Genomic DNA, 57,671 nt, shown 5'->3' with positions numbered 1-57,671 from the left:
ACCGAAATGATTGCCGGCAAGATGATGTTGGTCAGGGCCATGGAATGGGATGCTGATGTGGTACTCATCCCTCCTACCCAAAACCCCCTAATGGCATTTGAGGAAGAAACTGCATTCGATTTTGTGGCCATGGTGCCCCTTCAAGTTGAGGCATGTTTGGCAGAAGAAAAAAGCAGGAAAGTGCTGGCAAAAGTTCGGAATTTGATCATTGGAGGAGCCCCGCTGGAGGAAAAAATAATCTATTCATTGGCGAAGTTGCCCACAAAAAGTTTTTTGACTTTTGGGATGACCGAAACGGTATCACATTTTGCTTTGTCTGATCTCAAAGCAAAGCCAATAACCTTTCGCACCCTTCCCGGTGTAAAAATTGGAAGTGACCATGAGCATAAGTTATGGGTAGAAGCGCCTATGGCTATTTCTCCCAGATTGCAGACCCAAGATTTGGTCGAAATCATCCGGGAAGGTCAATTTATCTGGAAAGGTCGGGCAGATTTCACCATCAATTCCGGCGGCATCAAGATTCAGCCCGAATTAATGGAAAAAGAAATAGAGGACTTAATCCGGGAATTCTCCCCCAACTCCAGGTATTTTCTAGCTGCCGAAAAGGATGAAAAACTAGGAGAGAAACTGGTGCTGATTTTAGAATCACAACCATTGGACAAAATCTTAATAAGTGAATTTTTGGACAGCGTAAAATCAAAATTACCCAAATTCCATAATCCAAAAGAACTGTATACCCTACCGGTATTCCAAGAAACTCCTTCCGGCAAAATCAATCGACCTGCTACGTTACAAAAATTGGGAAATCATTTCAAACTATAATCCGTACGGGTTCTTTAACTGCTGTAACCTTTCAAGATCCGTTGCATGTATTTCCCTAGAATATCAAATTCCAGATTCACGTTATCGCCTACTTTTAGCTGATGAAAATTGGTATGGGCATAGGTATAGGGAATGATCGCCACAGAAAAGCTTCCTGCTTTGGAATTGAAGCAGGTCAGGCTGGTTCCATTGATGGTAATCGATCCTTTTTCTACAGTGATATTGCCTACCTCAGGATCATAAGAGAGCCCAAAAACCCAACTTCCATCTTTTTCTTCAATACTGACCACTGTTCCGACCTGATCAACGTGCCCCTGTACAATGTGTCCATCAAAACGTCCATTTGCTGGCATACAGCGTTCAAGGTTTACTTTTCTCCCTTTAGTCCAAGAACTCAGATTGGTCTTCCCTAAAGTCTCATCAATGGCCGTTACCCTAAAATTGTTGCCATCTGTTTTCACCACTGTCAAACAAACTCCATCATGGGCTATAGATTGATCCACTTTAAGCTCCTGTGCAAGTTTGGTTCGAATGTCAAAATGGATATTTGAACCATCTTTTTCAGTATGTACTATTTCGCCTAAGGCTTCTATTATTCCTGTAAACATGTATACTAAAATTAATTGGCTAGAATTCAGATCACAACATTAAATCGGTTGAGGAGATTCAAAATAAGCCATTTTATCAATTAACTTAGCATATAAATTAAAGTTTGCATAAAATTTTTGACAGGCACATGCTTAAATTGGAAGATCGCGCAGTTCATAAAGGACAAAGAAGGGCATTGGTAAAAACCATTCAGCAAAAAGGAATCAAAGATCCTGCTGTCTTAAAAGCAATGGAAACTCTGCCCCGTCATTTCTTTTTTGACAGTGCCCTGCATTCCCATGCCTACGAGGACAAAGCTTTTCCGATTGGGGAAGGGCAAACCATTTCGCAACCCTTTACAGTTGCTTATCAAACCGAGCTTTTGGAGGTCATGCCCGGGGACAAAATTCTGGAAATTGGAACAGGTTCCGGTTATCAGGCTGCCATTCTATATCTGCTGGGTGCGGAAGTCCACAGTATAGAATACCAAAAAAAACTGTATGAAAAAGTCAGAAAGTTTCTGCCTAAACTAGGGATAGATGTTCGGTTCTACTATGGTGATGGTACCAGAGGCCTTCCATCGGCAGCGCCATTTGATAAAATCATTGTGACCGCAGGTGCACCGGTGGTACCCAAGGAATTGCTGAAACAATTGGCTGTTGGAGGCATTTTGGTCATTCCAGTGGGAGACCGTACCACACAGAAAATGTTGAAACTTACCAAAAAAACCAACAAACAAATCATCAGAGAAGAACTGGACAGTTTTGCTTTTGTACCGTTATTGGGGGAAGAAGGCTGGTAAAATCAAAACAATATTCTGATTTATCGGCATCAGATCGCTTCCAAAGCAAAATAAATTCTGTATTTTTGTCAAAACAATCCTTTTATGGCAAAAAAGAAAGCAGCAAAAGCCTCAGAGGTCATTATGACCGAGATGGTACTTCCCAATGATACCAATACGCTCAATAACCTCATGGGCGGAAAACTGATGCACTGGATGGATGTTGTCGCGGCCATTGCTGCACAAAAACATTCCAACAGGATTGTGGTAACCGCCTCGGCAGACAGCATTTCTTTCACCCATCCCATTGCTTTGGGAAATGTGGTCACCTTAAAGTCTAAAGTTACCCGTGCTTTTAACTCCTCGATGGAAGTGTTTATAGAGGTTTGGGCAGAGGATATCCCGGCCAATAAAAAAATAAAGACCCACAGGGCTTTTTTCACTTTTGTTGCAGTGGATCAAAATGGTCGTCCCATTGAAGTACCTGAGGTCAACCCCGAAACTGAGGAAGAAATTGAATTGTTTGAGGGGGCTTTGCGAAGAAGGCAGCTAAGGTTGATCCTATCCAAGCGAATGGATCCTAAAGATGCTGTGGAACTGAAATCAATTTTTGACCTAGATGGACCTTTGGCTAAAAAATAAATTGAGGATGTATAGTCTCTGACAGAACGATTGGAGGAGAAATAAAATTGAAAATTAAATGAAAGCGGGCTGTTTTGAGAACAAAACAGCCCGCTTTTCTTATTTTTAATCTGCAAATGGCAGCTAGACTGCCCTACCCCCTCTAATGACCCGCAATAAAATTGCCACTACGGCTATGACGAGCAAAATATGGATAAGGCCTCCGGCACTATAGCCTATAAAGCCTATTAGCCATGCGATGATCAAGATAACTGCAATTACATAAAGTAGATTTCCCATAATTATATTGGTTAAGTGGTAAATAAAATTTCAACTTTAAAATCTCCAGAATCTATCCTGAATAATTATTCAAAATAAATCCATCCCTAAACTTGGCCGGCAGTCTAAAAAAGAATCATAAAACATTTAAAAACGCATACACTATTAATGAAAAATTTTTATCATAAATCAACTTATTGACATCAGATTCATCTGTAAGTTAAAAAAATTCCTCAATAAATCAAAATTGTATTTTAATGGTTTATTTTACTCCTTTTCATTGCTTTTGTAAAGCTTCCAAATAATTACTTGTTATTATTCATTCGTTCTTTACAGAAAAAGGGAGATGAAAAAAGCATGGTAAAATACCTGATATGGTTCCACATAAATTATCATCTATTCAACTTTAAATTTTGTTTGGAGGAAAATTTTTGGTCATTTTTAGGCTATGGAAGAAATGAACCTACAACACATGGGTCTATTCATGGACCAAGAATTGGTGTTGATTTCGGATGATTCTCTAATTCAGTCATTTACCAATAGAAGCCAGAAACCGGTTACTGAAATGAGCAATGAATCATCAGAACAAAATACGTCGTCATCTAACGCAGAAGAACCAGAAAGCCTGGAGTATGAAAAATTGGAGCATGAAGGCCAATTTGAAAAAGGAGTCCTTGTGGTGTACCAAGGGAAAAGCTTGAAAACAGAAGAAAGTGTCTTTTTGATGCGCATCATGGAAGCGGTAAACTGTTCTTTAAAAGATATCGCCTTGGTATCATCAGAACATTTACAGGAAGCTTCTTTGGATGCAATTGACCGGTTAAATCCAAACAAGATCTTGGTTTTTGGGAATTTCGCCCATCCTCTGATGAAAAAAAGGAATGATCTTTATGACATACGGGCTTTGGACGAGGTAGAATATCTTTTCGCTGATGAATTGTCAGAGCTTTCTGTCAACCGTCCTTTGAAGGGGAAGCTTTGGAAACAGCTTCAGGTCCTTTTTAACATTAACCCTTAATCATGCAAGATCAAGAAAAGTTGAAACTACTCGCTAGATTCCGTGGAATCAGCATTGCTGAGGGCATTTCCTTTTTGGTATTGCTATTCATTGCCATGCCGCTCAAATATACCATGGATATGCCGGATGCGGTCAAATATGTAGGTTGGGCACATGGTATTTTGTTTGTTCTTTATGTTTACATCCTTTTTCCGACTTCAAAAAAATTATCCTGGAGTTTTCGGAAAACACTGGTTGGCCTGATTGCAGCTTTGTTGCCATTTGGCCCATTTCTGTTTGACCGTAAATTAAAAGAGGAATACCGTGCTTTGAGGTCTTAAATAAGTTGGATATGGCCTTGATCAGCAAAAAGAAAAAAATTTACCCCATCAGCAAAGGCCTCAGACAGTATTTGGTGAAATATGGCCGGGAGGTAGATATTCCGATACATTACAAGGAATTGCTCCGCTACAACAGTTCTATTCCTTTGTATGATTCGAGGGAAAATGATACGCTGTGGGAAACTGTGTTTTACTTAGAATCGGATCGGGCTGATATTCATTACAACCTCAAAAAAATATATGCAATCATCAAGGCACAGGGGGACATGTCGGTCATGCAACACTTGTATGTGGATCGGGTAGATTTGTGTATTTACGGCAATACTCAGCCCTTCAGAGTCCGTATTGTTAACCGTATCAACGACAACTTTGACTATTTCTACATCAAGCACGCTGATGCCTCCAGAGTGTATGGACTGGAACTTGAACACTTACTTTCACCCAACCGAATAAATTACCTGGTCTATAAGGACTCCCTCATAGAAGAACATATCGCAGGCATTCCGGGGGAAATGTTTATGAAACAGTATATCTACGATCCTTTGCTTAATCCCATCCGTTTGGCCAAAGAGTTTATCAAATTCAACGAAAGGTGCTTTGTAAGATTGCTTGGAGATATGCATTCTTCAAACTTTGTCATTGATGTTACGCCGGATTTTGAAGAAACCCACTACAGGATAAGATCCATTGATTTTGACCAACAATCTTATGAAGGAAAGAAAAACATTTATCTACCACAATACTTCAAAGAAAACAACGCTTTGATTCAATTGGGTCTCAAACACATCACCCCTGAGTCCATGAAACAATACCAGCGAGAAGAAAGGGCCCTCATTGCGAATCGGCTTAGATCTTCTCCTAAAGAAATAGAGGATATTCTAAAAGCCATGGAAAATGATACCATTTCTACCCCGGAAAATATCGATAACCTCAAACAGGAACTTGCCAAACATTATGGTCATCCTCAGTTCTTGGACTGTAAAAATATGGGTCAAATCGTCAGGATGAGTTTAAATCAGGTTTTCAAACTTCCAAACTATTGATTTTTGTGCTTTTTGAGGCTCAACGTCCTTTTTTATCTGTCTCCCATTTTTCTATAATTATTGAGACATTAATCAAAACAAATAGCCTATTTCAACGTTTAATTAGTATGTTATTTAGAAGAATAATCTGAATAAATCACTAAACCTTAAAATTTTAACACCATGCCAGTATTAGAAAAAAGAGTATTCAAAAAGTTGGGATACAACAAAGAAGAATCTAATAAAATAGTAGCAAGCCTAAACTCCCTATTGGCCAATTACCATGTCCATTACCAGAAACTAAGGAATTTTCACTGGAATGTAACCGGAGGAGATTTCTTTGATTTGCATGAGAAGTTCGAGGAACTCTATGATGAAGCCATGGCCAACATAGATTTGATTGCAGAGCGAATCCGAGTTTTTGGACTGACTCCATTGAGTTTGATGAAAGAATATTTGGAGCATTCAGACATTAAAGAAGTCGGGACTGATTTGAAATCAGATGCAATGGTCAAAGAAATTCTTAATGATTTTGAAATCTTGGTTGAAAACATGAACGACTGTGCAGAAAAAGTTGCTGAGCTGGGAGACACCGCAACAGAAGATATGTTGATCGCCTTCATCAAAAAAATTGAATTACATCATTGGATGTTTACCTCCTTTTTGAAAAAATAAAATTGATTCCAATAAAAAAATCCCGATTCATGATCGGGATTTTTTTTATCAGTTTTAATAATATCTGACATCAACGTTAGGGTTGGCTGCCTTGAAATTATCGATTTGCCTTTGGTTAATCCTGGTATTGAAACAAATAAACTTTTCGATGTTCAAAAGATTGCTGATTGGACTGATGGTTCTCACATTGGTACTGGAGATATCCAAATCGTTCAGTTCAAATAGGTTTTCAAGCCCTCTCAGTCTTTTGATGCCGGTGCCGGATAAGTTGAGTTTTTTAAGTCTCGTGAGGTTGTCCAATGGCCTCAAATCCTCAATGGCTGTATTGCTTAAATCGAGTTCCTCCAAAACATTCAGATTTCTAAAGGCTTCAAGAGAACTGACAGGAGCCTGAGAAATTTTCAGCTTTTCCAATAAACTCAATTCTGTTAGTGCGGAAACATCCGCTAAAGGCACATTATTGATTTCCAGATTTCTCAGGTTGATAAATACTTTCAAAGGCCAAAGATCTTGGATATTGTCCCCATTGATGGTGATAGATGTTGAAGCTGTCATTTTATGCAACTCATCCGAGTTTGGATTATCTCCCACATCAAAGGATTTATCAAAAATAGCTTTCCAGTTTTCATTTAGATTTTCCCACCAATCTTCCAGTTCCTCTGTTCTAAAAATAATGTTGGCTTCTGGTTTTAGCTCAATAAGCTCCTGGACTTCCCACCGAGCTACATCCGTATGGTCAATGTTTAGGTATTTCAGTTCAGGAAGAAACTTCAAAGATTCAATCCTTTGGATTTCATTTTGTTCCAAAATTATCGTTTCAAGTGTATTGACATTTTTTAAAGCCTCCACCTGGGTAATTTTGGTATTTTTGGCAGAAAGTTTCACAAGTGTTTTGCTGTCTGCCAAAGGTGAAAGGTCATCCACTTTGGTATTGTTACAATTAAATTCAATGATTTTTTTGAATTTCAAAATCGGGCGCAGGTTTACTACCTCACTGTTTGAAATATCCACTATTTCTTTATTGACCAACGTCGAGAGTTCTTCCGCAGCAGGGGTTCCTTTTGTTAAGCCGGGATTTTGTCTTTCTATCACTTCTTTCCATCCTTCAGGAAGAGAATTCCACCAAGACTCCAGGCTTTCTACATTATGGATAAGCAGGACAGAACGATTGACCCTGGCATATTCATCCGCTATTTCTTCAGGAATACTGGTCTGATCCGCATAAATTCGCCTCAACTCTGGTTTATTTGAAAGAGGTTCAAGGTTACCCACCTCTGTATTGCTGATGTTGACCACTCTAAGTTTTTCCAGGCTAGCCAAAGGTGATAAATCCACCAGATTACTTTCCTGCATGATCAACTCTTCCAGACTTGTCAACTCACTTAAATAATCAAAATTGATCAGATAATTACCGCTGATATTGAGGTGCTTCAGCTGATTGAGTTCTTTGATGTTTTCAAGGTTATTAAAACCACTCTCTTTGAGATTAAGGTGTTCCAAATCTTTATAATTGTTGAGCACGCTGAAACCTGCCAAAGGGGTTTTTTCTGCTTTGAATGTTTTTAATTTTTTGAGGTTGTTCAGATCATCAATCGTATCAACCTTGGTGTGGGAAATATCCAGATAGGTGAGATTATCAGAATACTTTAGGAATTGAACATCCTGCGTAGGGGTATTGGAAATGTCCAAGTAACTCAAAAAAGTAACATTGCTGATGGGATTGAGTTCTTCAATATGGGTATTGCTGATATCAAGGTATTTCAATTCCCTTAAGGTTTGGATCGGCCCCAGGTCTTTGATCAAAGTGTTGTTGCTCAACTTCAAGGTATCCACATCGGTGATCTTATAGATCTGCTCTATGGTAAGCGAATCATCTTTAAAATCGAACCTGTCACGGAAATAAGCTTCCCATTCAAATGATAGGTTGGCCCACCATTCCATCAATTCTTTGTCTCTGCTTAACTTAGTTGTGTATACAGAAGCTATTTTCAATTCATTGCTTCTTTTGTCTACATTTACTTCGATAAATCTCGGTTTGGTATTCTCGATTTTTTCATTGGTAAGTCCGGTGGCTGTCAAAGTACGATCAAGAGAAACTAAAAATGAAAGTTCTCCATTGTCCCTTAAAAACGGCTTAATTTCTCTTACTTTAAGATTGAATTGAGCATCTTTAAAAAAGAACTCAATGTCTTTCAAATAGGCTGTGACATCCTTGTTGGTAATTACTTTTCTGTCCAGAAGGAGGTCATCCTCCACCTGTACTTTTTCGTCCCTAAAAATCTTTTTGTAACTCTCTCTAATGATGACATCCTTATCTCTCGCAGAGGTTTCCTTGCTGCCCACAGTATTGAGGAAATATTCCAGAAATTTCATCTGATCCTCAACATTTTGGGTAAAATCTTTTATTTCCTGTTTGGAATAATCACCAAGATCTTGGGCTCGCAAGAATGGAGTGGCGAAGAAAAACAACAGGAAAAATAGATAGGGTCTAATTCTGGTCATAGATGTAGTTTAAAATCACGTCCTTATCACCTTCATTTAACTTTACCAGATTGGAAATTAACCAACCTGTGTTGAATCCCGGTCGGTTGAACTGGGATAACTCGAAATACCAATCACTGATCTGGAAAAAATGAAATTTCACATCAGACACAGTTTCAAACCTGATGTTTCCTTTCTTGATTTCGTAAAGAAAAATCGAAAGGTAATCAGGAGAAAATTCTTTTGGTGTATAAGATTCTGGCTTTTTGTTGTCCTGCAAAGCTTTTCTTAGGTTCATGAAACCCAATTCATGACTCAGCGGATGCAAGAACTGTTTGTCATTTCCGGTGTCTTTATCGAAGTATAATTTGAAAAAGTCGGCGGCTATGTTGTCAATGACCCATTCAAATCCCAGTCCTTCTTCCTGCAGTTTCATGAAAAGGGTAACGTTTTCACGCTTGCCTTTAATCATAAATACAGTATTTACCTCGGCAAACCATTCGCCATTGTGAAAATCAAGAAATTGGGGATTACCTGTTGAGATAACCGTTTGAGTGAAATCCTCTTTTAAGCTTTTTGGGACAGATGTGGTTTCGTTGTCAAAAAGGATATTGATAAACCCTTTTCTTAACTCTCGGTCCCTGTATTCCCTGTCTCCTGGGTTGAAGCGGGTACTTCCGTCTTTACTTTCTTCGGCGTTGAATCTCCTGAAAAATTGATTGACCTGTTTGGTTGATGCGGCAAATCTGCCGTCATCAGAAGGCTGACCGGGGCTGTACAAACCCTGCCCCGGTGCAAACCTATAAGATGTAATTAATACTAGTACTAAAATAAATTTTCTCATGCAGATGTTTCAGTCACCCGGATATCTCCCAGCATCACGTCCCAGAAATCAATAGTCCTTCCAGCAACCTGAGTCTGCTTTTTCTCTACGTAAATGGTGATGTCTTTTTTGGTTGTGTCTTTATAATTTAACCCACTTTCCCTAGAAGTACCTTCAAACCTTTGGTAAACGGTGATCACACCTACATACCGGCCGTCAGGCTGTCTTTCCAGGTCACTAATGTAATGAATGTCATACCAGGATATGTTTACCTGATCGTAATTCAATGCCATCAGTCTTTCAAAGTATCTTCTTACTTTATAATAGGCGATTTCTTTGGAGCTCAAAGAAGAAACACCCATTTCAGCTTCTGGAGCGAAAAGCTCTTCAGCCCTATCCATAACGCGGTTGGCTTCTGAGAATTGTGTTTGCTTACTGCCTATAATGCTGATGTATTTACTCAAATCTTTGACTTTCTCTAAAGCCAGAGAGTCAATGGCTTGCTTTCTTTGAGGGCTGATGTTGTCCGTTTGGGCTATTGCCACAGAGGATGCCGCAATAAAAAGCATCAAGAATAAGGGAATATATTTTTTCATGATGTATTAGTTTTTCTAGGTGGGAAATTATTTACGACGTAATTCTAATTCTGTAACTCGGCCACTTCCGTCCAATCTCAGATCACTGATGTAATTCAGGTTTTTCTTGGTGTCCTTCAGGTAATTCAAATACTTGTTAATGGTAGTGGGCTCGTCGTAATCTTTAATTCCATTTTCCTCATGGATAACGATCAGTACAGGGGTTTCCTGATTAGAGAACATTCCTAGAGCTTCCTGAATAGATCCGTTTGCACTCTGAACGCTTGATGCGTTTGTGATGGTGTTGAAAAAAGCCTCAAGTTTTTCAACTGCAACTTCTTCTGCCGACGGTGCAGGTGGTGCAGGTGGAGGGGTTGGAGCAGGAGCGGGTTCCTCAACTGGTTCAGGTGCGGGGGCAGCCTCTACCACTTTCTTGCTTTTACATGCGCCCATGGCCAAAAAGCCAAACAAAGCAAGCATGAGCAGCATGCTTACAGGGGATTTTCTACTTGTTTTTTTCATTTTTGGTTTTTGATTGATTAAATGTTCTCTGACAGACTAAATTGACAAAAAGCATTCCATAAATTAAACTTTATCATAATTATGGATGCTTTAATAGGAATTATTTTTGTTTTGTTGTAAAGTTTGAAATTTAATTAAATAATGAGCGATTTATAAATTTATCAATATTGCATTTCTGCTTCAAATATAAATAAAATTCAATGCCATCAAACCAAAAAAACCTTCCTCATACAAAAAGGAAAGCTTTTTTTCTAAAAACCTCAATTAATCAAACAATTCTTTGAGTTTTGCCTCAAGACTGGGTCCTCTGAGGTCTTTGGCAATGATATTCCCATCCGGATCGAGCATGTATGTTGCCGGGATAGCATTGATCTGATATGTTGCTGCTGCCTCGGAATTGAAATACTTCAAGTCGGAAACTTGTGTCCAGGTCAACTGGTCATCTGCAATGGCTTTTACCCAGGCCTCTTTGGTCCTATCAAGCGATACGCCAAAGACTTCAAACCCTCTGTCTTTGTATAAGTCATACAATCGCACCACATTGGGGTTTTCCTCCCTACAAGGCCTGCACCATGCTGCCCAGAAATCAATCAAAACATATTTCCCCTGCAAGTCTGAGAGTTTTACTAACTCCCCGGCAGGATTGGGGAGCTCGATTTCAGGCGCAGGTTGACCAATGGAAAGGCTCCGCATTTCATCCAACTGTTGCTTGATGCTTACAATCATCCTTGTGTCAGGATATTTGGCATCTAAATCCAAAATCAGATTATCCAAAAACTGAAAATCATTTTTGGGGTTGATCATGCCTATGGCCGCCAATGCTGCAAAACTGCCATCCATACTTTCGATTGTCGTTTTTACCCTCTCAGCATGGCTGCTTTCCAGTTCAATGGCATTTTGCTGGATTTGTTTGATGGTTTCTGTATCGCGGTCAGACATGGCATCATAATAAGCCTGATTCAACTCATTGATCCGTTCTTGATAATCTGCAGTCAGGCTATCCACTTTCATCAATTGATCTGTATCCTTGGAACCTGTCACGCGAAGACTTCCTCTCTCTTTAAAATTGTAGAAAATTTCCACATCTTCGGCAAAAAGTGCCAATCGGACAGTTTCTTCACCGAAAAGATTCAAATCATAGAAGTTAGGGCCGTCCAAGTCCAGCTCATACTCAAAATTATTGGAGGATTGAAGGGGAATTGTATCTATCACCTCTGCCCTGTCATCCATAAATTGAGAAAGCACCAAATTGCCCTCTGGAGCATTTTCTATTTTTCCCTTGATCAAAACTTTGCCGTCAAATTCGGACTCTTTCTCTGAGGCGCAGGCTGTAATAAACCCGATCAAAAGGATCGGAAAAAGAAATTGAACTGATTGATATTTAGTCATTTTCAAGTAATTCTGTTAAAATTCTGGAAGCTACCTTTGGATCTGCTTTTCCTTGGGATTTTTTCATCACTTGTCCCATAAACATCCCCATCAAGCCTTTCTTTCCGGATTTGTATTCTTCCACTTTTTTCGAGTTTTCAGACAAGATTTGTTCAATGATGGGTTTGATGGAATTTTCGTCACTTTCTTGGATCAAATTGAGGTCTTGGGCAATTTCCAAAGGTTGTTTTTGTCCGTTTTTAAGCATTTCAGGATAAAGCTTCTGGGAAGCCACGGTGAAACTGACCTTGCCATCATCAATCAAATGGATTAATGCAGCCAGTTTCTCTGGCGTTACTGGAAAATCCGATATGTGCAAGGTCAATTCATTCAAATAGGATTTGACAGGTCCCATCATCCAGTTCGAAGCCGCCTTGTAGTTTTCTGTCTCGGTGCAAAGTTTTTCAAAAAACAAAGCAATCTCTTTAGAATCAGTAAGCACACTGGCATCATATTCAGGCAATCCATAGGTATGCACAAATTTGTGGTGCAATTCCCTGGGCAAAGCGGGCATGGCAGCCTTGATCCCCGATAACCATTCTTCCGAAATGACCACAGGACTGAGATCAGGCTCAGGGAAATAGCGGTAATCGTTGAGGTCCTCTTTGGTCCTCATGCTGGCCGTGGTTCCTGTGGTAGCATCAAAAGTCCTAGTCTCCGAAATAATTTCCGTCCCTGATTCGATCAATTCTATTTGCCTTTCGAATTCATGTTCAATTGCTCTTGCCACATTTCTAAATGAATTCATGTTTTTGACTTCCACCTTTTTACCCAATTCTGGATCTCCAAATAACCGAACAGAAATATTGGCATCGCAACGTAAGGAACCTTCCTCCATATTGCCATCACAGATATCCAGGTACCGAACGAGCTTTTTGATTTCCACCAAGTAAGCATAGGCCTCTTCCGAGGTCCTGATATCGGGTTCTGAAACAATTTCGATCAACGGAACGCCAGCCCTATTGAAATCTACCAAGGTATCCACCTCACCCGCCAAGTGCATGGATTTTCCGGCATCTTCTTCCATATGTATTCTCGTCAGCGCAATGGATTTTTCTTCTCCTGAAGCCAAAGTGATGGGTACTTGACCTCCCACACAGATGGGCCCCTTGTCCTGAGTGATTTGGTATCCTTTGGGTAGATCTGGGTAAAAATAGTTTTTTCTAGCAAAAATATTTCTTCTCGTAATTTCAGAGTGGCAGGCCAAACCCATCCTCATCGCAAACTCCACAGCCCGTTTGTTGACTTTGGGCATCGTGCCGGGATGTCCAAGGGTAATCACGGAAATATTGGTATTGGGAAGATTGCCGTATTCTGTGCTGTCTGAAGTGTACATTTTGCTGTTGGTCAACAACTGCGCATGCACCTCCAACCCAACCACCAACTCATACTTTTCTTTGATCGCTTTTGGAAGCATTATGGATTTTCTTTGAATAATCTTTAATAATTATGCCAAAAATGGCAGAGATTTAAGCTAAAACCAAATCAATTCCTGTAAATTCCTTAAAAGGAAGCAAACATGGATTCGGCTTTTTCGATGACATTGCGCAGACCTTCTATTTTTTTGCCACCTGCTGTAGCATAAAAAGGCTGACCACCTCCTCCTCCTTCAATTTCTTTGGCCAATTCTCTGACAACCTGTCCCGCATTGATTTGTTTGGATTGGATTAATTGATCCGAAACGATAACCGCAATTTGGGGTTTGCCTTCAATGTCAGCAGCAAGCACCATCAAAACATTATCAACTTCATTTTTGATTTCAAAGGCCAGTTTTTTCAGCGCCTCGGCAGAGGGTAATTTTACCAAAGCAATGATGCGGTTTACTCCGTCTATCGTTATGATTTGTTTGATCAATTCTTCTTTGAGTGAACCCGCCTTTTCCAGATGAAGGGATTCTATCGTCTTCTTCATCTCATTCCGCTCCAACAGTAGGCTTTCTAAGGATCTTTTAATGTCTTTGGGATTTTTGAGCAAATCCTGCAATTCCCTTATAATGGCCAACTTATCATGGATGTATTCCTCCGCTGCTTTTGCTGTATAGGCCTCAATTCTTCTTACCCCTGAAGCAATGGATCCTTCGGAAATGATTTTAAACCAGCCTATTTTTCCGGTGGATGGTACATGTGTGCCTCCGCAAAGTTCAACCGAAAATTTGGGGTCGAAGGTGATCACTCTGACAAAATCTCCATATTTCTCCCCGAAAAGGGCTGTAGCACCCATGGCTTTTGCTTCTGCAATCGGGACATTTCTTGATTCTTCCAAAGCAATATTTTGTCTGATCTTTGCATTGACTATACTTTCTACCGCTTTGATCTCTTCCTCACTCAGTTTGGCAAAATGGGAAAAATCAAAACGCAAGAGCTGCTCATTGACCAAGGAACCCCTCTGTTGTATATGGTCTCCCAGAACTTCTTTTAAGGCAGACTGCAGCAAGTGAGTTGCTGAGTGGTTGTTCATGGTCAATGATCTTTTGAATTGGTCCACCTTAGCCACAAAAACAGCCTTCGGATTTTGCGGAAGCCGGTCAACTACATGAATGATGAGCTCGTTTTCCCTCTTGGTATCTTTTACTTGAATCGTCTCCTTTTCAGAAACGAGTACTCCAGTATCGCCTACCTGTCCGCCGCTTTCAGCATAAAATGGAGTTTGGTCCAACACGACTTGGTACTGGCTCCCCTTTTTATCTTTTCCTTCCCTGTACTTTAGTATCTTGGAATTGGTTTCCAAAGTATCATAACCCAAAAAAACCACTGCCTGATCATCTGCCAAAGTGGTCCAATCCCCGGTCTCCTGTTCCGCTGCCGCCCTGGATCTGGTTTTCTGAATTTCCATTTCCTCAAGAAAACCCAATTCATCTACTGATAAACCATTTTCCCTTGCAATTAGCGAAGTCAAATCAAATGGAAAACCATAGGTATCATACAATTCAAAAGCCACTTGGCCAGGAATGATATCAGAAGAGCTTAAAGCCAAATCCATCCTGATCTGATCCAGTTTTTTCAAACCATTATCCAATGTCCTCAGAAATGAGATTTCTTCCTCTTGAATCACCCTTGCAATGAATTCTTGTTGAGAAGAAAGTTCAGGATATACTTCCCCGAAATGTTTGGTCAATAGCGGGAGGATTTCGAAAAGAAAAGGCTCTTGAAGACCTAAGAAAGTATAGCCATATCTTACGGCTCTCCTTAAAATCCGCCTAATTACATAGCCTGCCTTGTTATTGGAAGGAAGCTGACCATCAGCAATGGTAAAGGCGATCGCACGAATGTGATCGACAATGACCCGGATAGCAATGTCTATTTTTTCATCCTGACCGTATTTTTTCCGGCTTCTGTTTTCCAGAAATTGGATAAACGGTGCAAAAAGATCTGTGTCATAGTTAGAGCTTTTTTGTTGAATGGCCCTGACCAGCCTTTCGAAACCCATACCAGTATCCACGTGTTTGGCTGGAAGCTCTTTGAGAGATCCGTCTGACACACGGTTAAATTGTATAAATACCAAATTCCAGATTTCTATCACCTGAGGGTGGTCCTGATTGACCAATTCTTTACCTGCAACGGAAAATATTTCTGACTCAGGTCTTAGATCGATGTGTATTTCTGAACAGGGGCCGCAGGGACCTGTATCACCCATTTCCCAAAAATTATCCTTTTTTGACCCGTATAATATTTTATCCTCAGATACGATTTCCTTCCAAAAATCGTAGGCTTCTTGGTCAATTGCCAACCCATCACCCTTATCACCCCCAAATACAGTTACATAAAGCCGATCTTTGGGAAGCCCGTATACTTCTGTCAACAATTCCCAGGCCCATGAAATGGCCTCTTCCTTGAAATAATCGCCAAAAGACCAATTGCCAAGCATTTCAAACATGGTGTGGTGGTACGTATCCACACCAACTTCCTCTAAATCGTTGTGCTTACCGGATACTCTCAGGCATTTTTGGCTATTCGCCACCCGGTTCGCCTTGGGTTTTTCATTGCCTAAAAAAAAATCCTTGAACTGATTCATCCCTGCATTGGTGAACATCAGTGTCGGATCGTTTTTGACTACTATCGGTGAAGAGGGAACAAATTCGTGGTTTTTGGATTGAAAATAGGTGATAAAGGTGTTTCTAATTGATTTGGCATCCATGGAAATAGACATCGGCTGGTAAATTCGGAATGTTATTTGTTATTCACTATATTTGCGGAATTGATTTCTCTAAATCTCACCCGTTTACTATAAGGCTTACAAAATTATAAGAATTAGCATTCAATATTATAGATGAGTAGAATAAAATATTATTACGATCCCAAAACCTGTAAATACGAACGCTTTACCAGAAGCAAATGGGATATCCTCCTCAACGTGTTGGGCTTTCTCTCTCTCTCCTCCATCATAGCAGTCTGCATTCTATTGGTCTTTAGTTATTATTTTGATAGTCCCAAAGAACTGCTTTTGAAAAGAGAAAATAGAGAGATGAAGTTCTATTATGACATGTTAGATCAGGAAGTATCCCGATTAAATTCAATGATCACTGATTTACAGGATCGTGATGATAATTTGTACAGGGTGTTGTTTGAATCAGAACCCATCCCCTCTTCTATCCGGAAAGCTGGTTATGGAGGCAGTGATCGATTTAAGGAAATCAAAGAGAAGGGTCTCAACCAGGAAAAAATGATTGTTTCGGTTTTTGAATCCGTGGAACAATTGAAAAAACAGCTGTATGTTCAATCTGTTTCCTATGATGAATTGTCAGAGATGGCCCTCAACAAAGAAGAGTATTGGGCTTCTATCCCCGCAATTCAGCCTTTACAAAACGAGGATTTGAATCGACTTGCTTCGGGTTTTGGCATTCGTCTGCATCCGATATTGAAAGTGAAGAAAATGCATACCGGGATTGACTTTTCAGCTCCTACAGGTACTCCGATCTATGCCACCGGTGATGGCGTCATCAAGGAGGTGAAAACTGAATTCGGGGGTTATGGAAAATTTGTGGAAGTAGACCACGGTTTTGGTTTTGTGACCCGCTATGCGCACATGAATGATTTTAATGTCAAAAGGGGACAAAAAGTGAAACGGGGAGATCTGATTGGATATGTAGGCAATACCGGGTCATCCACTGCTCCACATGTTCATTATGAAGTGATCAAAGACGGAAATTATGTGAATCCTGTCCACTACTTCTTCAAAGATCTTGAGCCTGCTGAATTTGATAAAATTTTGGAATTGGCATCCAAGGAAAATCAATCTTTGTCTTAATTGATAGTTTAAATAATTCTAAACTCCCCTATTACGGGGGAGTTTTTTTTATGCTTTCTTGGATCTGTTGCTAAAATTGCGGTCTCTTTCGAAGGTTTCCATATGCCGGTGCTTTTTGGTTTCATAAATATCGGCAATGGTAATCAGGATGCCTGTTTCTTCCACCTCACCGAACTCATCATTGAGTGCGGTTCCGAAGGTTTTCATGGAGGGGGAAAGGTTCATGTAAGTATTGATTAGCGGCGGTATATTTTCACCCATGGCCCTGATGTTACTATTCAATGTTTTGTATCCATCTTTGTAATCTTTCCCTTCAAAAAGCCCGTTGAATTTACTCACATCTCCATGGTAGCCCAATGGCCTGAATGGAACAGCCAATTTATCGGGATCTGGAAAGTAATGATTCATAAAATACAAAAGTAAATCGCGGCCTTCTTTATGGAAATGAGGATACATGGTGACCTTACCAAAAAGGTATTTGATTTCTGGATTGATTAATACTACGGCACCAAGTCCATCCCAAAGGTTGTCCAAAGAAAAAAGCCCTTTTCTATTGTCCTTGCCCGGTTGGTACTTGGGCTGGACAAAAGACCTGCCCAATTCAATGGTAAAAGGAAGGTACTCAGTGATAAATTTCTCAGAGAACTTGAAATAATGGGCAGTTGACAGATTAAACTCTCCATCACTGTTGTAGCCAGCTTGATTGCAGTTGATTACCCTATAACCAGCAATAATTTCCTCTTCCTCAGGATTCCATGCAATCAATTGCTCATAACAGTTTTCGCAGGTGTCATTTTCATCGATGTCATAGGCCTTTCCGGTCCCCCCGCCTGCACCCCTAAAAGTCAATTCTCTCAGCCGGCCGATTTCCATCATCACGTTGGGTGCGTTGTGGTGATTGACCAGAAAGATCTGGTTGTTACCATTGTTGGTATGTCTTAGAAACCGTTCTCTGGTAAGCTCTTTTCTTATTTTATCCCTGGAAACAGGAGCTATGATATCTTCCATACATTTACTTATCTTCCGCCATTTTGTAGACCAACTGCTTTACTTCCTCCGCCCAATCCCGTTCCGATTTCGATTCATCAAAATACTCGTAAGAAATGGGTTTTCCTATATGAATAGTTACTTTTTTGCCTTTTTGAGCAAACATTTCATCTGCCAAATAGAACATTTCGATATTCGCTTTTATACCCACTCTTTTCCTAAGCCTCCCAAGGTTATAAAAAAAAGCAGAATTGTTTCCTGAAATATAAACCGGTATGATGTCTTTTTTGTGTTTTTTGGCCTTGGTGATGAAGCTTTTTTTCCATTCCAGATCTTTGATGCCTTCAGGTTGCTTTCTTGAAACCAACCCAGCAGGGAAAACCAAAATGGCATATTCACCCGAATAAGCCTCTTCTATGGCTTGCGCTGCCTTTTTACCATGTGACCCGTGTTTGTTGACCGGTACAAAAAGGGGATCAAAATTATCAATATGCAACAAGATGTCATTGACAAGAAAGCGCATGTCCTGTCTATACGGACTCAGCGCATGCATAAAGGCGATTCCGTCCAACCCACCAAGGGGATGATTGGAAGCAAATATAGCTCCCCTGTCCAAAGGGATATTTTCACTTCCCTGAAGGTCTACTTCAACACCAAATTCTTCTATCAAGGCATGGATGAATTCGAGACCTTTCAGGTGCCCTATTTTTTTCATCAAGAGGTTGATGTCCTCTTCATGCAAGATGCGCTTGATATATTTCAGCGCAAAACCCGGCATCCATTTGAGTAAAGCCGGGTTTTTATCCTTGATCACTTTCTCCACATCAACAAATTTGGCATTCTGGTCATTCATGCTTTGCAGATAAGCTTTCTGATTACTTTCAATCGGTTTACTTGGTGTACTATAACACTTTGATTTTCAGTAAAAAGAATGTTTTTAAAATAATACTAAGATGCTATTTTTTGTATAAAATTGAAATATTTGATCTTTAAAAATACGAAAAATAAATTTTATCTCACTTAATTTTTGGAATGGCAAATATTATTTTAAATGGGTTATTCGCTAAAGCTCGAACAATGAAGGGAATGTAAGTGTTGAAATGCTAGAATTAAGACAACAGACAACATGGTATTAGCAATCACTGGCCCGACATCGGGTATTGGAAAAGAAACAGTCAAAGGCCTTTCTGCTAAATTTGATAAAATATTCTTGCTGGTCAGAAACGAAAAAAAGGGTGCAGCATTGGTGCAAAGCATCAGCAGTTTGGATAAAAATGATAAATTCAAGATCGTATATTGTGATCTGGCAGACCTTAGTTCAGTTAGGGCAGCTGCTGAAAATATTTTGAAACAGACAGATAAAATCGATGTGCTCATCAACAATGCCGGAGGGATTTTTACAGAGAAACAACTCTCCAAAGACAAATTAGATCTCACTTTTTCGATCAATCATTTGGGACATTTTTTGCTGACCACCAAATTATTGCCTCTTCTTGAAAAAAGTGTGGATGCCAGAATCATCAATGTCAGTTCGGAAGCGCATAAAGCAGCAAAGCCCAAATTAAATGATTTACAGATGGAACAGGATATCAATGGTTTCATAGCCTATGCGAACGCCAAATTGTATAACATTTGGTTTACCAAAAGTCTTCAGGATAGGTACCATGAAAGAGGCATAAAATCCTACGCTTTACATCCTGGAGTGGTCAAATCCAATTTTGGTGGAGACGCAACTGGCATTTTCCGTTGGGCTTGGTTCTTGGTCAGACCGTTTATGATCAGTGCTGAAAAAGGTGCCGAAACAAGCATATTTTTAGCCAAATCCCCATCCATTCAACAACTTAGTGGGAATTATTTCAAAAAATCCAAAAAGTGCTCTGTGAGCAGTGCGGCGAAATCAAAAAAATACAGAGATAAATTATGGGAAGTCAGTGAGGCCTTGGTCGAACAATACCGCTGAACTCACTGACTTCCTTGATGGTTGATTACACTTTTGGCAGATTCCAGCCGTTGTGGTAACTGGCTTTGACCAGTTCATTGGCTTTTGGGTTGGTAAACAACCCCTTATCTTTGTCCCAGTACAGCTTCTCCCCTGTTTTAAAGGCAATGTTGCCCATCTGAGCATTGATGGCTGCCACACTTCCTGTCTCTATACCACAGGTCAGCTTGGAGGCATCATTGGCAACAATGGCATCCACAAAATTGACGGCATGTTGTTCCATGGCATTAAATTTAGGCTTCACATGGTCTACCTTATCCAGCTTTTCAACCCATTTACCATCTTGGTTGCTGCCTTCAGGCATCACTTTCCAGCCACCTCTATTGACCATCAGTGTACCGTTGTTTCCAATAAAGGCAATGCCTTCTGAGGAATCATAATTGCCCTTATCTATACCTGTGGCATGCTCCCAAAGCATATTGAATCCATCGTATTCGTAAACGGTCTGTAGGGTATCGGGAGTTTCTGAGGCATCATCAGGATAAGCAAATTTACCTCCTGAAGCCATGATGGATTTTGGGGCACTAACGCCCATCGCAAAGAGGGCAATGTCTATTTCATGCACGCCCCAGTCCGTCATCAACCCTCCTGCATAATCCCAGAACCACCTAAAATTGAAATGAAATCTGTTGGCATTGAAAGGGCGTTTTGGGGCAGGACCCAACCACATGTCATAATCCACCCCTTGTGGAACCGGACCGTCAGGAACAACGGGTACTGGCTTCATCCAGCCTTGATAAGCCCAGCATTTTACCAACCTGATCTGACCCAATTTTCCTGACTTCACGTAATCAATGGCTTCTGCATATTGACTGCCGGATCTCTGCCACTGCCCTACTTGAACCATTTTTCCGTAACGTTTGGTAGCATCCACCATGACCCGACATTCTTCGATGGTATTGGCTATGGGTTTTTCCACATACACATGCTTGCCAGCTGAAAGGGAGTCTACCAAATTAAGGCAATGCCAATGATCGGGTGTTCCTATGATTACCGCATCAATGTCCTTGTTTTCCAACATTTTCCGGTAATCGGTATATACTTTTGGTTTTTTCCCCCTGAGTTTTTCAACATCTGCTGCCCTCTGATCCAAAACACTTTGATCAATATCAGCCAAAGCGATGCAATTCACTCTTTCCTGTTTGAGCTGCGCATTGATGTTGGACCATCCCATGCCCTTGCAACCGATCACGGCAAAATTGATCTGGTCACTGGGTGCCACTTTTTTGAGATAAGCTCCCAGCTGATCTGCGGATACGAAGGCAGGCAAAGAAAGTCCTGCGCCAGCCAAAAATGATTTTTGTAGAAATTTTCTTCTTGAATTCATGATTACAGCTTTCTTACCCAAATGTTTCTGAATTTCACTAAATCTCCATGGTCCTGAAGTTTGAAAGGAAGTTCTGCGTCATGGGCTTTGTAATTCGGGATACCAATATATTCAGTCGGTCCTTTGATTTCTCTGGCGTTTTGTACCAGTACTCCATTATGGATCACGGTAACTTTGGCTGGACTGATTACCATTCCGTCTGCATTGAACCTGGGAGCAGTAAAGAATACATCATAGGTGTTCCATTCTCCAGGTTTTCTCATGGCGTTGACCAAAGGAGGATATTGTTTGTAGATACTGGCAGCCTGTCCATTTGAATAAGTCCTATTTTCATAAGAATCCAAAACCTGCACCTCATACCTTTCCATGATTAAAAGTCCACTATTGCCTCTGCCTTGGCTTTGGCCTTTTATTTCTGTGGGTGCTGAAAATTCAAGATGGATCTGTACATCCCCAAAGGCTTCTTTGGTCAGGATGTCTCCGGTACCGGGTTTTACGGTCAATATCCCGTCAGCCACTGTCCACTCCGCAGCCCCACCTGTTTTGAGACTTTTAAAGTTGTCCAGGTTTTTTCCATCAAAAATTATGATCGCATCAGATGGTGGCAAATGATTTTCTGCTCCTGGAGTAACCACTCTCGGTTCAGGTTCCCAAAATTCGGTCGCTTCCGGGGGTAGTTTGATTTCTTTTTGTTGGGCCTGAGCAAAGGCCATAAATCCAATGGCAAAGACCATGGCCAAGGAAAATGATTTTGATTTCATAAAATAGGTTATTTATTGGTTTGAAGGGAAAGATAAGTCTTTTGGTTATAAAATAAAAAATCATCAATGGAATTCATAGATATCCAATTTATCAAATGCAATGCCAAGAAAACAAATATACACCCCCTAGAATAAGCGGATAATTGACTGTTTTTCCTTACAATATTTTCCCGTCATTTCCGAAAAGCAAATTTGAAGAGAGGGACAAAAAACATTAAAATTCCCATGTAAAACAGATTCCTGTAAGTAGAATTTTTTTTTGAAAAGTTATTGATTTTTTTCGTTAATTGTGACAAAATCAAATATGTATAAACCATGAAAATGAGAAATTTCAAGGCTTTTTTAGCACTTATTCTGTTGTTGTCCCCCCTGTTGTTTTCATGTGGATCCGATGATGACGGACCTGAACCCCCGGTGGAAGAACAGCTTCCCCCAAATACGGTTACCATTGAAGACAAACAAGTCACTTATACTTTTGCCTATGTGGTTTTTGTTGGGGATGTGATATTGGTGGAGCAGTTATCCCTTGGGTTTAGTTCATGGATTCTTCTTTTATCCAATTATGACCTTGAAGAATTGGTGGACGAGGAATTCAACTTTACAGATCCGGGAGATGACTTTTCCGGATACTATGCTCAGATTGTCGGCCCTTTGAACAGCAATGTCAACGGTGTTTACCAAGTGGTGGACGTGGATATTGAAAACATTGACATTCAGCAGGCTGGACAATTTCTTGGACAGAAGATTGCCCCAGACGTTGAATTTGGATTTGATTACGCCGATGAGGATTTTGATACGATCTATTCGGTGGTTGAAGGAACCGTGGACGTAAATTTCAATAACAATGTACTTACGATAAAAAATGATTTGATCACCAGCCAGGGTTTGGAAATCAAATATGATTTCCAAGGTGCAGCTACCTTCATTGAACTTGAGGAATTTTTAGGCCCCAATGAGAGGACCTTGCCCGATGCTTCGGCTAAGTTTTCCGGTGCTTTTAAAAATATCATTCAAGCCTTCAACAGATAAAAAAAATCTTACCGTATAACTCAGACGGAAAGGTAGTTTCATGTAGTAAATTCAATGAAAATACCTGCCTAAGGCAGGAAGGCTTGATAGCAGTTACAATTGCCACAACTTGAAAAAATGGGGAAAGCCAAAAAGCTTTCCCCATTTCATTTTCATCTAGATAACCATGAAATTCAAGAAGAACTTAATTCTCAATCCGGATGCTTCCTGAAGAGGTGTTTCCTCTTACGGTAATGTCTGAACCATTGTTGATGACCAGAGATTTTCTGCCTTTGCTTTGACCTACTGTCAATCCTCCGCTTGAGGCATTCAATCTAAAATTCAAGTCTGAAAGGTTGCTGAAAGTATTGATCCTGAAAGAACCCGAAGATCCGTGTAAATCTGTGTTTGCTCCTAGCCCCGAGTTGATGGCCTTCACACTTCCGGAAGACACCTTGATTTTACCCAACTCCTCTACTTGTTCCAAGGAGATGCTTCCTGAACTTGCATTGCAATGAGCCACACCTTCTATTTGGTTGAGTTCAATACGTCCGCTAGACGAAGTCACATCCACACTGCCTTCCACACCGTTCAGACTGATTTTTCCTGATGAGACTTTTCCCTTTACCTGTCCGATCAGATTCGATCCGGAAATGGATCCAGAGGAGGCACTGAATTGGATCTCGTTCGCCTGAATGTTGTTAAGATTGATTTTTCCTGAACTTGCTTTGAGTTTGATTTCATCATGGAGTACGTTGGAAACCTCCACTCTACCCGAACTTGTATTCAAGTCCAGTCTGACCGTTTCAGGACCCACAAGGGAAATGTAACCAGAGTTTCTATAGTTTCCCCATCCTCCGTTAGAGGGTGTCACTTCGACTTTAAGCAGATTGCCATCTCTTTTATAAATGATTTCTGGCCCACCCTCACCATTGGATTCCAGATAGGCGCTCAGAAATACCTCTGTGGCCCTCGGACTGCCTTCGTAAGAAACTTCAAGAAAGCGTCCATTGACCACAATGGCTTCTACCCCATCAAAGGACTCTTCTATGTCTGATACGACATTCATCTGAGAATAGCTGCAGGCTGGCAGGATCAAAACTGCCATCATGGTCAGAATTATCGCGTTGATTTTTTTTGACATGGTTTTAAAAGTTTTTTATGGTTTAAAATGAGGCATTTTCAAATTATGCCTGTGGATTAATAGGGGGAATTTGCGGAGCTTGGTAGCCTGACCCATTGTTGGCCATCATAGACAAGGTTTCATGAGCCATTTTGATGTTAAACTCATAAGTGATGCTTTTATAGTTGACCAGATCGACAATGGTACCGATAAAACAAAGTCCTGCTGTCAGTAAATATAGGATCCCCAAACCAATCTGACCGATGATAAATCTGTGCAGACCGGCGAATCCAAAAAACCCAATTAAAGTAAGGATCAAAATCATTTGGGCGTCTTTCCTGCGGGCTCTGTAAACCTGTGCAAAGAGACTTGCTTGCTCATCGTCCATGTTTTTGAGGATTCCTTGGATGTATCCCAGTTCCATTCCTTCCAATTCGGGTAAGTGTTTCAATACGTTAGCCATGATATTTTATAGTTTTAAGGTGCTTGATTAATTCTATGATTCTAAATGTGATCACTACAAAGGCAAAGCCTGCCAGTGGATGCAGCGACCATGAGGCCGCAAAATCCCCTTTAAGCATCAAGCTCATTGCCCTTCCCAAACCACAACCCGGGCACCAATGAAAACCAAGTTGATCCAAAGGACACAAGGTGAAATGGTCGGACTGATAAGGGTCAATCAGAGAGATGCTGATCAAGGCACTGATCCAGAAGATCAGTTCCAATGGGAATCGCTGAAATGTAGTTTTCAGATTTTTCATCTGTGACAAAAAGTACGAAAAGGATGCCAGTATGAAAAATGGCCTCTGTGGACCGTTCAAGACAGGTTTCTTTTCGCAAAGTGACCGAAATCAATACAAAAAATGTACGGTTATGAACGCTTTTGGATGGGGAGGTTTAGAGAAACGACCTGTCCAAACTGATTTTCGGCATTGATGGTAAACTGCCGTCGCAGCGCGGAGTAAGTGCTCATTTTCCCCTGCTGATTGAAGAGTCCAAACTGCAACATCAAACCATAAAGACCCGTAGGCAAGCTGATGTTTTTATGGATACCCAAAGCCTTTGAACCCTCCATTCCTACAAAATAACAGACCAAATCTTCGGCAATGCCTGCCAAGGCAGGATTGACTACAGATGCCCTGTAATAATTCAATAAAGATGCCATCAAAACTTTTCCGTGAGCGGAGGGACGCAGGTGTCTTTTACGAATCATTTTCTCCAAAGCAAAAGCCTCTTTAGGATTCTCAGGCCAGAAATCCACATTCAACCCTAAATAGTGACCGATAATTTTCCAATAATGCAAGACCGCATCAGCCTGATCCAAGGTAACCGTTTTGTTCAATTTTCTGAATCCACGGGTGATAATCAGACTAAAAGCCAAGTTGGTGCCCAGCAAATCCTCCTGATTGATAGGTTGCCCCCAACCAGGAACCCAATCTCTGACGTACTTTTGGATAAAATACCTAGAAAAGGCATGGATCAACCTTACCTTCAGTAAGCTCAACAAATTTGATTCCTGAAGAAAATTACCCGGTCTAAAGGCATCCAAAACAAAAAGTGCTGTCTCAGCCAATCGGATTCCGGGTTCCTCCATGATTCTTTTGGATTTGATCAAAACCCTTGCACCGTCTTCATAGGCATAACAAATCGGTAGGCTATAAAAACCCAAAAGGGCCAAATACAAGCTGCCGTTTTTTTCGAAGAAATCCTGGGCCAACTTGACTTTTCCGGGATTTACCATTGGTGGAATCTCCCTGTAGATCGAAATCAATTTGTGAAGCACTTTTGGAAAGTTTTCAGGTAAGAGATCGGGAATTTTTTCCCAAGCATTGATCATGTCGATAAGCTCCGTGTTACTCATCAGAATTCTTACTGCTTCATCTGCTAGCTGATCCGTCTGCTGTCTGAGCCCATCCAAATTACCATCGGTGTATAATTCCATCTTCATCTTAGGGATTTAACCTCCATTTTGTAATTTAGTTTTTTCAACCGCAGACCAGTCAACATTATAACCGATGAATTTCAATAAAAATTACTTTTTGTGGCTTATGCTATGCCTTTATGGATTTTGTGTCTCCGCTCAGGTCAATTCTGATTTGGTCATGGTGGAAACTAAATCCGGCTTCGGGGGATTTTCCATCGTTCCGGAAACCGTAAGGGTCCTCACAGATAATCCCGGCTATGACAATCAGCCTGCTTTTATCAGTGAGGAAAGGCTGGTATTTTCCTCAGCGCCTATTGACGGTACCCATGATCTGATCATGTACAATTTTGAAACAGGTAAATTTACCAACATTACAAGAACTGAAAACCGAAGTGAATTTTCTCCGAAGCTAACCGATTGCAAGCAATATGTAGGTGCAGTTACTGTAGAGGAAGATAGCACTCAGCGGCTTTGGCTTTATCCATTGAATATGGGAGAGCCGGAATTGCTCTATGATGACATTGCACCGGTGGGCTATTACGATTGGTATGACAACAAGGCCGCCATGTTTGTCCTTGATGAGCCCCATAAATTAATATTTCCCTTCAGCAGAGATGATATCCTTACCATAGATGAAGAGATAGGAAGAAGCATTCAGAGAAGACCAAAAACAGACCAAATCACTTATTTCAGTACCAAAGGAAATATTGTAGTGGATGGGAAAATTGCCTACGGATTAAAGGGTTTTGACCTGAAAAAAAGAATCTCGGAGTCTTTGGGATTGGGATTGGGTGATGCTGAGGATTTTATTTGGCTGAATAAAAATGAACTTTTGATGGCAAGGGATAATGAATTGTTTATCAGAAATATAAATAAAAGTCAAACCTGGCAAAAAATCGCCAATTTCAATGTGCCCGGGTATGGAAAAATCAGCCGGATGACGCTGAGTCCCAAGAAAAAAAGACTCGTTCTGGTTATGGAAAAGAAAGAGTGAACGGATACTGAAAATCCCCTGACCAAGACTGATTTCAAAGATTAGCCTTTAAAATTTTCCCTTATCTTTGCGCTCAAATTGACCGAGGAATAGTTAAGCATGAATGATTTTATAGACGAACTCAAGTGGAGAGGCATGTTACAGGACATGACCCCTGGAATTGAAGATCACCTGAAGCAAGGAATGGCAGCAGCCTACTTAGGCTTTGATCCTACCGCGGATTCCTTGCACATAGGCCATTTGGTTGGGGTGATGACTTTGCTTCATTTTCAACGCTCAGGTCATAAGCCTTTTGCCTTGGTAGGCGGAGCCACCGGCATGATTGGGGACCCTTCCTTTAAGTCAGCTGAGAGAAACCTCCTGGACAAGAAAACCTTGGATACCAACATCTCCGCCATCAAAAGACAACTGGGCAAATTTTTGGATTTCAGTTCTTATGCAGCCAACAAAGCCGAACTGGTCAACAATTACGATTGGATGGCTGAATTCTCATTTTTAGATTTTATCAGAGAAGTAGGAAAACACATCACGGTCAATTATATGATGGCCAAAGACAGTGTGAAAAGACGGATTGAAGAAGGAAGCGGCCTTTCATTCACCGAATTTTCTTACCAACTGATTCAGGGCTATGATTTTTATCATCTATGGAAAAACCGCAATTGTACCATGCAATTGGGAGGTTCCGATCAGTGGGGCAATATTGTGACCGGGACTGAATTGATCCGAAGAATGGGGGGTGGTTCGGCTTTTGCCCTTACGGTCCCTTTAATTACCAAAGCCGATGGGACCAAATTTGGCAAGACCGAAGGAGGAAGTGTGTGGCTGGATCCTGATAAAACCTCACCCTATGCATTTTACCAATTCTGGCTCAACGTCAGTGATGAAGATGCCGGTCGCTACATCCGTATTTTCACCACTTTGGATCAAAATGAAATCCAAGGTCTTGAAAAATCCCATGCAGAGGCTCCCCATCAGCGGATCCTTCAGAAAACATTGGCCAAAGAAATCACCATCTTGGTCCACAGCGAATCGGATTACGAAATGGCCTTAAAGGCCTCCGAAATTCTATTCGGCAAATCATCCACAGAGGATCTGGCTTCATTGGATGAGCGCACCTTTCTTCAGGTATTTGAAGGGGTGCCCCAATTAAGTATTTCCCGTACCGATTATGATGCCATACCCACTGTGCTGGATCTTGTTGGTGAACATGGACAAGGTCTAATTTTCAGTTCGAAAGGAGAAGCTCGAAAAATGATTTTGGGTGGTGGACTTGGCATAAACAAAGAAAAGATGCCCGACCCCAACCAAAGTTTGGATTTTCCTCTACTCCAAAACCAGTATTTGTTGGTTCAAAAGGGTAAGAAAAACTATTTCATCATCAAGGTGACCTAGGGATGTTTACTTTGTATTACTTAAATTTTGGGAGCCAAGTGGTAAACAGCAGTAAGATTTAGGGTCTTCCCTCCTATTTTGTTCATTTTTTCAGGGTAATTACAACAAATTATCGTGAAATTTATTTACTTTGAATCTTGGTCAAGTTTTTTGACTTTGATCCAATAACATCCTGATGGGAATAACTGAAAAAAAAGAACTGAAAGAAAAGCTGATTTTAGAATCAGCCATTAAGCTTTTTACAGAAAAAGGCTTCCATGCAACCAAGATGGAGGAAGTATCCAAAGGAGCCAAAATCAGTAAGGGGCTCACTTATTTTTATTTCAAAAACAAGGAAGATCTCTACATGGCTGTTACAAAAAAAGGATTTGAGGAACTGAAAGACGTCTTCAGAGATATCCTAAGATCTAAAGGAAAGTCAGGTCTTGAGATGATCACTGCATTGGTCAATGGTTATTTTGACTTTACAAGAACGCAGAGGATGTACTATGATGCCATATTGAATTTTATGGGGATCATGAGACTTTATGTGGACGAAAATCTCCGCAGTCAGATAGATCCTCTGATTTTGGAAAGCGAGCATTTTCAGCGACTTTTGGAAATCCATCATGATGTGGCCAAAATCGGGGTACAGTTGATTTCTCATGGCATCAAAGACGGAAGCATGCGGCCGGATTTGCAGCCGACCATAACCTTTTACACGGTTTGGACCATGATGATCGGTTTTGAAAGGCTAAGCGGTCCTGTGGCTTACGAGAAAAAAGAAATCAAAATCAATTCTGAAAACTGGAGATTGGGATTTATCAGGCTGCTGCACGATATGTTGAAGGGAACCATTCAGGCTCAAAGGGCTCAGGTGGTGCAGGGAAGTTTGTTTTAAACCCAACCATAGTTATCTCAAACAACCCTTATAAATATATCCAACGCTAACCTCATTTAAGTATGCCTGCATTTGTTTTGGTCGAAATAATCATCAAAGATCCCGATGCCTACGAAGGCTACAAAAAGCTAACCCCAACCTCGATAGCAGCCTATGATGGGAAATTTGTGGTCAGGGGAGGCCCTACTGTAACCCTTGAAGGGCAATGGGAACCAGAGCGAATGGTTTTGTTGGAATTTCCAGACGTGGAGAAGGCCGAGGCTTGGTGGTATTCGGATGCCTATGCTGAAGCAAAAGCCATAAGGCAAAAAGCAGCAGAAACCAAAATGATCATCTTGCAGGGGGTAGAATAAAATTGGTCTATTTATTCAATTAGATTTTTTAGTTTATTAGCGTGTGCTGTAAATTCAAATTCTTTGCTTGGCATCCCTATGTCAAAAGTTTATCCTGCTTTTTGACAGACTTTTTTACGAGATTTCTCAAACTAAATGAAAAATTTAATTTGGTTTTTGGCAGAAATACATGTATTCAGATTTTATTTTATCGATTAATTCCTTACATTCCTTAAACTTTCGATGTCTTACAAAATTTGTTCTTTTGTTTGGATGTCAGGTCATATTTCTTTTCTCCTATTTGTTCCATAATTACTTACACACACATGAAAACGTTCTTGATTTTTAATAGCCTGCTGCTGGGTTTTTGCCTATTGTTCTCTAGTCCAATTCCGAAAACATTTGAAGTCAACGAAGAATTTCATCGTCCTGTGGTCCACCGCCTGGTTGTCAAAAAAATAAATGAGGAATGGAGAGTGGTTTTTCCCGATGATGAAAACCAAAGCGATATCATTGCCAATAAGGGGGATAGGATTCGATGGGATGTAGAAGGCTCTGCAGTAACACTCTCTTTTCCTGACCCAAAATTATTTGGTAATGCCACTTTTGAAATCAAAGATGGAAGAAACAGGACACTTCCTGTACTTAGAACCGCTACGGATGGCACTTATGAATACGAGGTATACATTCAAGTGGATGGGGTCTATGCCCGGGGTCAGTCTCCTCCAAGGATTATCATAAGATGATCATTTTCAATTCCCTCCTTTCTTTGAGATTTGAGAATAGGGTAATAAATTATTTTCAATCCCATAGGATAAGAGCTCAGTAAAAGATTTCCAAATATAGGGCAGACCATAAACCAAAATGGATGAAGGTAGTTTTGATTGTTTGATTCAATTTTCAAATTGAATCAGAATGAAGCTGCCTTAATTTGTATGAATTGTTTTCTTTCAAAACCTTCTAAGAAAATGAAATGTAGAGACTTAGTTTTGATCGGAATGGGGCTGGGGTTGGCTGCATGTCAAAATTATAAGTCTTCCGATTTGGACATTGACATTTCACAGAAAGAGAATCTTACTTTTTTTATTCCTAAAGAGGCAGTGTATTTGGATAACCTTCCTGATTCTTTGAAACCTAAGGTGATACTTCTAGAAGATATGCCTTCCCCGGTAAAAATTTCATTCAACTTTAACACTTTGGGTCAAAAAATTCCACTTCCCTATCTTAAAAATGATCAAGGTCAACCCATTCTTGGAAAAGATGGTAAGCCATTTATCATGGGAGATGGAGGTGTCTCTAATTTCCACACGCTTTCAACAGATGATGGATTGGCTCTGGATGCCATCACTTCTTCAGTAATGGATAAGCAGGGAAATATTTGGTTTGGAACATATGGCGGGGGTATTTCAAGATATGATGGTTTGGGCTTTACCAATTTCAGTACTTTACACGGCTTGCCCAACAATACCATCAACTGCTTGTATTTAGATCCTTCAGGAAATCTTTTGATCGGTACCAATGGAGGTGGATTTTCCATCTATGATGGAAAATCTTTCACCAACTTCTCCTCCAAGAATGGCCTATCCAGCGATGTGGTGTACAGCCTTTTAAGGGATACTAAAGGAATGCTTTGGATAGGAACCGGTTTGGGAGGTTTGGATAAATTTGATGGTGAAACTTTTACCAACTTCACTTCCTCTGATGGGTTGGCTGGCAATACCATCATAAGGCTGTTGGAGGACAATCGTGGGTCGATTTGGATTGGCACGACCGGGGGCTTATCAATTTATAAAAATGAAAAGTTTTCTGATTTTAGGGTAATAGATCCCACCATCACCGGCTCTATTTACAGTCTACTGGAGGACCAAAAAGGAAATATATGGTTCAATGTTCAGGAAAACGGCATTTTTCAATATGATGGTGATCAAATTATGAGATATACCACAGCGGATGGACTTGGGAACAATACCGTATGGTGCATGGCGGAGGATCTTGGTGGAAATATATGGATGGGTACTGGAGGAGGCGGAATTTCTTTCTTTGATGGAAATGGATTTAAGACCTACAGCACCGGACAGGGACTGGCCCATGATGTGGTAGAGTCCATTACAGTAGATTTCTCAGGGAATTTGTGGTTTGGTACCGGTGGTGGGGGAGTTTCCCGATTTGGAGGGTCTGCTTTTAGCAAACTTACCAGTGAGCAGGGACTGGCAAATAATTTAATTCGTTGTATTACTGAAGACAAAACGGGGCGGATTTGGCTAGGATCACTTGGTTTTGGAATTTCTATTTTTGATGGGCTGGGTTTTACTACATACAACAGTTCCATGGGATTTCCCTCCGATGACATACTCTGTCTCTTTACTGATCAAAAGGGTAATGTGTGGATGGGTACCGGGAATGAGGGATTGTTAAAATTTGATGGCACCTCCCTGTTTCAATATACTACAGAAAATGGTTTGCCTGGAAATGCCATTTTGAGTCTTGAAGAAGACAGTTTTGGGAATATTTGGATTGGGACCGTTTCCCATGGGTTGGTTAAATTTGATGGAAGGTCCTTTACCCATTTCTCCTCCGATCAAGGACTCTCCTCCCCTGATATATCCTCCATTACTCAAGTAAAGAACGGGGACCTGTGGATCGGAACCCTTGGAGGAGGTGCTTATCAATTTGATGGTGAGGCTTTTCACCCGTATGATCATGAAAATGGATTAGGGAATGATATTGTATGGAGCATTTTGGAAGACCAGGAAGGGCAGCTTTGGTTTGCTACCCAAGGGGCTGGTGTAAGCCGTTACGATGGTGAGAAATTTTCGAATTTTACCACTTTCCATGGCTTATCAGATGATACAGTGTATGGCTTACTTTTGGACGATAGCGGAAATCTTTTTATTGGAACCAATCAGGGTTTTACAGTCATTCCTTCTTCAAACTTAAGTATTCCTTTTGCTGATATCCGGGAGGAATTGGAAATTTACAACACCCACTTTGATTATCCTGTCAAGGACATAAACAGTGGTGCACTCTACAAAGACAGCAAAGGAACAATCTGGGCAGGTACTGGCAGCAACAAGACAGCCCTTGTCAAACTGGATTACGATAAGGTAAAAAAGAAAACCTCGAAACCGATTCTTAAGATCAAACAGATTCGACTCAACGAGGAGGTGATAAGTTGGAGTACCTTGGCTGAGGTTTCCCAAATAGGCTCAGAAAATGAATTGAGCCCAAATTCTGTCATACAAAACGAAGAAATCAGGACTTTGGGTCGCAGTCTTACATCGGAGGAAAGAAAAATACTGAAAGACCGTTTCAAAGGCGTTAAATTTTCAGATGTAACAGCCCATGACCCTGTTCCCGAAAAGTTGAAACTTCCATATAACCACAATCACATTACCATCTCTTTTGGATCAGATGAACTTGCAAAGCCAAGTCTGATCGAATATAGGTATCAATTGGAAGGCTACGATAAGGACTGGAGCCCGGTTATCGAAAGAAACCATGCCACTTTTGGCAACATCAAAGAAGGGAATTACACTTTTAGGGTTATGGGCCGGTATAAAGGCACTGGAGAAATAGCTGCCAAACAATGGTCACAGGTGGAAACTTTTTCCTTTGAGGTTTTACCCCCATGGTACCGGTCATGGTGGGCCTATGTCCTATATTTTGTCTCGGTTGTTTTTATCATTTGGAGGGTTCATGTATTTCAACATGCACGGGCCATACGCAAAGAAAGAGACAAAGCTAGAGAAAGAGAACTGGAACAGGCAAAAGAGATTGAAAAAGCATACCATGAGTTGGAAAAGACACATGAAACGCTGAAATCCACTCAGGCTCAGTTGATCCAATCTGAAAAAATGGCTTCATTGGGACAATTGACTGCTGGAATTGCCCATGAAATTCAAAATCCACTGAACTTTGTGAATAATTTTTCTGAGGTCAGTGAAGAGTTGTTTGAAGAGCTCAAGGATGAAAAGGAGAAACCCCGAAGAAATCCTGATTTGGAAGCAGAAATACTGAATGACATCAGACAAAACTTGCAGAAAATCAAATTCCACGGAAAAAGAGCGGATTCCATCGTCAAAGGCATGTTGCTGCACAGTGGCAAAAGCAGTGGAAAAAAAATTCCTACTGACATCAATGCATTGGCTGAGGAATATCTAAGGCTTGCTTACCAGGGCATTAAATCCAACAACAAAGATTTTGATGCCGATTACGAAACTGACTTGGATACTACCCTTCCAAAAGTCAAAGTGATTCCTCAAGACATTGGCAGGGTGCTGCTTAACATTTTCAACAATGCTTTCTACGCTACCGAGGAAGTATCAATTCACGGTGAGAAGGGTCAATGCAGACCTTTGGTAAAATTAAAAACAGAGAATCTTGGGAACAAAGTGTCTATCTCCATAGCCGATAACGGTCCAGGAATTGCCCAAGAAATCCTTGATAAAATTTTTCAGCCCTTTTTTACCACCAAACCCACTGGAAAAGGTACCGGTTTGGGGCTTTCTTTGAGTTATGATATCATAAAATCCCACGGTGGCGAACTGAAAGTCAGCAATTACCAGCCTGATCCGGAAGCCTTCCATAATGATCCAAATGGAGTAAAAGGCGCAGTTTTTACGATTATTTTACCTATTTTAGATGAAACCCGATAACTAAATCAATTGAATATGGAAATAAGCCATCAATTTGACGAACATTACAAAAAGTTACTCATTCAGATTTTCGGCGATTTGGATACTGCCAGTTTGAATCAAATATTTGACCGCAGCAAAAAAATATCTCTCGACGCAGGAGATTACCTGTTGCAACAAGGCGACATGCAACACGATTTGTATTTGGTGCTGTCTGGAAGATTGAGAGCTTTGCACCAGGATCAACATGGAACTGTCATCTTGGGGGATATTGCTGAGGGAGAACCTGTGGGAGAAATGGCCTTGTTTACCAGTGAACCGAGAATGGCAGCGGTAGTGGCTATTCGAAAATCCCTTGTTCTAGAAATTTCAAAGGCTGAGTATCATGCTGTAGTGGCAAAAAACCCTGAATTTGCCAGTGCATTGACCCGATTTGTGATCCAAAGACTCAGAAGGAATGTCCTTCAGCAAAACATCGAAGCTGCTCCGAAAAACATTGCCATAATTCCGCTCCAGGATGACTTGGAAAGTGCCTACTGGCTTAAGGCGATCAAAGAAAGGATAGATAAGGACTTTTTGCCTACGAAATTGATAGAAAAAGCTGAACCAGCTGGGAAAGAGAAAGACCTTTTTGAAGTTTTGGAAAACCACAACGGTGTAAACCTTATGGTGTGTAATTATGGTGATTTAGAATGGTCAAAAGAATGCTTGTTACACGCCGATTTGGTCCTTATCCTTTCAGCATTCACCGCTGAAGCCGACATTCAACCAATTGAAAAGGAGCTGGGCATTTATGACCATGACCTGCTGCATAAAAAGACCTATCTCCTATTGGTTCACCCCGAAAATGCACCTATCCCAACCGATACCTTGCGTTGGCTGAAAGACAGAAACATTCACTTGCACATCCATGCTCGTAAAAACCATGTAGGTGACTTGAGAAGACTGGCCAGAATACTGACCAATACGGCAGTGGGAATGGTTTTAGGTGGACTAGGTATCAAAGGATATGCTTTGGTAGGTGCTGTAAAAGCTTTAATGGAAGCAGGAATGGAAGTTGATTTTGTAGGAGGCACCGGTGCAGGCGCTTTGTATGGAACAGGTATGACCTTTTCGGATTTTGATTTTGACGACATTCAATCTATTTGCAGACAAGCAGCTGAAAGCAATCTGGGTACAGGAAACTATTTTACCCCGATTTCCATAAAAAAGAAAACCAATGAGATAGATGACCAACTAAAAAACATATTTGGCCACACCGCTTTGGAAGACCTTTGGGTCAATACCTATTGTGCGGCCTCCAATTACACCAACACTGAAATCAAACTGCACTATACCGGGGCTATTCCTGAAAAAGTTGGAGCCAGTTTTTCTCTTCCCGGTACCTTTCCACCGGTCATTATTGATGATGAGGTCTATGTGGACGGAGGCAGTTCCGATAACCTGCCCATAGATCCGATGTACCGTTACCCTGTTAAACAAATCATCGCCATCACCATTACGGGTGCAGAACCCCATCAGGTGGATTTCAATAAATTGCCTTCAGTTTGGGAGCAGATCAAAGGAAACTTCTCCAAGAAAAAGAAATTTGACAATCCGGTGGTGACCACGGTAATGGTCAATTCCATGACCTTCAACAGCCGGCAAAAGGAGGAAATCACCAAGTCCAAGGTTTCCCTTTACTTTGAAATCAACCTTCGGGCGGTAAGCATGCTTGAAGACAGCAAATGGGAAAAGGTAGTCAAAAAGGGCCATGAGCAGGCCAAGGAATACCTTGCTGGACTTAAAGAGGAGGAGAAATTCTGGCTGTAAATCAAGCAGAAATCCCTTTAAGAGGTCAATATGATTTTCCCATTCCTTCCCCCCTGCTCGTATTGTTCTATGGCTTTCTGAAACTCTTCCAAGGGGTATTTGGCTTCGATATCCAATTTGATTTGCTGAGACATCAGGTGGGTGAAAACTGTCTTAAAGGCCTTTTGTTTTTCCTCCGGAGATAAATTTCCCATCCATGAGGTCAACCAGAAACCTTCAATTTTCAGGTCTTTGAAAATCATTAAACCTGAATTGAGGGGTATATTTTCTAAGCTTAAAAGACCAAAAACCATCATTTTACCTTTGTTTTTAAGACAGGCCAAGGCTTTGGCTCCCAAGAGCCCACCTACCGCATCAAAGACCACATCTACCCCTTGACCGGTTTTTTCCATGATCACTTTTTGCAGTTTTTCCACCTCTGTATTGATGACCAAGTCAGCACCGAGATCTTCAAGCATACTTTTCTGCTCTTCCCTTCTGACGGTACAGGCCACCTGTATTCCTTTGGCTTTTGCCAATTGGATGGCCAACTTCCCAAAGGCCGAAGCCCCAGCAGTTACCAAAAGCCAATCACCACTTCTCAATCCGCTGGTTTCCAACATTCCATAGGCGGTGAGGGGATTGATAAACACCTGACAGGCCACATCGTCGCTCATCCCTTCAGGAACGGGAACAGCCATTTCTGCCGGAATACAGACATACTCTTTCCATGTCCCAATGGCCGTGAAGATCACCCTCTCACCCACTTTATGGGTGTAACGCTCATCACTCAGATCAACTTCACCGACAGCTTCGAAACCTGCCGAACTAGGAAACTTAGGACTGATGCCATACATTCCCCTCACAAACATGATGTCCGAGGGGTTGATGTTTCGCGCGGTTACCTTCACCCTGAGTTCATGAGGTTTGGGTTGAGGCATCGGTGCTTCTTCGAGTTTCAAAACCTCTTGAGGTAAGCCGGTTTCGTAAAAAACTACCTGTTTCATATTTTTCTTAATTAATTTGGGTTCAGTGGTTGAGACCCATTTACAAAAATGAATCCGAATCTGAAATTAATCAAAATAAGTGGAAGGGCCATAGCCTTGTCAACTTTGAAAAACCATGACATATGTTGGCTTTCTGCTATTATTCATTGTCCTATCCTAAGATTTTCTTATCTTCATCACCAAACGAAAACCAAACAAAAACCAACTATTATGGACTTATCTTCCACATTCTCCCTTCAAGGCAAAGTTGCAATAGTGACCGGTGCAAGTAAAGGGATTGGACTCAGCATCGCCACCTTTTTTGCTTCCGCAGGGGCCAAAGTGGTCATCAGCAGCAGAAGTCAGGAAACCCTAGAAAAAGAAGCCGAGGAACTCAATAAAAAAGGCTATTTTGTCACTCCTATTGCCTGTCATGTGGGCAAATTTGATGAACTGCCTAATCTGGTAAAAAAGACCATAGACGTTTACGGGCAGATTGACATTCTGGTCAACAATGCTGCTGTGAACCCGGTATTTGGTCCCATCCACGAAACCAGCCTGGAAGTTTTTGACAAAATACTCAGTGTAAACCTTAAAGCCCCTTTTGAGCTTTCAAAGCTATGTTTGCCCTACCTAAGGGCTTCTTCCAATGCATCCATCATCAACATCAGCTCTATCGGTGGGCTTACGCCTGAGCATTGGCTAGGGATCTACAGTGTCAGCAAATCAGCACTCAATGCCCTTACCAAAAGCATGGCAAAGGAATGGGGAGAATATGACATCCGCGTCAATGCCATCTGTCCAGGGCTGATAAAAACCAAGTTCTCTGAGACACTTTGGTCAAACGATAAAGTCATGGAACGCATGATGAAAAGTCTTTCCTTAAAACGTGTGGGCGATGCAGATGAAATTGGGGCTATGGCCTTGTTTTTGGCCTCCAATGCCTCCAGTTACACCACCGGCGCGGTCCTAACCGCAGATGGCGGATTTACCATTTAATCTCTGAAGATGAACCCAAATAACTTATTTTACAGTGAAAAAGTGGCGGCACTGCTGCCAAAGTATGACCAGTTTTTAAAAACACATCTCTATCCAATCGAAAAAGAGGTGATTTATGGCAACTTCAAGGCTCATCTGCCTCAGCTGAAATCATTAAGGGAAATTGCCAAGAAGGAAGGTTTGTTTGTTCCACATTTGTCTAAAAATGAAGGTGGTCTAGGGCTTGATTTAGTAGAGTTTGCTCAAGTATCCGAATTATTGGGCAGATCCCCTATCGGTCATTACATCTTCAATTGCCAGGCCCCGGATATTGGCAATATGGAATTGATGCATGCTTTCGCATCTGATCCACTTAAGAAAGCTTATTTGGTACCACTTCAAAAAGGGGATATCAGAAGTTGCTTTGCCATGACGGAACCGGAACATGCAGGCAGCAACCCCGTAAACCTCTCCACCCATGCCATCAAGGACAATGGTCAATATGTCATCAATGGACACAAATGGTTCACCACAGGAGCGGATGGCGCCCATTTTACTATTGTAATGGCTCTCACTGACCCCCATCATGAAAATCCCTATCTGAGGGCCAGTATGATTCTGGTCCCCCTGAACAGCCCGGGTTACGAGTTAATTCGCAACATTCCCATCATGGGAGAAACAGGCGGAGACTACCTGTCCCATGGAGAGGTCATGTTTAGAGACTGTCAAGTCCCGGTCAGTAACCTTATTGGAGAAGAAGGGCAGGGTTTTGCATTGGCTCAGGAAAGACTGGGTCCAGGTAGAATCCACCATTGCATGCGCTGGATTGGCATCTGTGAGCGGGCATTGGACATGATGTGTCAGCGCGCAGTAGATAGAAAGCTGGGCCATGGAAAAGTGTTGGCAGATCAACAAACCATACAAAACTGGATTGCTGAAAGTAAAGCCTCCATTCAGGCATCCCGATTGATGGTGCTGCATACGGCGTATGCTATGCAACACAAAGGGGCGAAGGCCATCAGGGAAGAAATATCCATGATTAAATTCTTTGTGGCAGAAACCCTGATGAAAGTAATAGACAGAGCCATTCAGATACACGGTGCTCTAGGCATCACTGATGACACCCTACTCTCTTTTTGGTACAGGCACGAACGTGGAGCTAGAATCTATGATGGACCTGATGAGGTACATAAAGCGGTTTTGGCAAGAAAGATTTTAAAACATTATACTTCAGGGATATAAATGAAGATCGATCAAGCAAAATCCATGCGTAAGGGAGAAGAACTCCCTGTTGGAAATCTCCTATCTTATTTGCGGTCAAAAGGAATTTTTCAGCATGAGGAGCCCCGGTTCAGTCAATTTCCCAGTGGTTTTTCTAACCTAACCTATCTCCTTGAAGGTAAGGAAAAGGACTATGTTTTAAGACGGCCTCCATTTGGTGCAAAAATCAAATCAGCCCATGACATGTCCAGAGAATACCGCATACTGAAAGCACTGGAGAATTCAGGATTTGCCAAAATACCCAAGGCCACATTGCTCTGTGAAGATGAAAATGTGATCGGTGCGCCTTTTTTTTTGATGGAAAGAATACAGGGTATTATTTTGAGAAATCAAGTGCCCGTGGACCAAGTTCTGACTCCTTCAAACTTTAGAAAGATCTCGTTGGCCAGCTTGGATACACTATTGGAATTGCATCAATTGGAATTGGTGAAATCAGGGCTGATGCAATTGGGAAAGCCTGAAGGATATGTGGAAAGGCAGGTAAAAGGATGGGCACAGCGGTATGACCATGCCGCTACGGATACCATTCCTGAAATGGAGGCTGCCAAGTCATTCCTGCTTCAACATATACCCCCAACGCAAAAAACAACTTTTATCCACAATGACTTCAAGTATGACAACCTCGTCTTGGATCCATCAGACTTTACCAAAGTGAGCGCTGTGCTGGACTGGGAAATGGCTACGGTTGGAGATCCATTGATGGATTTGGGAACTAGTTTGACCTATTGGGTGGAAGCTGAAGATGATCCTACCATGAAAGCATTTAACCTTACTTGGGAAAAGGGAAATTTGACCAGACAGGAGGTCATTGATTATTATGGTGAAAAAAGCGGATTGAAAATGGAGGATATGCCCTTTTATTATGCCTTTGGGGCTTTTAAAGTGGGGGTAATCTGCCAACAGATTTATTACCGATACAAGCAAGGATTTACTCAAGATCCCCGTTTTGGGGCATTGATAGCGGTGGTGAAGGCTTGTGGCTCAAATGCCAACAGAGCCATCCAAACAGGAAAAATATGATGGAAATCAAAAAAGTGGGTATTGTAGGAGCCGGAACCCTCGGCAGTAGAATTGGTTTACAAGCTGCCCTTTCCGGATACAAGGTAGTGGTTTATGACCTAAACCAAGAGGCCTTGGATCAAGCCCAAAAGGTTATAGAGAAGATTTTACATGTGCTAAATAAGGCAGGAGTAATCCATGAGGCGCAAGCTAAGGCCGCCCTGGAACGCATTGCCTTTACGCTTTCATTGGATAAGGCAGTCGACGATGTAGACCTCATCAGTGAAAGTGTGACCGAGGACATCGGTATCAAAGCAAAAGTCTGGGCAGCACTGGGTAAGGCCTCTCCTGCAAAAACCATTTTTACGACGAACACCTCCTTTCTTTTGCCATCCCTATTTGCAGCCGATACCGGCAGACCAGATAAATTCTGTGCTTTGCATTTCCATGATGTGTTTTATGCCAAAATCGTAGACATCATGCCCCATGAAGGAACGGACCCGGCCTTGATTCCTCTTTTGGAAGACTTTGGAAGAAAGCTGAATCAGGTGCCTGTCATCATCAAAAAAGAAAATCCCGGTTACCTCTTCAATACCATGCTTATGGCCCTGTTGGGAGCAGCAGGGAAACTGGTAACCAAGGAAATAGGCAGCATCGAAGATATAGACAAATCATGGATGGTTAATTTCCATATGCCCATGGGGCCCTTCGGGATCATAGACAACATAGGTTTGGATACCGCCTGGCACGTGACCAAATCTATGAAGGACCCCGCATCCCAGCGATTTGCCAACTTTCTTAGAAGCTATATGGATCAGGGTAAACTGGGCGAAAAAACCGGAGAGGGTTTTTACAGATATCCTAATCCTGCCTACAAAGAGCCGGGGTTTTTGAAGTGATCCTTAAAATTTAAGCTCACAGACTCCTCAGGTTTTCACAGATTTTATAAACTTTTTGTGGCTATCTGTGCCATCTGTGAGAAAAAATTTCAGAACCGGGATTGTGACTTTGAAAAAAAGAATGGCTCACAGATTCCACGGATTTTCACAGATTGTATAAACTTTCTGTGGCTACCTGTGCCATCTGTGAGAAAATAAATCAGAGCCGAGATTGTGACTTTAAAAAAAAGAATGGCTCACAGATTCCACGGATTTTCACAGATTTTATATGTTTTCTGTGGCTATCTGTGCCATCTGTGAGAAAAAAAATCAAAGTTGAGTTTTTGACTTAGAAAAAAGAATGGCTCACAGATTCCACGGATTTTCACAGATTTTATAAACTTTCTGTGGCTATCTGTGCTATCTGTTAGAAAAAAATTCAGAACCGAGATTGTGGCTCAGAAAAAAGATAGGCTTAGATTCCACGGATTTTCACAGATTTTTAAATTTTCTGTGGCTATCTGTGCTATCTGTTAGAAAAAAATTCAGAACCGAGATTGTGGCTCAGAAAAAAGATTGGCTCAGATTCCACGGATTTTCTCAGAATTTATAAATTTTCTGTGGCTATCTGTGCTATCTGTGAGAAGAAAATTTTCATTTCAACAAAACCTGAACTTCAAATACTTGATTTTCTCGCCTTTTTCACTGAACATCTTTTCATAGCGGGTCTGAATGCCATGGTGATCTTCACGCCAAGTGGATGCGTAGAAATCATCCGTGTATGCAAGCAGTTCACAATTAGGTCTTTCATTTAACAATTCCAATGTGTATGCATACAGCCCCGAATTGTCCGTCTTGAAATGGATGATGCCACCAGCCTTCATAAGCGGTTGATACAGATCCAGAAACCGTGGAGAAGTCAACCTGCGTTTTTCATCACCATCCCGTGGAAAAGGATCCGGAAAAGTAATCCATAGCTCATCGATCTCCCCTACTTCAAAAAACCTGTCCAAAAGCTCAATTTGGGTACGGAGAAAGGCCACATTTTTCAACCCCTCAGATAGGGCAATGGTGCTCCCTTTCCAGATTCTAGAACCCTTGATATCAACTCCAATAAAATTCTGTTCAGGATATTCACGAGCAAGTCCGACGGTGAACTCGCCCCTGCCACAGGCCAGTTCCACCACCAAATCATTATCCTGCTCGAATTGTACTTTATTCCATTGACCTTTTATTTGTTCAAACAATTCCTTCCCTGATTGAATGACATTTCTGTTTTGTTCGTTTTCCTGGAATCTTTGAAGTTTTCTTCTTCCCATCTTATAAATTGTTGATTTCGGCCACTACAAAAGTACTGCCTCCTATAAAAATTAAATCCTCTTTTCCTGCCAACTCCTTAGCCTTGTCTATGGCCTCGTTTACATCTTCTATCGTTTCCCCTTCCAGTCCATAATTTTGAGCTGATTGAAACAGAACAGAAGCCGGAAGGGCTCTGGGTATTTTGGCTTGGCAAAAGATATAGTAAGCCTGTCTGGGCAATAGGTTCAGAAAAGCATGGAGGTCTTTATCTTCAACCACTCCTAATACCATAAATAATTGTTTGTGAGGTATTTGATTTAATTGATCAAGAATAATTATAATCCCATCCACATTGTGGCCTGTATCGCAGATCATCAAAGGTTCAGTATCCAATTGCTGCCACCTTCCCTTAAGCCCCGTATTTGGAATGACTTTCTTTAACCCTTTTTTTAGCTTCTCATCAGAAATTTGAAAACCCAAGCCATTTAACAATTCAGCCGCCATCAAAATCCCAGGGAGATTTCCCTTTTGGTACCTTCCCAACAAGTCCATTTGATAAGACTCAATTCGGCCATTCTTCTTGACTTTAAAAGTCTGTAGTTTCGGAAGATACTCCTCAAATACATCAACCACCTGAAAAGACTCCTCTGCAAAAAAAATTGGGGAACCATTGTTTTCCGCGACTGTCTTGAATACCTCCGTGGTTTCTGATTGGGTTTGGCTGACAATTACTGGAATGTCTTTTTTGATAATTCCGGCCTTTTCACCAGCGATCTTTTCCAAGGTATCACCCAAAAACTGCGTATGATCCATACCGATATTGGTAATTAGGCCAAGCAATGGTTGAATGACATTGGTGCTGTCCAGCCTTCCTCCCATACCCACTTCTATGATGGCCACATCTACCTTTTGGTTGGCAAAATAATCAAAAGCCAAAACCACCGTCATTTCAAAAAAGCTGGGTTTAATGGATTCCATAAAATCCTGGTGCTTGGCTACAAAATCCACCACGGCTTCCTCGGAAATCTCTTTACCGTTGATTTTGATTCGTTCTGTAAAGGATTTCAGATGAGGTGAGGTGTATAAACCAACCTTATACCCCGATTCCTGCAAAATAGAAGCAATGGCATGGGATGTGCTTCCTTTTCCATTGGTTCCGGCTACGTGGACACTCTTAAACTGATGCTGAGGATTTCCCAAGTATTCACAAAGAGCAAGTGTGTTGGAAAGATCTTTTTTGAACGCAGCAGCGCCGATTCTTTGGAACATAGGCAGTGCATTGAACAGATAGTCCAACGTTTCCTTAAAATCCATGCATCAATCCACTTTGATGATAAAAGTAATTTTTCCAGTAGAATAATCCGCACTTGGATTGCCTCCCTGTCTTTTGAAGGTGAGTTGATTAACCACTGTTCTGTAGTAAGCCAAGACTTCGTTACTCACATTGTATTCCAAAGGGATGGCTTGCATAATTTTCCCGTTGTCATCCACTGTGATTCTAAAAATGATGCGCCCGTTTCTGGTAGAGACATTATCTTGGATATTTGGCTTGGAAGCAAAATCCCAACCTGCCAAATCAAGATTATATCCCGCGCCGTCCCCTGCATTTCCCTGGCCTGTCTGCATGATAGATCTACCATCTACAGTACCTTGGGGGTTACCCTCGTCTCCTTTTTGATTGGAGGTACCTTGGCTGCTTCCAGAAGAAGTTTGTTGACCCGTTCCAGTAGTGCCTCCCGCCCCAAAAATGGCCCTTTGATCAATTTGTGGTTTTTCCTCGGCTTTTTCAGTAGTCTTCGGATCATCCTTTTCAGCAGGTTTGGTCACAGGAACACTGCTTTCTTGTTTTACTGGGGTCTCTTTGGAAGTCTCAGTCGTCTTTTCTGTAGCCTTAAGTGGGCTAGGGGCTTTTGACTGAGGTTCGTAAGTAGGCGTAGCAGGTGCTGGGGTCGGCTTGGCAGTCTGGGTTTCGGGCTGGGGCTTGGGCAGCGCTGGTTCAGTGGGTGTAGGAGCCACTTGGCCGGGTGCAGGTATTTCCTGGGCTACATTTTGGCTTTCGGAAGGCGGGGTACGGGTCTGATTGTTGCCTGAACCCACCTCTGTAAACCCTAAATTCAATTCCAGCCCAAATTGCGGAATGGGCGGAATGGGTTGTCTCCAAACCACGATAAAATAAATGGCCAGCAAGATCAACACATTCACAATCGCTGTGATGATGATGGCTTTCCTTTTATTTTCGCTTTCTTCTTTATGGGATCCCCAAAGTTCCATTTTGATCATTTATAAGGTTTGGTAGCGATGGATACATTCGCCTCGAGTCCGGCAGCAATTCCTCCGATCTCTACCAGGTATTCTACAGGTACATCCTTATCGATATGAAGGACTACCTGACCTTTCTTTTCCTTTAGTAACGCAGTCAACTCGTTTTTAATTTCCTGCCTGTTCACAATTCTGTCATTGACTGAAAATTTCAAATCCTTGGTGATCGTCACCGTAACTTCCTGCATTACGATATCAGATGCCTCACTTGATGGCAGATTTACCGGTAAACCTGAGGGCGTGATAAAGGATGAGGTCAGCATGAAGAAGATCAACAACAGAAAGATAATATCTGTCATGGACGACATGCTGAAAGCTGCATCTATTTTATGTTTGGATTGAAGTCCCATGTTATTTTTCCTGTAATAAATCGATGAATTCCACAGTAGTGTATTCCATGCTGTGGACCAGTTTGGATACTTGGGTGACCAGGTAATTGTAACCCAAATAAGCAATAATTCCTACCACGAGCCCGGTGGCTGTGGTGATCATGGCCTCATAGATCCCCGTGGAGAGGAGTTTAGGAGAAACCATACCTTCTTCCTGGGCAACGCCTATAAATGCTCTAATCATCCCCGCGACGGTTCCTAAGAACCCTATCATCGGTGCAGCACCGGATACGGTGGCCAAGACATTCAGGTTTTTTTCCAATCTGTAAATTTCGATTTTGCCGACGTTTTCAATGGCCACCTCAATGTTTTTGAGTGGACTTCCTATCCGGTCGAGTCCCTTGGTGATCATGTTGGCTATCGGCGTATCTTCTCCTTGGCAGATCATTTTGGCCCCTTGAATATCCCCCCCTGCTACCATCATTTTGACTTGGTCAATAAGCTTTTTGGGCGTTTTGGAGGCTTTTCTCAAAGTCATCAAACGTTCCACAAAAACAAAAATGGCCAAGACAAATAACAAATAAAGCGGAATCATCATGTATCCTCCTTTAATCAGAAGATCCAATAGCCCAATGTTTCCGGTCCCTACCTCCATGGTAGATAAAGTATCTGCAATCGATTGATTGTCTGTTGATAAAGTTTGTAGTAATATCATATTAGTATTTCAATACCCAAAGGTTGTCTTTGTAATTTGCTTGATAGTTAGGAATTTCAGCGCTGGCTTTTTGAAAAGTATCAAATTGGCCAACCGCTAATCTATAATAATTGCCGCTTCCGGCAGGGTGAATCATAAAGGTGTTTTTTCCTTCTGCATTTAGTTTTTTGGAATGATCCAGCGCCAAATCTTCATCAATGAAACTGCCCACCACCAGGAAAAATCTGGGAGTGGATGACCTGGACGTGATTTCCGTCTGACTCCCCCTTGCAGCAGTTTCCCTGTCAGGAACAACTGAACTGGTAACTTCAGGAGCTGAAGAAGTTTCAGGTTGAATCGCGTCGGCAGGTTCAGCTTCTTCTGCCAAAGGGCTGGAGGCATCTTCCGTGATAGCATTTTCAGGTTCTGAAGTGGACGACAAAGATTCTTCTACGGATGGAATGGTGCTAATGTTGTTTTGTTCATCTGGTAAATAATACATGGTATACCATGCTCCCAAAGCGCCGAAAATCAAAACCAAAAGAAGAAGAAAATAAATCCAAAGGTTTGATCTCCTCTTGGGCCTCCTCTCAGACTTCCTGCTGGAAATGACAGGCGGTACAGGTGTGACTGGTTCTATTTCATCTGTTTTTTCTTCTTTTACTGGGGTACTGGCCATAACTGGTGCGACTTCAGGTCTTTCTTCAGGCGACTTCAAGGGAGTAATCTCCACTTTGGGCAAACCAAAATCAGCATCATCTTCAGTTCTGTAATTTTCTGGGTCTTCTTTAGTCATTTCCTCCGTTTTTTATAGAAAATAAGTCACTAAACTAAGACAAAAGCCTCAATAAGCCAATAACCCCAACCATTAATTCCTTGATGGTTTTTTTAATCATTTCAGTATCAAAACTTAACTGTCCCACCCAACATTCCCTGAATTCCCCTGACAGGATAGTTCCAAAACCGCTGGTTGTTTTGGTTCAGTAGGTTGTTGCCCATCGCAAAAACGGAAAACCGTTCTGTGATTTTATAATCTGCCTTCAAACTCACATCAATGATGGGATTTAATGTTCCTGTATTTCCTGATTGCAAGTTGAGCACCTCTATGCCTCCCATGGCCATCACATTGGCTTGTACCAACCATTCTTTGGTAGGTTGAAATATATTGTTGATCATGATCTGCCAGTCAGGCCTGTGCCATGCACCTTCCAAAGAACTCAATCCATAATTGAAAGCGCTTGCGCTGGCATTTAACCGGTAAAGGTTACTCACATTCCAGGTAAGCTCTCCATGCAATTCCGTCAACTCAGTGTTTTCCTCATAAAGCATTTCAAACTTGGTGCTGTCTGCCTGACTGTTGGCAAAGTAGTGCATGTTGGCATTTTGGCTGAACCTGAAGCCGACTTGGTAGGTCAGGTCCTCATTGAAACTGCCTTTTATACCAGCTTGAAACCGATATTTTTGGATGTTGTTAAGTAGGCTTTGGCTTGGTCCCAAAAAGGGATTTTCCTGTACAAAATCATAATAGGTCATTCTCACCACATCACCGTCAATCCCTGCATAAATACCAAACTCTTCTACTAGTTGGTAGTTGGCCATCACGTGGGGAAAGAGGTGAAAATCTGATTTTTTATTATCGGTTTGATCGTTTTCTACGACCATTTTTGCACCGGCTTCCACATTCAGATTCCCGTTTCTATATTTCACCACAGGCTTTAGCCCAAAGTAATTCCTATTGATGTCCATGTAGGTCAAGTCTTCAGGTGAAGTGGTAAAAAGATCTGCATTCATTTGAATGGTAAAATCTTCATTGGCTTTGTAGGCGATCAGCGAACGTAGGCCCAACTCCCCCTCTCTTGCCAATAGCCTATCCGAAAAATGCCTAAGGTTGATCGAAACATCATACCGGAAGTCACTTTGTGGCTCGAAGCTTCTCAATCCGAATTGAGCATATGGAGTATTGAATATCTGTCTGATGTCATCTGCTAGAATCAACTGGGATTCCACGGGCTGGTAACCATAAAAATGAACCATGTCTCTGTTGTAACCCACATGCCCATAAAGTTCACCGTAATCTATAAATAGACTGCCATCCAACCGAATGCGCGTGTGGTCTTCAGATGAATTCCTTCCATCCACAGGGCCATCGTAAAAACCCTGATGTTGAAAAAACGCGCCATAACTCATGTAATCATCCTGCAAACTATTGAATCTCAGTTCTGCTAAAGAAGCAGCATAATTTCCAAGGCCAAGCTTGGCAAAAATCGGATAGAGTTCGTCTTTCTTTTGGGCAAAATTCTTCTGGAATGGCTCTGCCTTGATCTCTAAGGGGGGAAGGTCTAGTTCAAAACGCTTTACATCATAAGCAAAATTCCTCAAACCATCTGACTTGGGAAGCGCAGGTGCACTCTCAAAACTTCTCGGCTGCTTGGGTAGGGTGAGCACCCTGTCCTTCCGAATGATGAATTCAGTGTCTTTGATCTCACCTCGCTCATCCACTCTACGATCCTGTCCCCAAGCATGACTTGAAATTAAGGCGATAAATAAACCTATGATAATTAGTCGATTATTCATTTTTATTTAAATCAATAATTTAAATTTTAGCCCAAAGTATTTAAAAGTTGCTGAGACATTTGCCTGATCTCTTCATTGGGAGAATTATCAATGATGGATTCAAGCGTGGCTTTGGCTTGGAATGTTTCACCCAATTTGATATAATTTTCCGCCAAAAGGATAAAGATCCTGCCATACCAATAATCATAAACTCCAAACGGTGCTGAGGAATCAAAGATGGTTTCATTGGAGGAACCAAACTGTCCCTTATCATGCTTGGAAAGTGCAAGAAGATACAATCCTTCTGCACCCTGAACTGTTTTATACTCATTCACCAATTTATTGAGTACCTCTTCCGCTTTGGACTCCTGGTTGCTGGACTTCAATGACTTGGCCTTAAACAGGAGGGCATGTGGTGAAGCATCAGGTGTGATATTTCCCAGTGCCAATACCCGGTCAGCATAATGAATGGTAGAATCAAAACGCTGAGTTTGGAAATAGGCATCCATCAACCCTTTAAATGCCTCATATTCATCCATTTTCGTACGTGCATTTTTCGATGTAAATTGAAGATATGGGATGGCCTTCTGGTAATTTTTGGCTTCAAGTTCTATTTCACCTATCCTTTGCATGGCTCTGGATTTCTGGGCAGTATTGTCTGATTTTTCTACGGCGTAGAAAAATTCCAGTGCCTTGTCTTTTTGTCCTAACCTGAAATGGGCATCTCCGATAAAATAGTTGGCTTCCGCACTTCTCCCCGAATTGGGATAATTTCTTTTGTAGGTCTCAAATGCCCTGATCGACTCCTGAAATGACTGGTTAAAAAACAGGTTCTTTGCTGCTTCGAATTCTATACCCTGAAGACTTTCATTTCCTGGATTGGCTTTGCGGTAATTGGAGAGGTAACCTGAAAACTCGCCGGATCTACCCTGAAGTGTGAGTGCCTCCTGCAGCCCCACCAAAGCGGCATCAGCATTGGAAGCATTGGGAAATTGATCCAAGATCCGCTTGTAATCCTCAATGGCGTTGTCATAATCCCTTAAGGAATAATTGGCAATCGCTCTTCCTTCAAATGCAAAAGGTAAAAATGGACTGTTGGGTCTAGCCCCTATTAGATTGGTAAACCCTTGCCTGGCCTCTGCATACTTGGTTTCTTCCATGTTGATCTGGGCTTTTTGGTACACCGCATCTTCCCAGTATAAGCTGGAAGGAAAATTATTGATGATCTGATTGAGTGCTGCGATGGCATAATTATTTTGGTTTTCAAAATTGTATATCACCCCGGAGCGAAAATAGGCATAGTCGATGCCATCAATTTGCTGGTTGATGGCTTGCTGGAAAGTGGCTTGAGCATTACCGAATTTCTTTTGCACATAATAACTGTCTCCCAATCGCAACAAGGCATCCTCATAATTTTTCTTTTCTGAGGCGCCAGCCAATTTATCGGTATAGCTTTTAAACTGCCTTTCCGCTTTGTCATATTGATCTAAGTTGAAGTAAGCATAACCCAACCCATAATGGGTTCTGATCAAATATGGGTCATTTGCCTGCAGGTTCATGGCCAGTACTGCCTCGTACGCTCTCAGGGCTTCAGGTAACCTTTGATTGGCGGAATGGGTCTCCCCTTTCCAAAAATGGGCTTGGGCTACCAGATTCCTGTCAACGGGTGAACTCAGGGATTTATCAAAATAAGTGATGGCCAAAGGAAAGCGATTGTCCCTGTAATAACTGATACCTTGGTACAGGGCTACCTTTTGATATGCAGCTTTGATCCTGTCTGATTTTTGAGACATTTTTTCAATGTGCTCTATGGCTCTGATGTAATTGTCGGTATTGACCAATGCATCACTGAGTAAATTTTCGACTTCTCTGGCATGCACCGCTCTAGGATAGTTTTCAAGATAAGTATCCAGGGCATTGACAGCATCCTGAAAACTCCCCCGTTCCAAATTGACTTTGGCATAGTCATAAAGAGCTTCCTGTTTGATATTAGGATCTGCATCGCTTTTGTAGGCGGCAGCAAAACTGTTGGATGCAAAAGTGGGGTTGTTTAGTTTGAGGTAGGCATGCCCCATAAAATAACTGGACACTTGCCCCAGTTGATCATTTTGTAAAGCGACTTCTTTGAAATAGTTGGTGGCTTGCATGTAATTGCCTGCTTCATACTGCACTTCGCCTGCCTTGTACATTTGCCCTCTGTTCAACACATTTTTCTTACCGACTGCGGCGGCATCATAGTTTCTGGCAGCACTGGAAAAATCCCCCTTTTCATAATAGGATTCGGCTAAATAGAGATGTATAAATTCTTTCTTGTCCAGGTTTTTTCTTTTCTCCAAAATCGGCGTGGCATAGTTGATTACCTCATCGTACCTTCCCTGCCTGTAATAGAGGCCTGAAATCATGTAGGGCACTTTGGTGGCATAGAAAGGTGCTTTGTCTGCTGCCAAAAAATCAGTGATTGCTTTTTCTGTATTTCCTGATTCCATCGCTATGTAACCTGAATAATAAAAAGCATCTGCCAAGTAGGCTGATCTGAATGACTTTACCTGGTCAAAATAACGTGCCGCATTGTTGAAATCCTTTAGTTGAAAGAAAGCATAGCCGGTTTTAAAAAGTACTTCTCCTTTTTGCTCAGCATCTACCTTATTGATATTTACCTTACTGAAATTTTCGATTGAGGCCCTATAATTCCTTTTTTGAAAAAAATAATCGCCCAATAGATGGGCTGCATCATTGGCTTTGGGCTCGTTGGCATACACCTCCATGAAATCTGTCAAAAGGCCAACCCCATTGGGATGGTCCAGTTCCAAAGCAGAAACTGCATGATAAAAATCGGCTTCTCCGCGCATGGTATACGTCAAAGGCCGGTTTTTTAAATGCTCAAATTCATATCGGGATGCCCCGAAAAGATTTTTGTCATACAGCTCGAAGGAATCATCAAAACCTATATAAGGCCCGGTTTGGTAAATGCTGGACTGTGCCCATCCCGACCAAGTCAGTCCCAGTAAGCCTAGAACCAAAAGACTTTTCTTCATGTTTTTAAAGGGAAATGCTAATGTAAAATTTTGAATATCAACTCTTTCAATATCTCCGTGTCTTCCATGCCTGTCGCCCCAACCCCTTTGGAACGAAGATCTGCCTCTTTTAGGTATGAAATATTATCAATAACCTTGCCTAACGGATAATTTTTTCTTGCCATTATGTATTCTTTGATAAAATAAGCATTGACCTTTATGCTGCCAGCCAGTTCACGTTCAGGTAGTTCTTTATTCGCGTGAACCAAGGCTATTCTCGAAAAATGTAAATAGAGTAAGGCGATGATGGGGATTAGTGGATTGGATTTTGGATTCTGACTGAAATAATGAATGATTCTGTTGGCTTTCATCACATCCCTGTAGGAAATTGCTTTGGTAAGTTCAAAGTTATTGTAATCCTTGTTGATACCGATAAACTGCTGGATGTGCTGGCTGTTGATTTCAACCTTATCTGTAAAATTGATCAACATTTTATCTATTTCATTGGTGAGCACCTCTAGGTTGTTCCCGATGGATTCCGCCAATACCTGATTTGCCTTTACCTCAATTTTAAAGCCTTTTGTTCTGAAATATTCATCAATCCATGGGCTCAGTTTATATTCAGGCACTTTATCTGATTTGACCAATATGGCTTTCTTATCCAATTCCTTGGAAATAGGCTTCCTTCCATCCAAGGTTTTGTATTTATGACAAAAAACCAAAATGGTGCTGGGAAGCGGGTTTTGAACATAATCCAGTAAAAGTCTATCTCCCATATCCTTCCCCAAGTCCGGAATATTCTGGGCTTCTTTGACGATGACAACCTGTCTTTCAGCCATCATGGGAAACCGTTTGGCATTGGTGAGAATTTGGGACATAGGAGAATCCTTGCCATACATTACCACTTGATTAAATCCCCTTTCCGATTCTGCTAAAGCATTTTTTTCAATAAAATTGCTGATTTGGTCTATAAAAAAAGGTTCTTCTCCATGGAGAAAATATATTGGAGCAAATTTTCCGGCTGATAAGGCTTTAAGTACTTCTTGCGGTTGTTGGGCCATGGTTGGATTTGGTTAGCCAAAGATAGGAATAATTCATTTTTAGAAAACCCAAAATTCTTCAGGAATACAATTAATTGTAAACTTTCTGTGCTTAATTTTTGTATTAATTACAACACACAACTGAACCAACATTGGAAAATTTAGATAAAGGAATTGAATTGTATAAGGCCGGCAAATTTGATGAGGCTTTAAAGGTATTTGATCAGGTGGCTTTGCAGGAAAGCGTTGATATTTCCCTGTATCTCTACCGAGGTAGGGTATTGTCAAGGTTGGGTAAATTGGATCTGGCCATTGCTGATTTTGATCACCTGGTTTCGGATTCTCCTTACAATACCGATTACATCAGTGACAGAGCTGTAGTCTTGCATCTGCTGAAAAGAAATGAAGAAGCCATGTCGGAATTTGACAGGGCATTGAATCTTGACCCCAATAACCCCTATCGGTATTCAAGCAGGGCTTATTTCAAAGACAGAATCGGCGATTTCCTAGGAGCCATTGCGGATTATGAGAAAGCCATTGAGTTGGATCCCGAGGATGCCATTGCTTATAACAACAAGGGGATGGTAGAGGAGAAATTAGGATACGCCCAAAAAGCCAAGAGCAGTTTTACGAAATCAGATGAGCTTATTGGATACGACCCGGAAAAGACCCGTCCAAAAACAGCTCAATCAAAGTCAGATAAAGAGAGTTCAAATGATTTCTCCATAAAAAATGAAACGAAACCCTCCAAAGAGAAGGTTTCGCTGCAAGGATTTATTCAGACCCTAAATAAAGTACTCTCCAATAAAGATACTCGGAGAGATTTTTTAAAATTCATCAAGTCTAAGTTTCAATAGAAGCAATTACTTTGTATCCAAAGATTTGATTACCCACAAAGGTTTGTTGATGAAATAAGACATTTTTCGGGAAAGATTCTGGGTAAAAAGCTGGTCAAACCAGCTTTTCTTTTTGCTGAGGGTCACCAAAATATCCGCTTTGGCTGTAATCATATAATTTTCCAATCCAAGGCCAGGTTCATCCCGATAGGATTTGAGAACATAGTTGACTTTCTCATACTTCACAAATGGTTTGATCTCCGAAATCATGGTTTGATGAAGTGCTTTATCAATGGCTTTTTTCTTGGTGCTCACATGGACCATGTCAATTTCGCAGTCAAAATGTCCAGCCATGCAGACGACCTTTTTGATGCCTATTTTATCTTCTTCCAGATAGTCGGTGGCATAAACAAACTTTTTTGGAGGTTTAAAGTAGACTTTCCTTGGAACAATCAGAACATCCCTGTCTGATTTTTGAATGACTCTACTGGATCTTGTGCCTATGTAATTTTTTTTAAATTCATTGACACCTTCTGTACCCATAATGATGATACTTGCGTCCATGGATTTGGCATATTCAAGGACAGACTTCACGGTTTTTCCTTCGTGGATAACAGCCTTACATGATTTCAGTCCTTTTGGCAAACTTTCTTTTTCTACCTCTTTTACCAAATTATCTATTTTCATTTTTGCAAATGACAAAGGGTCGGAAGAAGCCGATTCATTTGACATCAGTTTCTGGTAGTCATCTTTGTTAGGTACATGAAACAGGACCATTTCTGCATGGTATTTTTCACCTAATTTGGCGGCATATTCAATCGCGTTTAAGGAACATTCTGAGAAATCCGTAGGACATAGAATGGAGTATGATTTCATTGGTGCTGGTTTTGGGTTCTTGGTGATTGACATTTTTAAATTAATATCCCTGACTCATCTTAATCTCATTGACGAGGGGAAGGTTTTTCTTCATATTTTCATAGTTTTTATAGATCTGTGGCGCTGCTGCGGCAGGATTGGTAACACTCGCTATGTGCGGTGTGAGCATTATCTTGGGATGATCCCAAAAAGGGTGGTCTTTGGGAAGCGGCTCCTCTCTGTAGACATCCAGAAAAGCTCCAGAAATAAACCCTTTTTCTATTGCCAGTAGCAAATCGGCTTCTACCAAATGATTGCCCCGGGCAACGTTAATAAGGTAGGTTCCTCGTTGACATTTTTCAAAGAACGATAAATTCAGAATATCTTCTGTGTCAGGTGTGAGGGGCAACAAACAAACCAGAACATTCACTTTGCTGAGAAAAGATTCCAATTCATCCCCAGAATAATAGGGAAACCCAAATTCTTTTTTGCGGCTTCTCCCATAACCTATCACATTAAATCCAAGATACGAAAGTTTATCCAAAACATCACTTCCTAAGGCACCTGTACCCATCACTCCTATGGTGACCGGTACCTCAGGTTCCCTCATATCCCACATATGTTCTGATTTATACGCAAGATATTTGGGGATTTGGCGGTGGTGAAACAAGACCGCAGTGACCACATAATTGGTCATGGAGAAGGTGAGTTTGTCGTCCACAATTCTGGTGATGGGAATGTTTTCAGGGAGTTGGGGGTCACTGAGGATATGATCTACACCTGCTCCCATAGAGCAGATCAGCTTTAGGTTGGGCAACTCTTTTAAGATGCCTTGCGGATGTTTCCAGACTAAAACTGCTTCAATACTTTCCTTATCCCTGAGATCGGGATAGACCTGAATGGATAATGAATCATCCATTTCCTGAAACAGGTCAATCCATTCCGTTACGTCTTTTCCGGGTGCTATGATAGCAAAACTCATTTATTTCTTGCTTACAAATGGATTATGTTCTATATAAAATCTCCAAGGTAATAGTGCATCTTCACCAGCATAGTCCACGCCTATCCTAGGACTTGAAATCACTTTGAAAATGGACCTATTGCCATCATCACCTAACCATATGCGAGAGGTCTGATCGTGTAGCATGATGCCATTGTACTCAGTAGTGATGCCTAAAGCTTGGGCGCATTTGCCAGGGCCATTGGTCAATTGGTTCAACTGATTGACATTTCTTCTTCTTTTCATGTGCAAAACACCTTCTATTGGTTCAATGGCCCTAATCAATACTGCACAGGCCGTATTTTCGGGATGGGTGACTATATTGAACAAATGATGGATTCCGTAACACAGATAGACATAAGCTATTCCTCCTTCCCGGAACATGACCTCCGTCCTGGCGGTTCGCCTGGAAGGGAAGGCATGACATGCGCGGTCCACCTCACCATCATAGGCTTCAGTCTCAACTATCCTGCCAACGGTCAGCACATCATCAATATGGCTTACGATAACTTTGCCCAATAAATTTTTGGCCAAAGTAGGAACAGGGTCTTCCAAAAAGAATTTTTTTGAAATAACTTTTATATCTTTCATGCACAATTTAATAAATCTACACAAAATTTACGGCCCATAAGTGCCGTTTTTATATTAAATATCAAAATCCATATACAGTCGGGAAAAATTATGAAAAAACAGTCTTTTATTGCATTATTTTCAGTTTTGTTCCTTGCCTATCAGGTACAGGCCCAACAGATTCAAATGCCTCAGGCAAGTCCAGCTGCCAAGGTCAGTCAAAAGATCGGACTGACGGATGTTTCGGTAGAATACAGTCGGCCAAGCACCAAAGGCCGGAAAATATTTGGAGAATTGGTTCCCTATGGAGATGTTTGGCGTACTGGTGCCAATGCGGCCACGATCCTATCTTTTTCTTCGGATGTCAAGGTCAATAACAATGTGGTTCCAGCTGGAAGCTATGCGTTGTATAGCATCCCAAACAGGAATGAATGGACTGTCATTCTTTCCAAAAACACCAAACTCTGGGGTGCAGTAGGCTATTCTCAAGAAGATGACCTGCTCAGATTCACAGTCAAACCTGAAAAGCACAACCGCAAATTCGAAACCATGGAAATCAATTTTGTGGACATGACAGATACTGGTGCTTCAGTCGCAATCAATTGGGAAAACAGCGGCATCAAATTCAGAATTGAAACAGAGGTGGATGACATTGTGATGAAACAAATCAGGGAATTGGTCATTGAAAATGATCCGGAAAATCCTGGGCTTTATTATCAAGCGGCCAACTACTATTTCACCAACGGTAAAGACCAAAAACAGGCTTTGGAGTGGATCCAAAAATCAGTGGAAGCCGATCCAAAATATTGGACCACCCATCTTAAAGCCAAGATTGAGGCCAATTTAGGGATGAAAAAAGAAGCATTGGCCAGTGCTCAACAATCGATGGAGATGGCAAGGGAAGCCAAAAATCCTGATTATGTAGGTTTGAATGAGCGATTGATCAAATCTTTGAGGTGAGCGGATAAGCCATCATTTTATAAGAGAGACTTTGGGGTCTCTCTTATTTTTTGTCAACTTTTTGACAGCATACCCCGGAACAATTGAATCAAACCTGCAATAAGCATGACCAAAAGACAACCGATGGGATTGTACCAGAGGAAGCCTATGTCAATGTTAATTCCAAACAATTCACTTCCATTGTGCCAATGTATGAGTAAGATGATTGCCTCTGTGATCAATGCCGCAGTAAACACCGCGGTGCCTCCTATTCGTTTTAAAAAGAAACCAACGATGAAAATTCCCAGGATCACCCCGTAAAACAATGACCCCAAAAGATTGACGGCTTGGATTAAGTTTTCAAACAAAGAGGCATAGGTGGCAAAAATGATAGCAATCCCACCCCAAATGGCCGTAAACCATTTGGAAGAAATCATGTAATGCTTGGAGCTCTCCTCTTTTTTGATTGATCTTTTATAAATATCAATCGTACAAGTCGACCCCAATGCATTCAATTCTGAAGCAGTAGAAGACATGGCTGCACTAAATATTACGGCAAATAGCAACCCGACGACACCTTTTGGCAAGAAATCCATCACAAAACGCATGAACACATAGTCCGTATCGCGTGTTTCAGCCAATGGATCATTTTTCACGATTAATTCCTTAACCTGGGTCCTGATGGCTTCCTGATCAGCGGCTTGTTGATTGATCTGAGCTCTCAGACTGATTACTTCTTCTTCATTTCCA

The 57,671-nt window shown here is 41.3% G+C and carries 54 protein-coding genes (2 of these 54 cut by a window edge); 23 read left to right on the top strand and 31 right to left on the bottom strand.

What is annotated here, in order from left to right:
- Positions 1 to 822 carry the 3' portion of an AMP-binding protein gene (locus H1A14_RS07620; protein WP_194775643.1) on the top strand. The gene continues 270 nt to the left of window position 1, outside the view, so 822 of the gene's 1,092 nt are visible here — the last part of the coding sequence; its start codon lies off the left edge, out of view; its stop codon occupies positions 820 to 822.
- Between the two features lie 14 nt (positions 823 to 836).
- Here H1A14_RS07620 and H1A14_RS07615 read toward each other — a convergent pair whose 3' ends face one another.
- Positions 837 to 1,430 (bottom strand): riboflavin synthase, encoded by a 594-nt coding sequence (locus tag H1A14_RS07615; protein ID WP_194775642.1) that lies wholly within the window; start codon positions 1,428 to 1,430, stop codon positions 837 to 839.
- A 128-nt stretch (positions 1,431 to 1,558) separates the two neighbouring features.
- Here H1A14_RS07615 and H1A14_RS07610 point away from each other — a divergent pair, with 128 nt between their 5' ends.
- Complete coding sequence (locus H1A14_RS07610) at positions 1,559 to 2,212, top strand: protein-L-isoaspartate(D-aspartate) O-methyltransferase (protein ID WP_194775641.1); 654 nt, start codon at positions 1,559 to 1,561, stop codon at positions 2,210 to 2,212.
- Positions 2,213 to 2,296: 84 nt separating this feature from the next.
- Entirely contained in the window at positions 2,297 to 2,833 is a 537-nt protein-coding gene (locus H1A14_RS07605) for an acyl-CoA thioesterase (protein ID WP_194775640.1), read from the top strand.
- Positions 2,834 to 2,956: 123 nt separating this feature from the next.
- Here the strand turns inward: H1A14_RS07605 and H1A14_RS07600 are convergent, their stop codons facing one another.
- Entirely contained in the window at positions 2,957 to 3,112 is a 156-nt protein-coding gene (locus H1A14_RS07600) for a lmo0937 family membrane protein (RefSeq protein WP_194775639.1), read from the bottom strand.
- 451 nt (positions 3,113 to 3,563) lie between these two features.
- Here H1A14_RS07600 and H1A14_RS07595 point away from each other — a divergent pair, with 451 nt between their 5' ends.
- The 4 genes from H1A14_RS07595 to H1A14_RS07580 all read left to right on the top strand — a co-directional run bounded on the left by H1A14_RS07595 (position 3,564) and on the right by H1A14_RS07580 (position 6,126).
- Entirely contained in the window at positions 3,564 to 4,109 is a 546-nt protein-coding gene (locus H1A14_RS07595; RefSeq protein WP_194775638.1) for a hypothetical protein, read from the top strand.
- A gap of 2 nt (positions 4,110 to 4,111) precedes the next feature.
- Positions 4,112 to 4,429 (top strand): DUF3817 domain-containing protein, encoded by a 318-nt coding sequence (locus H1A14_RS07590; RefSeq protein WP_194775637.1) that lies wholly within the window; start codon positions 4,112 to 4,114, stop codon positions 4,427 to 4,429.
- Between the two features lie 11 nt (positions 4,430 to 4,440).
- Entirely contained in the window at positions 4,441 to 5,472 is a 1,032-nt protein-coding gene (locus H1A14_RS07585) for a hypothetical protein (RefSeq protein ID WP_194775636.1), read from the top strand.
- Positions 5,473 to 5,634: 162 nt separating this feature from the next.
- Positions 5,635 to 6,126 carry a Dps family protein gene (locus H1A14_RS07580; RefSeq protein WP_194775635.1) on the top strand — a complete coding sequence of 164 codons (492 nt, stop codon included), beginning with the start codon at positions 5,635 to 5,637 and terminating at the stop codon, positions 6,124 to 6,126.
- Between the two features lie 54 nt (positions 6,127 to 6,180).
- Here the strand turns inward: H1A14_RS07580 and H1A14_RS07575 are convergent, their stop codons facing one another.
- The 7 genes from H1A14_RS07575 to alaS all read right to left on the bottom strand — a co-directional run bounded on the left by H1A14_RS07575 (position 6,181) and on the right by alaS (position 16,089).
- Entirely contained in the window at positions 6,181 to 8,628 is a 2,448-nt protein-coding gene (locus H1A14_RS07575; protein ID WP_194775634.1) for a leucine-rich repeat domain-containing protein, read from the bottom strand.
- On the bottom strand, positions 8,615 to 9,451 hold the full coding sequence (locus H1A14_RS07570; RefSeq protein WP_194775633.1) for a hypothetical protein: 837 nt from the start codon (positions 9,449 to 9,451) through the stop codon (positions 8,615 to 8,617). The genes H1A14_RS07575 and H1A14_RS07570 overlap by 14 nt, the downstream gene beginning before the upstream one ends.
- Positions 9,448 to 10,026, bottom strand: a complete 579-nt coding sequence (locus H1A14_RS07565) for a hypothetical protein (protein ID WP_194775632.1) — start codon at positions 10,024 to 10,026, stop codon at positions 9,448 to 9,450. The genes H1A14_RS07570 and H1A14_RS07565 overlap by 4 nt, the downstream gene beginning before the upstream one ends.
- A gap of 27 nt (positions 10,027 to 10,053) precedes the next feature.
- Positions 10,054 to 10,527 carry a nucleoid-structuring protein H-NS gene (locus H1A14_RS07560; protein ID WP_194775631.1) on the bottom strand — a complete coding sequence of 158 codons (474 nt, stop codon included), beginning with the start codon at positions 10,525 to 10,527 and terminating at the stop codon, positions 10,054 to 10,056.
- A 264-nt stretch (positions 10,528 to 10,791) separates the two neighbouring features.
- Entirely contained in the window at positions 10,792 to 11,916 is a 1,125-nt protein-coding gene (locus tag H1A14_RS07555; RefSeq protein WP_194775630.1) for a TlpA disulfide reductase family protein, read from the bottom strand.
- A complete protein-coding gene (gene gatB, locus H1A14_RS07550) occupies positions 11,909 to 13,372 on the bottom strand; it encodes an Asp-tRNA(Asn)/Glu-tRNA(Gln) amidotransferase subunit GatB (RefSeq protein ID WP_194775629.1) in 1,464 nt (487 codons plus the stop codon). Before gatB ends, H1A14_RS07555 begins: the two co-directional genes overlap by 8 nt.
- A gap of 86 nt (positions 13,373 to 13,458) precedes the next feature.
- On the bottom strand, positions 13,459 to 16,089 hold the full coding sequence (gene alaS / locus H1A14_RS07545; RefSeq protein WP_194775958.1) for an alanine--tRNA ligase: 2,631 nt from the start codon (positions 16,087 to 16,089) through the stop codon (positions 13,459 to 13,461).
- A gap of 132 nt (positions 16,090 to 16,221) precedes the next feature.
- Between alaS and H1A14_RS07540 the strand changes: the two genes are divergently transcribed.
- Positions 16,222 to 17,199 carry a M23 family metallopeptidase gene (locus H1A14_RS07540; RefSeq protein ID WP_194775628.1) on the top strand — a complete coding sequence of 326 codons (978 nt, stop codon included), beginning with the start codon at positions 16,222 to 16,224 and terminating at the stop codon, positions 17,197 to 17,199.
- A 48-nt stretch (positions 17,200 to 17,247) separates the two neighbouring features.
- Here the strand turns inward: H1A14_RS07540 and H1A14_RS07535 are convergent, their stop codons facing one another.
- Positions 17,248 to 18,207, bottom strand: a complete 960-nt coding sequence (locus H1A14_RS07535) for a GNAT family N-acetyltransferase (protein ID WP_194775627.1) — start codon at positions 18,205 to 18,207, stop codon at positions 17,248 to 17,250.
- A gap of 4 nt (positions 18,208 to 18,211) precedes the next feature.
- A complete protein-coding gene (locus H1A14_RS07530; RefSeq protein ID WP_228527674.1) occupies positions 18,212 to 19,039 on the bottom strand; it encodes a 1-acyl-sn-glycerol-3-phosphate acyltransferase in 828 nt (275 codons plus the stop codon).
- Between the two features lie 273 nt (positions 19,040 to 19,312).
- Between H1A14_RS07530 and H1A14_RS07525 the strand changes: the two genes are divergently transcribed.
- Positions 19,313 to 20,146, top strand: a complete 834-nt coding sequence (locus tag H1A14_RS07525) for an SDR family NAD(P)-dependent oxidoreductase (RefSeq protein ID WP_194775626.1) — start codon at positions 19,313 to 19,315, stop codon at positions 20,144 to 20,146.
- Positions 20,147 to 20,171: 25 nt separating this feature from the next.
- On the opposite strand, the gene H1A14_RS07520 is transcribed toward H1A14_RS07525, so the two are convergent.
- Both H1A14_RS07520 and H1A14_RS07515 read right to left on the bottom strand, forming a co-directional pair.
- The gene (locus H1A14_RS07520) at positions 20,172 to 21,512 is read right to left on the bottom strand and encodes a Gfo/Idh/MocA family protein (protein WP_194775625.1); all 1,341 of its coding nucleotides are present in this window, start codon (positions 21,510 to 21,512) and stop codon (positions 20,172 to 20,174) included.
- Positions 21,513 to 21,514: 2 nt separating this feature from the next.
- Positions 21,515 to 22,246: a 3-keto-disaccharide hydrolase gene (locus tag H1A14_RS07515; RefSeq protein ID WP_228527700.1), complete on the bottom strand. Its 732-nt coding sequence runs from the start codon at positions 22,244 to 22,246 to the stop codon at positions 21,515 to 21,517.
- 342 nt (positions 22,247 to 22,588) lie between these two features.
- On the opposite strand from H1A14_RS07515, the gene H1A14_RS07510 reads away from it, so the two are divergent.
- Positions 22,589 to 23,302, top strand: a complete 714-nt coding sequence (locus H1A14_RS07510; protein WP_194775623.1) for a hypothetical protein — start codon at positions 22,589 to 22,591, stop codon at positions 23,300 to 23,302.
- A 184-nt stretch (positions 23,303 to 23,486) separates the two neighbouring features.
- Here H1A14_RS07510 and H1A14_RS07505 read toward each other — a convergent pair whose 3' ends face one another.
- From H1A14_RS07505 to H1A14_RS07490, 4 genes are all read right to left on the bottom strand, one after another.
- Positions 23,487 to 24,425: a DUF4097 family beta strand repeat-containing protein gene (locus tag H1A14_RS07505; RefSeq protein WP_194775622.1), complete on the bottom strand. Its 939-nt coding sequence runs from the start codon at positions 24,423 to 24,425 to the stop codon at positions 23,487 to 23,489.
- Positions 24,426 to 24,468: 43 nt separating this feature from the next.
- Positions 24,469 to 24,867: a TM2 domain-containing protein gene (locus tag H1A14_RS07500; protein WP_194775621.1), complete on the bottom strand. Its 399-nt coding sequence runs from the start codon at positions 24,865 to 24,867 to the stop codon at positions 24,469 to 24,471.
- On the bottom strand, positions 24,860 to 25,165 hold the full coding sequence (locus H1A14_RS07495) for a DUF2752 domain-containing protein (RefSeq protein ID WP_194775620.1): 306 nt from the start codon (positions 25,163 to 25,165) through the stop codon (positions 24,860 to 24,862). Before H1A14_RS07495 ends, H1A14_RS07500 begins: the two co-directional genes overlap by 8 nt.
- Positions 25,166 to 25,275: 110 nt before the next feature.
- Positions 25,276 to 26,352 carry an oxygenase MpaB family protein gene (locus H1A14_RS07490; RefSeq protein ID WP_194775619.1) on the bottom strand — a complete coding sequence of 359 codons (1,077 nt, stop codon included), beginning with the start codon at positions 26,350 to 26,352 and terminating at the stop codon, positions 25,276 to 25,278.
- Between the two features lie 67 nt (positions 26,353 to 26,419).
- On the opposite strand from H1A14_RS07490, the gene H1A14_RS07485 reads away from it, so the two are divergent.
- The 7 genes from H1A14_RS07485 to H1A14_RS07455 all read left to right on the top strand — a co-directional run bounded on the left by H1A14_RS07485 (position 26,420) and on the right by H1A14_RS07455 (position 36,372).
- Positions 26,420 to 27,322, top strand: a complete 903-nt coding sequence (locus H1A14_RS07485; RefSeq protein ID WP_228527672.1) for a TolB-like translocation protein — start codon at positions 26,420 to 26,422, stop codon at positions 27,320 to 27,322.
- Between the two features lie 99 nt (positions 27,323 to 27,421).
- Positions 27,422 to 28,714, top strand: coding sequence for a tyrosine--tRNA ligase (gene tyrS, locus H1A14_RS07480; RefSeq protein ID WP_194775618.1), 1,293 nt, complete (start codon positions 27,422 to 27,424; stop codon positions 28,712 to 28,714).
- 175 nt (positions 28,715 to 28,889) lie between these two features.
- A complete protein-coding gene (locus tag H1A14_RS07475) occupies positions 28,890 to 29,594 on the top strand; it encodes a TetR/AcrR family transcriptional regulator (RefSeq protein WP_194775617.1) in 705 nt (234 codons plus the stop codon).
- A 62-nt stretch (positions 29,595 to 29,656) separates the two neighbouring features.
- Positions 29,657 to 29,947 (top strand): DUF1330 domain-containing protein, encoded by a 291-nt coding sequence (locus H1A14_RS07470; RefSeq protein ID WP_194775616.1) that lies wholly within the window; start codon positions 29,657 to 29,659, stop codon positions 29,945 to 29,947.
- A 305-nt stretch (positions 29,948 to 30,252) separates the two neighbouring features.
- Positions 30,253 to 30,672: a hypothetical protein gene (locus H1A14_RS07465; RefSeq protein ID WP_194775615.1), complete on the top strand. Its 420-nt coding sequence runs from the start codon at positions 30,253 to 30,255 to the stop codon at positions 30,670 to 30,672.
- A 222-nt stretch (positions 30,673 to 30,894) separates the two neighbouring features.
- Positions 30,895 to 34,581, top strand: coding sequence for a two-component regulator propeller domain-containing protein (locus tag H1A14_RS07460; protein WP_194775614.1), 3,687 nt, complete (start codon positions 30,895 to 30,897; stop codon positions 34,579 to 34,581).
- A gap of 15 nt (positions 34,582 to 34,596) precedes the next feature.
- Complete coding sequence (locus tag H1A14_RS07455) at positions 34,597 to 36,372, top strand: cyclic nucleotide-binding and patatin-like phospholipase domain-containing protein (RefSeq protein WP_194775613.1); 1,776 nt, start codon at positions 34,597 to 34,599, stop codon at positions 36,370 to 36,372.
- A gap of 17 nt (positions 36,373 to 36,389) precedes the next feature.
- On the opposite strand, the gene H1A14_RS07450 is transcribed toward H1A14_RS07455, so the two are convergent.
- Positions 36,390 to 37,358 (bottom strand): zinc-dependent alcohol dehydrogenase family protein, encoded by a 969-nt coding sequence (locus H1A14_RS07450; protein WP_194775612.1) that lies wholly within the window; start codon positions 37,356 to 37,358, stop codon positions 36,390 to 36,392.
- A 210-nt stretch (positions 37,359 to 37,568) separates the two neighbouring features.
- On the opposite strand from H1A14_RS07450, the gene H1A14_RS07445 reads away from it, so the two are divergent.
- Genes H1A14_RS07445 through H1A14_RS07430 form a run of 4 tightly spaced genes read left to right on the top strand, consistent with a single transcriptional unit; the run spans position 37,569 to position 41,494 of the window.
- Positions 37,569 to 38,336 (top strand): SDR family NAD(P)-dependent oxidoreductase, encoded by a 768-nt coding sequence (locus H1A14_RS07445; RefSeq protein WP_194775611.1) that lies wholly within the window; start codon positions 37,569 to 37,571, stop codon positions 38,334 to 38,336.
- A 9-nt stretch (positions 38,337 to 38,345) separates the two neighbouring features.
- On the top strand, positions 38,346 to 39,557 hold the full coding sequence (locus H1A14_RS07440) for an acyl-CoA dehydrogenase family protein (protein WP_194775610.1): 1,212 nt from the start codon (positions 38,346 to 38,348) through the stop codon (positions 39,555 to 39,557).
- Positions 39,558 to 39,581: 24 nt separating this feature from the next.
- Positions 39,582 to 40,616 (top strand): phosphotransferase family protein, encoded by a 1,035-nt coding sequence (locus H1A14_RS07435; RefSeq protein ID WP_228527670.1) that lies wholly within the window; start codon positions 39,582 to 39,584, stop codon positions 40,614 to 40,616.
- The gene (locus H1A14_RS07430) at positions 40,613 to 41,494 is read left to right on the top strand and encodes a 3-hydroxyacyl-CoA dehydrogenase (protein WP_317174857.1); all 882 of its coding nucleotides are present in this window, start codon (positions 40,613 to 40,615) and stop codon (positions 41,492 to 41,494) included. The genes H1A14_RS07435 and H1A14_RS07430 overlap by 4 nt, the downstream gene beginning before the upstream one ends.
- 638 nt (positions 41,495 to 42,132) lie before the next feature.
- On the opposite strand, the gene trmB is transcribed toward H1A14_RS07430, so the two are convergent.
- From trmB to holA, 9 genes are all read right to left on the bottom strand, one after another.
- The gene (gene trmB / locus H1A14_RS07425; RefSeq protein ID WP_194775608.1) at positions 42,133 to 42,792 is read right to left on the bottom strand and encodes a tRNA (guanosine(46)-N7)-methyltransferase TrmB; all 660 of its coding nucleotides are present in this window, start codon (positions 42,790 to 42,792) and stop codon (positions 42,133 to 42,135) included.
- A 1-nt stretch (position 42,793) separates the two neighbouring features.
- Positions 42,794 to 44,086 carry a bifunctional folylpolyglutamate synthase/dihydrofolate synthase gene (locus H1A14_RS07420; RefSeq protein ID WP_194775607.1) on the bottom strand — a complete coding sequence of 431 codons (1,293 nt, stop codon included), beginning with the start codon at positions 44,084 to 44,086 and terminating at the stop codon, positions 42,794 to 42,796.
- Between the two features lie 3 nt (positions 44,087 to 44,089).
- On the bottom strand, positions 44,090 to 45,043 hold the full coding sequence (locus H1A14_RS07415; protein ID WP_194775954.1) for an energy transducer TonB: 954 nt from the start codon (positions 45,041 to 45,043) through the stop codon (positions 44,090 to 44,092).
- 5 nt (positions 45,044 to 45,048) lie between these two features.
- Positions 45,049 to 45,441, bottom strand: a complete 393-nt coding sequence (locus tag H1A14_RS07410; protein WP_194775606.1) for an ExbD/TolR family protein — start codon at positions 45,439 to 45,441, stop codon at positions 45,049 to 45,051.
- A gap of 1 nt (position 45,442) precedes the next feature.
- Positions 45,443 to 46,135 (bottom strand): MotA/TolQ/ExbB proton channel family protein, encoded by a 693-nt coding sequence (locus tag H1A14_RS07405; protein WP_194775605.1) that lies wholly within the window; start codon positions 46,133 to 46,135, stop codon positions 45,443 to 45,445.
- Position 46,136: 1 nt separating this feature from the next.
- Positions 46,137 to 46,910, bottom strand: coding sequence for an SPOR domain-containing protein (locus H1A14_RS07400; RefSeq protein ID WP_194775604.1), 774 nt, complete (start codon positions 46,908 to 46,910; stop codon positions 46,137 to 46,139).
- Between the two features lie 107 nt (positions 46,911 to 47,017).
- On the bottom strand, positions 47,018 to 48,688 hold the full coding sequence (locus H1A14_RS07395; RefSeq protein WP_194775603.1) for a TonB-dependent receptor: 1,671 nt from the start codon (positions 48,686 to 48,688) through the stop codon (positions 47,018 to 47,020).
- Positions 48,689 to 48,714: 26 nt separating this feature from the next.
- Positions 48,715 to 51,702 carry a tetratricopeptide repeat protein gene (locus H1A14_RS07390; protein ID WP_194775602.1) on the bottom strand — a complete coding sequence of 996 codons (2,988 nt, stop codon included), beginning with the start codon at positions 51,700 to 51,702 and terminating at the stop codon, positions 48,715 to 48,717.
- A gap of 17 nt (positions 51,703 to 51,719) precedes the next feature.
- Positions 51,720 to 52,742, bottom strand: a complete 1,023-nt coding sequence (holA, locus tag H1A14_RS07385; protein ID WP_194775601.1) for a DNA polymerase III subunit delta — start codon at positions 52,740 to 52,742, stop codon at positions 51,720 to 51,722.
- A 131-nt stretch (positions 52,743 to 52,873) separates the two neighbouring features.
- Here holA and H1A14_RS07380 point away from each other — a divergent pair, with 131 nt between their 5' ends.
- Positions 52,874 to 53,578, top strand: a complete 705-nt coding sequence (locus H1A14_RS07380) for a tetratricopeptide repeat protein (RefSeq protein WP_194775600.1) — start codon at positions 52,874 to 52,876, stop codon at positions 53,576 to 53,578.
- Positions 53,579 to 53,584: 6 nt separating this feature from the next.
- On the opposite strand, the gene H1A14_RS07375 is transcribed toward H1A14_RS07380, so the two are convergent.
- From H1A14_RS07375 to H1A14_RS07365, 3 genes are read right to left on the bottom strand one after another with little or no spacing between them, the layout of a single operon-like run.
- The gene (locus H1A14_RS07375) at positions 53,585 to 54,433 is read right to left on the bottom strand and encodes a universal stress protein (protein ID WP_194775599.1); all 849 of its coding nucleotides are present in this window, start codon (positions 54,431 to 54,433) and stop codon (positions 53,585 to 53,587) included.
- 40 nt (positions 54,434 to 54,473) lie between these two features.
- The gene (locus H1A14_RS07370; RefSeq protein WP_194775598.1) at positions 54,474 to 55,394 is read right to left on the bottom strand and encodes a 2-hydroxyacid dehydrogenase; all 921 of its coding nucleotides are present in this window, start codon (positions 55,392 to 55,394) and stop codon (positions 54,474 to 54,476) included.
- Positions 55,395 to 56,003 carry a DNA-3-methyladenine glycosylase gene (locus H1A14_RS07365; protein WP_194775597.1) on the bottom strand — a complete coding sequence of 203 codons (609 nt, stop codon included), beginning with the start codon at positions 56,001 to 56,003 and terminating at the stop codon, positions 55,395 to 55,397.
- A 90-nt stretch (positions 56,004 to 56,093) separates the two neighbouring features.
- Between H1A14_RS07365 and H1A14_RS07360 the strand changes: the two genes are divergently transcribed.
- Positions 56,094 to 56,942 (top strand): DUF2911 domain-containing protein, encoded by an 849-nt coding sequence (locus H1A14_RS07360; RefSeq protein ID WP_194775596.1) that lies wholly within the window; start codon positions 56,094 to 56,096, stop codon positions 56,940 to 56,942.
- Between the two features lie 53 nt (positions 56,943 to 56,995).
- On the opposite strand, the gene H1A14_RS07355 is transcribed toward H1A14_RS07360, so the two are convergent.
- Positions 56,996 to 57,671, bottom strand: partial view of a sodium:solute symporter gene (locus H1A14_RS07355; protein ID WP_194775595.1) — the 3' end only. 1,040 nt of this gene lie beyond the right edge of the window; the window shows 676 of its 1,716 coding nt (coding positions 1,041-1,716); its start codon lies beyond the right edge, outside the window; its stop codon occupies positions 56,996 to 56,998.

The sequence above is a fragment of the Pararhodonellum marinum genome, assembly GCF_015354735.1.
Lineage (GTDB): Bacteria > Bacteroidota > Bacteroidia > Cytophagales > Cyclobacteriaceae > Pararhodonellum > Pararhodonellum marinum.
This window is presented reverse-complemented; position numbering and strand designations above follow the sequence as displayed.

What these genes read in the sequence shown, in the direction of transcription:
- H1A14_RS07615 (WP_194775642.1), bottom strand. Translation starts at nt 1,430, where the DNA reads ATGTTTACAGGAATAATAGAAGCCTTAGGCGAAATAGTACATACTGAA.
- H1A14_RS07610 (WP_194775641.1), top strand. Translation starts at nt 1,559, where the DNA reads ATGCTTAAATTGGAAGATCGCGCAGTTCATAAAGGACAAAGAAGGGCA.
- H1A14_RS07605 (WP_194775640.1), top strand. Translation starts at nt 2,297, where the DNA reads ATGGCAAAAAAGAAAGCAGCAAAAGCCTCAGAGGTCATTATGACCGAG.
- H1A14_RS07600 (WP_194775639.1), bottom strand. Translation starts at nt 3,112, where the DNA reads ATGGGAAATCTACTTTATGTAATTGCAGTTATCTTGATCATCGCATGG.
- H1A14_RS07595 (WP_194775638.1), top strand. Translation starts at nt 3,564, where the DNA reads ATGGGTCTATTCATGGACCAAGAATTGGTGTTGATTTCGGATGATTCT.
- H1A14_RS07590 (WP_194775637.1), top strand. Translation starts at nt 4,112, where the DNA reads ATGCAAGATCAAGAAAAGTTGAAACTACTCGCTAGATTCCGTGGAATC.
- H1A14_RS07585 (WP_194775636.1), top strand. Translation starts at nt 4,441, where the DNA reads ATGGCCTTGATCAGCAAAAAGAAAAAAATTTACCCCATCAGCAAAGGC.
- H1A14_RS07580 (WP_194775635.1), top strand. Translation starts at nt 5,635, where the DNA reads ATGCCAGTATTAGAAAAAAGAGTATTCAAAAAGTTGGGATACAACAAA.
- H1A14_RS07575 (WP_194775634.1), bottom strand. Translation starts at nt 8,628, where the DNA reads ATGACCAGAATTAGACCCTATCTATTTTTCCTGTTGTTTTTCTTCGCC.
- H1A14_RS07570 (WP_194775633.1), bottom strand. Translation starts at nt 9,451, where the DNA reads ATGAGAAAATTTATTTTAGTACTAGTATTAATTACATCTTATAGGTTT.
- H1A14_RS07565 (WP_194775632.1), bottom strand. Translation starts at nt 10,026, where the DNA reads ATGAAAAAATATATTCCCTTATTCTTGATGCTTTTTATTGCGGCATCC.
- H1A14_RS07560 (WP_194775631.1), bottom strand. Translation starts at nt 10,527, where the DNA reads ATGAAAAAAACAAGTAGAAAATCCCCTGTAAGCATGCTGCTCATGCTT.
- H1A14_RS07555 (WP_194775630.1), bottom strand. Translation starts at nt 11,916, where the DNA reads ATGACTAAATATCAATCAGTTCAATTTCTTTTTCCGATCCTTTTGATC.
- gatB (WP_194775629.1), bottom strand. Translation starts at nt 13,372, where the DNA reads ATGCTTCCAAAAGCGATCAAAGAAAAGTATGAGTTGGTGGTTGGGTTG.
- alaS (WP_194775958.1), bottom strand. Translation starts at nt 16,089, where the DNA reads ATGGATGCCAAATCAATTAGAAACACCTTTATCACCTATTTTCAATCC.
- H1A14_RS07540 (WP_194775628.1), top strand. Translation starts at nt 16,222, where the DNA reads ATGAGTAGAATAAAATATTATTACGATCCCAAAACCTGTAAATACGAA.
- H1A14_RS07535 (WP_194775627.1), bottom strand. Translation starts at nt 18,207, where the DNA reads ATGGAAGATATCATAGCTCCTGTTTCCAGGGATAAAATAAGAAAAGAG.
- H1A14_RS07530 (WP_228527674.1), bottom strand. Translation starts at nt 19,039, where the DNA reads ATGAATGACCAGAATGCCAAATTTGTTGATGTGGAGAAAGTGATCAAG.
- H1A14_RS07525 (WP_194775626.1), top strand. Translation starts at nt 19,313, where the DNA reads ATGGTATTAGCAATCACTGGCCCGACATCGGGTATTGGAAAAGAAACA.
- H1A14_RS07520 (WP_194775625.1), bottom strand. Translation starts at nt 21,512, where the DNA reads ATGAATTCAAGAAGAAAATTTCTACAAAAATCATTTTTGGCTGGCGCA.
- H1A14_RS07515 (WP_228527700.1), bottom strand. Translation starts at nt 22,246, where the DNA reads ATGGTCTTTGCCATTGGATTTATGGCCTTTGCTCAGGCCCAACAAAAA.
- H1A14_RS07510 (WP_194775623.1), top strand. Translation starts at nt 22,589, where the DNA reads ATGAAAATGAGAAATTTCAAGGCTTTTTTAGCACTTATTCTGTTGTTG.
- H1A14_RS07505 (WP_194775622.1), bottom strand. Translation starts at nt 24,425, where the DNA reads ATGTCAAAAAAAATCAACGCGATAATTCTGACCATGATGGCAGTTTTG.
- H1A14_RS07500 (WP_194775621.1), bottom strand. Translation starts at nt 24,867, where the DNA reads ATGGCTAACGTATTGAAACACTTACCCGAATTGGAAGGAATGGAACTG.
- H1A14_RS07495 (WP_194775620.1), bottom strand. Translation starts at nt 25,165, where the DNA reads ATGAAAAATCTGAAAACTACATTTCAGCGATTCCCATTGGAACTGATC.
- H1A14_RS07490 (WP_194775619.1), bottom strand. Translation starts at nt 26,352, where the DNA reads ATGAAGATGGAATTATACACCGATGGTAATTTGGATGGGCTCAGACAG.
- H1A14_RS07485 (WP_228527672.1), top strand. Translation starts at nt 26,420, where the DNA reads ATGAATTTCAATAAAAATTACTTTTTGTGGCTTATGCTATGCCTTTAT.
- tyrS (WP_194775618.1), top strand. Translation starts at nt 27,422, where the DNA reads ATGAATGATTTTATAGACGAACTCAAGTGGAGAGGCATGTTACAGGAC.
- H1A14_RS07475 (WP_194775617.1), top strand. Translation starts at nt 28,890, where the DNA reads ATGGGAATAACTGAAAAAAAAGAACTGAAAGAAAAGCTGATTTTAGAA.
- H1A14_RS07470 (WP_194775616.1), top strand. Translation starts at nt 29,657, where the DNA reads ATGCCTGCATTTGTTTTGGTCGAAATAATCATCAAAGATCCCGATGCC.
- H1A14_RS07465 (WP_194775615.1), top strand. Translation starts at nt 30,253, where the DNA reads ATGAAAACGTTCTTGATTTTTAATAGCCTGCTGCTGGGTTTTTGCCTA.
- H1A14_RS07460 (WP_194775614.1), top strand. Translation starts at nt 30,895, where the DNA reads ATGAAATGTAGAGACTTAGTTTTGATCGGAATGGGGCTGGGGTTGGCT.
- H1A14_RS07455 (WP_194775613.1), top strand. Translation starts at nt 34,597, where the DNA reads ATGGAAATAAGCCATCAATTTGACGAACATTACAAAAAGTTACTCATT.
- H1A14_RS07450 (WP_194775612.1), bottom strand. Translation starts at nt 37,358, where the DNA reads ATGAAACAGGTAGTTTTTTACGAAACCGGCTTACCTCAAGAGGTTTTG.
- H1A14_RS07445 (WP_194775611.1), top strand. Translation starts at nt 37,569, where the DNA reads ATGGACTTATCTTCCACATTCTCCCTTCAAGGCAAAGTTGCAATAGTG.
- H1A14_RS07440 (WP_194775610.1), top strand. Translation starts at nt 38,346, where the DNA reads ATGAACCCAAATAACTTATTTTACAGTGAAAAAGTGGCGGCACTGCTG.
- H1A14_RS07435 (WP_228527670.1), top strand. Translation starts at nt 39,582, where the DNA reads ATGCGTAAGGGAGAAGAACTCCCTGTTGGAAATCTCCTATCTTATTTG.
- H1A14_RS07430 (WP_317174857.1), top strand. Translation starts at nt 40,613, where the DNA reads ATGATGGAAATCAAAAAAGTGGGTATTGTAGGAGCCGGAACCCTCGGC.
- trmB (WP_194775608.1), bottom strand. Translation starts at nt 42,792, where the DNA reads ATGGGAAGAAGAAAACTTCAAAGATTCCAGGAAAACGAACAAAACAGA.
- H1A14_RS07420 (WP_194775607.1), bottom strand. Translation starts at nt 44,086, where the DNA reads ATGGATTTTAAGGAAACGTTGGACTATCTGTTCAATGCACTGCCTATG.
- H1A14_RS07415 (WP_194775954.1), bottom strand. Translation starts at nt 45,043, where the DNA reads ATGGAACTTTGGGGATCCCATAAAGAAGAAAGCGAAAATAAAAGGAAA.
- H1A14_RS07410 (WP_194775606.1), bottom strand. Translation starts at nt 45,441, where the DNA reads ATGGGACTTCAATCCAAACATAAAATAGATGCAGCTTTCAGCATGTCG.
- H1A14_RS07405 (WP_194775605.1), bottom strand. Translation starts at nt 46,135, where the DNA reads ATGATATTACTACAAACTTTATCAACAGACAATCAATCGATTGCAGAT.
- H1A14_RS07400 (WP_194775604.1), bottom strand. Translation starts at nt 46,910, where the DNA reads ATGACTAAAGAAGACCCAGAAAATTACAGAACTGAAGATGATGCTGAT.
- H1A14_RS07395 (WP_194775603.1), bottom strand. Translation starts at nt 48,688, where the DNA reads ATGAATAATCGACTAATTATCATAGGTTTATTTATCGCCTTAATTTCA.
- H1A14_RS07390 (WP_194775602.1), bottom strand. Translation starts at nt 51,702, where the DNA reads ATGAAGAAAAGTCTTTTGGTTCTAGGCTTACTGGGACTGACTTGGTCG.
- holA (WP_194775601.1), bottom strand. Translation starts at nt 52,742, where the DNA reads ATGGCCCAACAACCGCAAGAAGTACTTAAAGCCTTATCAGCCGGAAAA.
- H1A14_RS07375 (WP_194775599.1), bottom strand. Translation starts at nt 54,433, where the DNA reads ATGAAATCATACTCCATTCTATGTCCTACGGATTTCTCAGAATGTTCC.
- H1A14_RS07370 (WP_194775598.1), bottom strand. Translation starts at nt 55,394, where the DNA reads ATGAGTTTTGCTATCATAGCACCCGGAAAAGACGTAACGGAATGGATT.
- H1A14_RS07365 (WP_194775597.1), bottom strand. Translation starts at nt 56,003, where the DNA reads ATGAAAGATATAAAAGTTATTTCAAAAAAATTCTTTTTGGAAGACCCT.
- H1A14_RS07360 (WP_194775596.1), top strand. Translation starts at nt 56,094, where the DNA reads ATGAAAAAACAGTCTTTTATTGCATTATTTTCAGTTTTGTTCCTTGCC.